This is a genomic window from Pseudarthrobacter sp. NS4 (assembly GCF_024758005.1).
In the GTDB taxonomy this organism is placed as follows: Bacteria; Actinomycetota; Actinomycetes; order Actinomycetales; family Micrococcaceae; genus Arthrobacter.
Map to the genome: position 1 here is coordinate 513,142 of NZ_CP103288.1, position 56,922 is coordinate 570,063.

Sequence of the window (56,922 nt, forward strand, 5' to 3'; positions counted from 1 at the left end):
ATCCGCCGTGAAGGCGGCAGTGATGTGCGAGGAAGTGGCACGCACCGTCCACATTTCGCGGCAGCTGGGCGAACCCGTGCCCATCGACCAGGGCCACATTGACTCCCTCTACGCCCGCTACCAGAACGTCTACGGCCAATGATTCACGCCGTCAGCCCGCATACTTCCCAGGAGAACCCATGAGCAGCGCAGCAAACACCTCCCTCGACGGCTACGAGGTCTGGTTCCTCACCGGCAGCCAGCACTTGTACGGCGAGGACGTCCTCAAGCAGGTGGCCGCCCAGTCGCAGGAAATCGCCAACCAGCTGAACGCTTCGTCTTCAGTACCGGTGCGGATTGTCTGGAAGCCGGTCCTGACGGATTCGGACGCGATCCGCCGCACGGCCCTCGAGGCCAACTCAAACGATTCCGTCATTGGCGTCACGGCCTGGATGCACACCTTCAGCCCGGCCAAAATGTGGATCCAGGGCCTGGACCTGCTCCGCAAGCCGCTCCTGCACCTGCACACCCAGGCCAACGTGGAACTGCCCTGGGCGGACATCGACTTCGACTTCATGAACCTTAACCAGGCCGCCCACGGCGACCGGGAGTTCGGCTACATCCAGTCCCGGCTCGGCATCGCCCGCAAGACAGTGGTGGGGCACGTTTCCAACCCCGAGGTGGCCCGCCAGGTGGGCTCGTGGCAGCGCGCCGCCGCCGGTTGGGCCGCCATCCGTACGCTGAAGCTGACCCGGTTCGGCGACAACATGCGCAACGTGGCCGTCACGGAAGGCGACAAGACCGAGGCCGAGCTGCGCTTCGGCGTCGCGGTCAACACCTGGTCCGTGAACGAGCTCGCCGACGCCGTGCACGGGGCCGCAGAGTCCGACGTCGACGCGCTGGTTGCCGAATACCAGGACCTTTACGACGTAGTTCCGGAGCTCCGTCAAGGTGCCGCGCGCCACGATTCACTGCGCTACGGTGCCAGGATCGAACTGGGCCTGCGCAGCTTCCTGGAAGCCAACGGATCCGCCGCCTTCACCACATCCTTCGAGGACCTGGGCGCCCTCCGCCAGCTCCCCGGCCTGGCCGTCCAGCGGCTCATGGCCGCCGGCTACGGCTTCGGAGCCGAGGGTGACTGGAAGACCGCCATCCTGGTCCGCGCCGCCAAGGTGATGGGTGCTGGACTGCCCGGTGGCGCATCGCTGATGGAGGACTACACGTATCACCTTGAACCAGGGGCCGAAAAGATCCTGGGCGCCCACATGCTGGAGGTCTGCCCGTCGCTGACGGTCATGAAACCCCGCCTGGAAATCCACCCGCTGGGCATCGGCGGCAAGGAAGACCCGGTCCGCCTGGTATTCGACGCCGACGCCTCCCCGGGCGTCGTGGTGGCCCTGTCCGACATGCGGGACCGTTTCCGCCTGGTGGCCAACGCCGTTGACGTGGTTCCGCTGGACCAGCCGCTGCCGAACCTGCCCGTGGCACGCGCGCTGTGGCAGCCCAAGCCGGACTTCGCCACCTCGGCTGCGGCCTGGCTGACGGCCGGAGCCGCTCACCACACCGTATTGTCCACGCAGGTGGGCATGGACGTGTTCGAGGACTTCGCGGAGATCGCCAAAACCGAACTGCTCACCATCGACGACGGGACCACCATCCGCCAGTTCAAGAAGGACCTGAACTGGAACGCCGCGTACTACAAGCTTGCCGGCGGGATCTAGCCTGCGCCGCTGAGCAAGCCATGAAGCAAACAGGCTCCGGGGGCAGAAGCCACCGGAGCCTGTTTGCTGCGTCCTAGTGCCCGAAGTGCGCCCGCGGGGGGCCCTCCGGAAGCTTTTCCAAGATGTCCTCAGCGATCCGGCGCACCTTGATGTTCCGGTGGCTGGATGCCTTGGCGAGGATGGAAAAAGCCTCATGGTACGAGCACCTGTTCTGTGCCATGATCACGCCGCAGGCAACATTGATGGATGTGCGGCTGTCCAGCGCCGAGCGCAGGTCCGAGGCCATGGACCTGGCGGTGTGCAGATCGATGGCTATTTGCAGGCTCTTGGCCGCCAGACCGGCGAAAGCGCGTGCTTCCGCGATGACCTGGAGCGGGAAGGCCTTTGCATCCTGGGTAAAGAATGCCAGGGCTGCTGGTGTTTTCCGGGCGGCGCCACCACCGTTGGTGTCACCGTGCCTGGCCTCCGTGTTGCCGGTATTGCCGCCGCCGGTATTGCCGGCCAGCAGCAGCCGTACTCCCAGGACGCTGCCGAACCCTGCCTCCTGCAGCCGGGCGCAGTAGCGCGGCCACCGGAAGTCCCCATTGCGCTGGAGTACTGACACCGGCTGGTCGCCGCTGAGCACTTCGCTGACTGGTCCTTCTGCCGCCAGGTGTTCCCATTCCAGCAGCCGCACCACCTTCTCAGAGGTGCCGGTGATGGCGGGTGGCTTTTTTATCTGGTGTACCAACACGCCGCATTCGATTTGGAGTTCCCCCGTGCGGACTACGGACTGCGCAGAGGCGACCACGAGCCGGTTGAGGGATTCATCCAAAGAGTCCGCGCCTGTGACCAGATCCAGCAGGAGGGCCTGCTTGCTGCTCTCTTGGGGCGCTCCCAGTCCGGTGATGCCGGATGCAGTGCGGCGGCTCTTGCTCCTTGGCGGAACAAGAGGGCCGGCGACGGCTGGGGGAGAGGCCTTGGTCTCAAAGGCCTCCTCGTCGCCGGCCCCGCTCAATGCCCGTGTCCGTCGGACCGGGAAGCCTGAGCTTGTCTGTCGTGCCTGCATTGTTAGTCTCACACCCCCTCGTGAGCCAAGTGCCGCGAGCGGAACACGTCTTGTCTCTGAGGAAAACCTAATTGTGCGCGGCCCGCCGCGGAACGCGTATCTGGTACTCGTTTTTGAGATTAGGTAGTACTTAGGCCAGGCCCCGGTTCCGCGCTCTTATATTGCCGCTGGTGAGGGGTGCGGACGTCGCCGGCGGCTTCGCTCCACCACTCCCGGGCGTCCCTTTCCCTTCGCTTGACTCCAGGAGCACGAACGCCAACAATTACTTCTATAACGTTGTAAAAAAGAAACGAGGACGTTTTCGTGACCACAGCAGAATCAGCCGCGGCGAAGATCACCATGGATCCCGCCTTTACGGTGGGACCTGTCCGGCGGCGCACTTTCGGTGCCTTTGTGGAACACCTGGGACGCTGTGTGTACACCGGCATCTTCGAACCCGGGCACCCCAAGGCCGACGAGGACGGCTTCCGCAAGGACGTCCTGGAACTGACCCGCGAACTTGGCGTTTCCACGGTGCGCTATCCCGGCGGCAACTTCGTATCCGGCTACCGCTGGGAGGACGGCGTGGGTCCGGCGGACAAGCGCCCGGTCCGGCTGGACCTGGCCTGGCACTCCAGCGACCCCAACCTGGTGGGGGTGGACGAGTTTGCCAAGTGGTCGGCCAAAGCCGGCATAGAAACCATGATGGCGGTCAACCTGGGCACGCGGGGAACCCAGGAGGCGCTGGACCTCCTGGAATACTGCAACATCGACGGCGGAACGGCCTTTTCCGACCAGCGCAGGGCCAACGGTGCGGAGAACGGCTACGGCATCAAGATGTGGTGCCTGGGCAACGAGATGGACGGGCCGTGGCAGATCGGCCACAAAAACGCGCAGGAGTACGGCCGGTTGGCGGCGGACACCGCCCGCGGCATGCGGATGATTGAACCGGACCTCGAACTCGTGGCCTGCGGCAGCTCCGGCCCCACCATGAGCACCTTCGGCGAATGGGAGCGGGTTGTCCTCTCCGAGACCTATGAGCTGGTGGACCTGATCTCGGCCCACCAGTACTTCGAGGACTTCGGAGACCTCCAGGAACACCTCTCCGCCGGCCACCGGATGCAGGCGTTCATCCACGACATCGTGAGCCACATCGACCATGTGAAGTCGGTAAAGAAGTCCACCAAACAGGTGGACATTTCCTTTGACGAGTGGAACGTCTGGCACATGAGCCGCGACGAATCCAGGCCCCCAACAGGCAAGGACTGGCCGGTGGCCCCCGTCCTGCTGGAGGACACCTACACGGTGGCGGACGCGGTCGTCGTCGGAGATCTCCTGATCACCCTGCTCCGCAACACGGACCGGGTCCACTCCGCCAGCCTGGCGCAGCTGGTGAACGTCATCGCCCCCATCATGACCGAGCCCGGGGGGCGCGCCTGGAAGCAGACCACCTTCCACCCCTTCGCGCTGACCTCCCGGCACGCGTCCGGAACAGTGCTGCAGCTCGCCGTCGAATCCCCGCTGGTCAGCGGCGGCAAGACCGCCGGCTTCGCCGCGGTGTCCGCCGTCGCAACGTACGACGCAGCGAAGGGCGAGGCCGTGGTGTTCGCCGTCAACCGCTCGACCACGGACGCGCTTGGGCTCGACGCCGTGGTGTCCGGGCTGGGCAAAGTGCGCGTCATCGAGGCCGTCACCTACGCCAACAAGGACCCGTACTGGCAGGCGACCGCCGATGATTCCACCTCAGTGCTGCCCACGGAGAACGTCACGGCAAAGGCCGACGGCGGGCGCCTCACCGCGGAACTCCCGGCCGTGTCCTGGTCCATGATCCGGCTGGCCGTCAGGGTGTAGTCCGGCAGTTTTCGCCGGAAGGTGCGGCAGCCGGGCGCGGAAGCAATGTTTCCGGCGCCCGGCTGACGCGCCTGCCAACCTCTGGGAGGATGGACCGCATGGAACTGCACATCACGGGGGATCCCGCCGCGGACAAGTTGCTAAGCGAGGACGACTTCGCCCTGTTGACCGGCATGCTGCTGGACCAGCAGGTGACCATGGAGTCGGCGTTCGCCGGGCCCGAAAAGATCAGGACCCGGACCGGGTCCATGAAACCTGAAGCCATTGCAGCCCACGATCCGCAGGCCTTCGTGGAAATGTTCAAGGAACGGCCGGCCGTCCACCGTTTTCCCGGCTCCATGGCCGCCCGTGTGCAGGCACTTGCCGAAGCCGTGCAGAACGAGTGGGACGGCGAAGCCGCGGCCATCTGGACCAAGGGTGAACCCGACGGTGCCGAGGTGCTCCGCCGGCTGAAGGCGCTGCCCGGGTTCGGCGAGCAAAAGGCCAGGATTTTCCTGGCCCTGCTGGGCAAGCAGCGCGGCCTGCAGGCGCCCGGCTGGCGTGAAGCGGCCGGACACTACGGCGAGGAGGGCGCCTACCTGTCCGTCGCGGACATCGTGGACCCCGAATCCCTGGTCAAGGTGCGCGCCAGCAAGCAGGCCGCCAAGGCCGCAGCGAAAGCGGCAAAGGCCAAGGACTGACCCTCCCGCGAACCCGGGGCGGCCCTGCCTGGGATCGCCAGATGCTGTGCGGACGCCGTTTTCTGCAACGATGTATCCCAGGAACTGGCGGAATACACGAAGGAGCCATGATGGCGGTCACCATGAACGACGTTGCGAAGGCGGCGGGGGTGTCGCTCAAGACAGTCTCCAACGTCCTGAATGACTACGAGTTCATCCGCCCTGCCACCAAGCAGCGGGTCCAGGACGCCATCGCGGAACTGGGATACGAAGCCAACCTCACCGCGCGGAGCCTGCGGTCCGGGAAAACCTCCATGCTGGGTTTGGTCTTGTCCGATCTTTCCGCGCCGTACTACGCGGAGCTTGCCTCCAAGCTGATGAAAGAGGCTTCCCAGCGGGGCTACCGGGTCCTGGTGGAGCAGTCCGACGCCGAAGGCAGTGTGGAACTGAACGCCCTGCAGGGACCGTTCCGGCAGCTCACCGACGGCCTGCTGTTCACCCCGCTGGCCATTGACGCGGATGCGATCGCTGCCAAGGTGGGCAAGAAACCCCTGGTGATGCTCGGCGAACACATCATGGATTCCCGGTTTGACCTGGTCACCATGAAAAACGGTGAAGCGGCCGCTGCCGTCACCGAACACCTGCTGGGAAGCGGACGCCGCCGCATTGCCGTGCTCGGCGCCCATCCCGAAGAGTCGGCGGGCAGTGCCGGCCTGCGGCTAAACGGCTACCGGAGTGCGCTGCAGCAGGCAGGGATCCTGTTCGATCCATCCCTGATCGCACCGGCAGAGTGGCGCCGGGACGCCGGAGCCAGCGCAGTGGCCGGGCTGGTGGAAAGCGGCGTCCGGTTTGACGCCGTGTTTGGCCTGAACGACGTGCTGGCGCTCGGAGCCATGCACGAACTGCTGATCCGTGGGGTCAGGGTTCCGCAGGACGTTGCCGTGGCAGGCTTCGATGACATCGACGAAGCGCGGTTCGCGTCTCCATCGCTCACCACCGTGTCGCCCGGAATGGACGAGATCGCGGAACGCTCAATCAGCCTGCTGCTGGACAGGATCGCCGGAAATGAGACAGCCGAACGGGGAGTCCACGTAGAGGCCGGGTTCCAGCTGAAGATCCGGGAGTCCGCGCCCTGACTTTCCCCCGCCAGGTTTCGCCCGTCGCATTGGCGGGTAAGGTTTCGGCACCGGTTCAACAACGGAAAGGTGCCTCCATGATTGCTCTCTTTGTCATCGACATGCAGAACGCGTACTTCGAAGCACCGGAACTGGCTGCCCAGCAGGAGAGGCTCGTCAGTTCCTGCAACAGGCTGTTGGAAGCCTTCACTTCCAACGGCCACAAGGCGCTGCTGGTAGGCACCGAGCACGAGCGCGACAAGTCGACCTGGACTCTGAACATGCTCGACGACGACCAGGGTTTCATTTTCCGGGGCAGCAAGCAGGCCGAGGCAGTTCCGGGCCTCGCCACCGACGGCCTGCCCCAGCTCAACAAGACCCGGGACAGCGCCTTCATCGGGACTAATCTGCTGTCCCGGCTGCGGAACTGGGGCGCCGACGAAGTGGTGCTGGCCGGCGTCTCCACCCACAACTGCATAGCCCAGACCGGGGCGGACGCCTTCGCCCACAACATCCGGGTCACCTACGCCCAGGACGCCATGGCATCGGAGGACAACAAGGACGCGGCGGACATGCTCCGCATCCTCTCCACCACGTACCGCCAGAACGTCCAGTCCAGCGACGAGATCCTGGAACGGCTGCGCCGCTAGCAGCCCACTACATCCCTGAAACGCTGACCGTCTGGCTCGGATGGATCGACCTGGTCGAGGCCAGCCTGCTGCCCGTGGCGCTGCTGCTGGCGGTCTGGGGCGCGGCGGCGCTGCGGTGGCGTGCGCCCGCTTCGTCCCGGTTCCGTCAGCTCAGGCGGCCATCCGGCCCTTGATCCTGCGGTGCGGCCGGTTCTTTGCTCCCGCATGTTCCGCCGCACGCGGGCCCGCCAGGACCTGCCCGCCGTCGGGCACGGTGCTGTCCGCATGGAGGTGAACCCCGTGCTCGATCAGGACGCCGGAACCGATGCGCGAGTGACTGCCAATATGCGCACGGTTTCCGATGACCGTTGCCCGGCCGATGCGCACGCCGTCACCCACTACCGTCCGGTCACCGAGCTCCGCGTCACGGTCGATCCAGCTGCCGTGCCCGATCCTGCACCCCGCACCGATACGGGCACCATGCTCCACATACGTCATGGCGCCAATACGGGCGCTTTCAGCCACCACAGCCCCGGGCGCTACCAGTCCACCGCCGTTGGCGTGCCGCGCATAGCGGGTCACCTTTCCGGCGTCGTCTTCAACTGATACAAACTTCCCGTTCATTCGATCCCTCGTTTACCGCGCGGTAACTTACCGCACAGTCAGTTAACGGTTGAGAACTCAAAGGGATTCCCGCGCGGCGCCGATCAGTCTGTCCCCTACGGCGAGTCCTCTCCCGGCTGCACGCCTTCATCCTGTTCAGGGGCGGCATTTTCCTCTGTCAGCAGCAAGGCGGTCCCTTGATAGGCAGGCAGTTCGAGGAAGAAGCTGTGCAGGTCGTCAACCTGGCCCACTGCATCACCTGTGAACAGGTCGTGCACTGCGGCGCCGGGCGGCAGGTGGCTGGACTGGATGCTGCCGGCAATGTCCTGGTCGGAGAAGTTCAGCACTGTAACCTCGAGCGCGCCGCTTCCCAACTGGTTGACCATGACCAGCAGGCCACGGTTGGATACGTCCGGCACATCCAGCAGGGCGCCTGTAGCTATGCCATGTTCTTCGCGAACAGTCAGGATCTGCTGGAGCCGCCTTGCGTAAGAGTTCGGGTTCTGCAGCTGGTCAGGGAGCGGCCCGTACAGGCTGCGTGCCCGGGGCATACCGGAGGAGGAGCTCTCCGCGTCCGGGCTGGTGCCCATGATGTCGTGTGCCCCACGGTTGATCCAGCGGGTGTCGCCCTGTGCGGTCAGCTCCTCAACGGTCTTCCGGTCCAGTGCAGTAATGCCGGCAAGGTCCCAGCCCGAAAGTGCAAAGACCCCGGGCTGCAGGGCGTTGTACATCGAGAGAAGGATGTGCACGTCCAGGATCTGTGCCTCCTCTTCAGGAGTGACCGCGTCAGGGTCCTGCATTCCCAGGGCGGCCATAATGAAGCTGACCGAGGTGCAGGCGATCCCGTTGGTGGTGAACACCGCGTTGTAGGGGGCGTTCTCCCCGGTCAGGCGATCCCGCATCGTTTGCTGGACCTGTTCGGCGAGCTGGGCGCCTGTGAGTTCCTGCCCGTTGAACTCGAAGATCTCATCCCGGTGCCCGGCAGCAAAGTGCATCAGCTCGTAGGTTAGCTCGTCATGGTTTTGCAGTGCGTGAACCAGTGACGCCTGGTCAACCCCGATTTCCATCGACAGGCGGAGCGTCAGCCGCAGCAACTCCGTATCGGCGGTAACCAGTGCGTAATGGTATGCGGGCCGCGTGATGAAGTCGTAGGAAAGGTCAGGGCCCGCTTCCGAGGTCGCTTTGATGTCGTCGATGGTCAGGTTGAGTTCCTGGAAGGAGAACCCGCCAACCTTGCGGATCATGGATCCAATGAGCTGATTGGCAGCCTCGGACAGAGGATGCCCCTCTGACCAGCCGGGCTGCTCTTCAGCGCTCTTTTCCACTCCGAGGAAGCCGTTGGCATCGAGCCGGAGCGCGCCGGTGCCGAGGTCAACCAGGGAATGCAGAGCGTCTCCGACTACAAGGCGCATCCCGGCGAAGGTGGGATCCAGCCAGTTGATGGAGGGCTGGCCTGCCTTGAAGTAGTGGAGGTAGACCCAGCGGCGGGTTTGCCCTGTGGTGTCAACGATCGGCCGGGTTGCGCTCCAGTTCGTTTCCTTGACGCCGGGCTCATAGAAAATGACCCGCTGCAGCCGGCCGATGATGTATCCGGCCTTCTGCAGGGCCTGTTCAGAGTCGGGACTCAGGTTTACTGAGTCGTGCCCTTCGGGGACGTCCGGCAGCAGGTGCCAGTCCTCCTCAGGGATATCGATCATGTGGTAGATCCCGGGGTAGTCCCGGAAATTCATCTCGGCAAGGCGGAAGTCGGCTCCCTTGCCGGTGTGGCCGGGAACGATGTCATCGATGATGGTTCCGCCGTGGTCTGCCGCCACCTGGCACATCGAGCGGAACTCGTCCTCCGTGCCGAACACCGGGTCAATCGCCATGCTGATCCGGTCGAAGTGCCCGTCCACGCTGGGCGTCTGGGTCCAGCCGCTGATGCCTCCCGCCAGTTTGACGGGACCGGTGTGGATGGCGCGGATACCTATCTGGCTGAAGGCTTCCCACATGTCGGGATCGCCCAGCGCAGAGAGGAAGGACTGGCTGGACCTGGTGATGAAGGACAGGGGATACGCGGTAAACCATACGGGTGCACGCTCGACGGCGGCCCGCGGGTTGGGATGTGCGTAGGAGTTCTGCCACATGCTGGCTTGCCCTGACAGTTGCCGGGCCAGTGTGTTGGCATCTCCCAGCATTGCCTGGTTCCGCAGCCACTCGACGTAGGCCGCATTGCGCCCGTCGAATTCGAACGATGGCCTGGTGGCAAAGTACTGGCGCCGGCGAGCCGTCGGCCTCAGTGCCTTGGGCCGGGCCGGATAAAGGTGCTCGTCGAAATTGACGTCCGGCTCCACTGACGGTTCAGCGGCTGCTTCTTCATCTTCGCCGGCAACGGTGTCCACTTCATAAATACCGTCGCTGGTACTCGGTTCCCGCATAGATTCCTCTTCCTACCGGTTGTTCCCGCGGTCCCAAGGCATACTGCCTGGTCACCCTGCCCAATGTTCTCGTACCCGGGGGCGCCAAGACTATTCGGGCGAACTACGAAACTACCAAGTAGCGGCTAGGACACAAGGGTGGCCGCGGTCGTGTCCATATGCGCGAGGATGGTTTCGGGGCCAGGGCCGTGTCGCCGGTGGCGATGGCGTCGACGATCTCCCTGTCGCGGCCCACGCTCATGGTGCTGACGCCATGCAGGATTCCCCGGCCCTCTGGCTTGCTGCGGGAAGCTGTGCTGCAAGATGGCCTCCGCCCAGCTGGCAGTGCGGCAGCCGGCTTCGCGGCAGTGATTGATCATGGCTGTGCTTCCCAGTGGCCCGTTCCTACACTGGGGTGATGATCACAGTCACCGGAAGCGTGGAAACCAAACTGTCCGCAGAGAAAGCTTTTGCTTTCATGAGGGAGTTCGAGAACACCAGCAAGTGGGACCCCAACACTCCCGTGATGGACAAGCTGACGCCAGGCCCGGTTGCGGTGGGCCACCGGTACCACGCGGAGTCGGAATTCCGCGGGAAGCGGCAGACCCTCGAATATGAGGTGATCGAGCTGACGGAGGACCACATTAAGCTGCGCGGGGAAAACAAGACCGTCACAGCCTTCGACTCCGTTGACGTGAGCCCTTCCGATACGGGATCACTGGTCAAGTACACGGCGGAGTTCAGCATCAAGGGACCCGCCAAGATCATTCAGCCGCTGCTGAAGCCTGCCTTCATGCAGCTCCGGGACCCGGCCCTGAACGGAATCCGGGACACGCTCAACTCCCAGCCTGCAGGCTGACCTGGTTTTCGGCGAAGAACTCCCTGATCTCCCGACGCGGGTCCGCCTCCACCCGTGTCACCAGGTCAAGGATCATCGTGTTGCGCTCCTGCCCGTACTCCGGCCACTCGAGCCCGGGACGGCCCGGCGTTCCGGTATGCGCGAATGACGCCCAGGCGCCGCTCATGGTGTCGCTGAGGGCTTGCGGAGCCTTGCCGCGCGTCAGGAAGGCAGCCTCCGGTGAGTCCAGGTGACGGAAGACGAAGGGGACGTCCAGCGAATGGCATGAACCGAGCTTTCCGCCCATTGCAGGGCTGGGCCAGGTGAAAAGGTAGGAGAAGTTCCGGCCCGGGGACCCCTGGCGGCTTGACTGTTCGCGGGCGGCCAGCAGGTTGTTGCTCGGCTGACGGTAGACGGAATCGGCAACGGCAGCTTCCAGCAGCTCCTTGCCGGCTGCTTCCCGCGGCAGGGCAGCTTTCCGCGACAGGATTTGGGCGAGGGCGCCGGCGTAACCCGTTGTGCGCTCCGGTGGGATCCCGGCAGCGGCGAGCACGGAAGCGGCGCGCTCCGCGTAGTCGGGATCCGCGGGGTTGGGCGGCCGCATTTCCACCGCGAAGGACCCTTCGTTGAGGTTGGTCCCTATCAGCAGGTCCACGGCGCCGTTCTGCCCCTGTTGTACCGCATCGAGCGGCGGCCGCGGCAGTGAGGGTGTTCCGGCCGTCGGTTGGAACGGGAGGGGCACGGCGAAGGTCTCCTGGCCGATGTCCTGCACCAGCATTTCCTGCGCTTCCAGCAGCCGGTCCACCGGCAGGGTGAGGATGTCCGCCGCGGAGGACGTGTCCAGCCCGCACAGGGCGAGGAACTTCCGGGAGATGCGGGCAGAGCCTTCAGCCGTGCGGCAGCGTTCGGCGGTGCCGCTTTGCATGATGGCCCGGCGGAAGAGGCCTTCCGACGCCGGCATGCCCAGCAGGGTGCCGATGGCTGCCGCCCCGGCCGACTCGCCAAACAAGGTGACGTTATGCGGGTCCCCGCCGAACGCGTCGATGGTGCCCCGCACCCAGCGCAGTGCTTCGATCTGGTCCAGCAGGGCGAGGTTGGAGGAGTCCTGGTAGCCTGCGCCCAGTAGGTCCGCCAGGTGCAGGAAGCCGAGGGCTCCCAGCCTGTAGTTGATGGCTACCACCACCGCGCCGGACGCGGCGGCGAGGCCCGCGCCGTCGTACATGCCGTCACTGTTGGAGCCGCTGAGGTACGCGCCGCCGTGGATCCACACCATCACGGGCCTGGCGGACCCGTCCGTGCCCGGCGTCCAGATGTTGAGGTTGAGGCAGCCCTCCTCGCTCGAGACCCGTGGCTTTGCCCCCGGCGGTGCCGGCGACTCCGGGTTCTGCGGCGCCGCGGGGCCGGGCCGGGTGCAGTCGAGTACCCCGGTCCAGGGCGTCGTCGGGGCGGGCGGACGGAATCGGCGTTCCCGCACCGGCGGCTTCGCATACGGGATGCCGAGGAAGCGGTGAACGGCGGTGCCGTCCACCGTCAAGGTGCTGCCGCGGAAGGAACCGCCGTGACTGGAGGCGAGCTTCATGGTTGACACGTTACGGGCTTTCAATGGGTACGCTGGAACCCGTTCGGCAGTGGGCGGCCATGTTGTTATGGCTTTTCACATACGTCCGGGAGGGGAAATTCTTGGTTGAAGCTGACGTCTCAGATGCCAAAGTACTTGGCGATATTGCAGCTCACATGCAGGACCTGGTCCTCGAAAATCCTGATGTAGAGCAGTTCCTGCAGGAACTTGCCGGATATGCGGCGGCCAGGCTTAGCCGAGCCGGCCAGGAAGTCTTCTGTGGCATCACCCTGACCCGGCGCAAGAAGCCCGCCTTGATGGCCGGCAGCAACCCCTGCCCACGGTTGGTTGACCAGTTGGAAAACAGATTCGGCGACGGGCCCGGAATAACGGCCATGCGGACCATGGCAACTGTCCTGGTCCCGGATTTGCAGCGGGAAGAACGCTGGCCGGAGTATGTCCAGGCGGTCGGGCGGCAGGGACTCCGTTCCGTCCTGAGCATCCCGCTGCTCCTTGAAGGCGAAGACCGCGGGGTTCTTACTCTGTCCTGCAGGCGGCGTGGGGCCTTCACCGGGGAAGGCATCGCCAGTGCCGAGGCCTTTACCGAACAGGCATCCAAGGGGCTCAGGCTTGCCCTGCGGATGGCCCAGCTCCAGGACGCCAAGGACGGCATGAGTGCAGCAATGCAGTCGCGCACCGTCATCGACCTGGCCAGCGGCGCCATCATGGCGCAGAACCGGTGCAGCCAGGCTGCCGCCTTCAAGGTCCTGCGGGAGGCGTCCAACACCAGGAACATGAAACTACGGGACGTCGCGGCCGTCGTGATCTCCTCCGTGGCGGGCGTCTCGGACACCTTCACCTACTTCGACGAATAGGGATCCTGGGGCTCCGCGTGGAGGCGGATCAGCGGAGAATCACTGAAAGGTGCCCGGACGGCCAGGTTCGCTGCCACGCAGTGCTCGTTGACAGCCTGGGCCAGGGCGTCCCGGTCCTTCTCCGGAAGAGTTTCCGCCCCCGAGCTGTAATCCCTGATCTCCTGTTCGGAAGCTTCACCGCCCAGGGCAACGTAGTCCAGCCACAGCTCGGCGAGGTCAAGGCTGTGCCTCTTGATGACCGCACCGGTCAGGGCCTGCTGGTCCAGTTCATCCATGATCCCGTCCTGGCCTTGGGAGAATTTTTTCTCCCAAGGGCTTCGGAGCGGGCGGCCGGATGGATGGCCTTACATACTTCCTAGGCGGGCTGTGCCACCTGCTGCCGGGCGTGCTCCCGTGCGAGGCTTCCCAGCCACCGCGCACTTTCCTTCGGAGTGCGTTCCTGGGTGCTGCGGTCCACGGCGATCAGGCCGAATTTGGGCCGGTAGCCGAAGATCCACTCGAAGTTGTCGAACGCCGTCCAGGCGATGTAGCCGCGGACATCGATGCCGTCGGCCAGGCAGGAGGCTACGCAGTCCACGGCGGTCTGGAGGAATTTCACCCGCTGGGTGTCGTCCTCGGTGGCCAGTCCGTTTTCGGTCACCATCACCGGGATGCCGGCAATCCGATGGGCTTCCCGGATGGTTGCCTCGAGGGCCTGCGGGTAGATTTCCTCGCCGGATTGAGTGAGGACCGCCCCGGCGGGTGCCGGGGCAAGGCCGTCCGGGCCGTAGACGGTGCGGCCGTAGGTCTGGATTCCCACAAAGTCGTCACCGCGGGAGGCCTCCAGGAACCGGACGTTGACGTCGCGGCGCGCGCGTTCAGCGCGCTCTTCACCGCCGTCAGCGAATTGGATGTCGGTGTTCGCCAGGGTCCAGCCCACCAGGAGTTCCGGGCGGCGGGCTTTGATGGCGGCGGTGGCTGCCCGGTGGGCTGCGAGCTTTACCTCGAACGCGGCCTCCGTGGAGCAGAACTGGAAGGGGGCAATCGTGCTGGCATCCACGCCCAGTCGTTCGGCGGCTGCCGCCCACATTGGCACGGAGCCGCGGCTTTCCGGGGCCTCGCCGCCGATGCCGAAGGACTCCAGCAGCCACGGCAGGTTGGGTTCATTCAACGTACAGGCGACGCCGATGAGGTCGCCCAGGTGCGCCATCACCCGGTCGCAGTAGCGGGCAAAGAGTTCCGGGGTCCGGGAGCTTTCCCAGCCACCGGACTGCAGCAGCCAGAGGGGGGACGTGAAGTGGTGGAAGGTCACCACCGGTGTAAGCCCGTGTTCACGGCAGGTTTCCAGCATCCGCTTGTAATGGTTGAGCCCGGCTGTGGAGAACTCACCCTCGGCAGGTTCGATGCGCGCCCACTCGAGGGAGAAGCGGTAGCTGGTGAAGCCGAGGCTGGCAATCAGCGCGATGTCCTCGCGGTACCGGTGGTAGTGGTCCAGGGCGTCTCCGGAGGGTTCCGAGAAGATCGTTCCGGGCAAGTGCTCCAGGAACCAGGTGTCGCTGTTGACGTTGTTGCCTTCCACCTGGTGTCCGGCGCTGGCCACACCCCACAGGAAGTCGGCCGGGAAGGAAGGGGAGAGTGTCATGAGAGTCCTTTCAGTGCAACGCCGGCAGCCCGGCGTCGGGCTTCGTTGCCTGATACTCATCCTGTCGTCCAAAGTGACCAGCACCACAGAAGTATTTCAACCAATGAAATATCCATGTCTGCCCAAAACCCGATCACAGCATTCTTGAGGGAGCCGGCCATCCGTCTGGCCCCAATCTCTCCGTTGTCACATCAGAATGCAAAGGCGCACTATATGAAACTTCTGAACTCCACTGCCCGTGCGAGCTCCGCCGTTCTGGCCGGAGCGCTACTGCTGGGATCGTTGACTGCTTGCGGCGGCGGGTCCGGCCAGGCGGCCGCCAAAGTGGACACCAGCACGCTCACGCTTGCCATCGACAGCGACTCCGCATCGTTCGGCTTCGACCCGTTGCGCGTCTCGGCTGCACAGCGGCAGTTCTTCGAAGGCCTCTACGAAAGCCTCATGACCCTGCAGGCGGATGGATCGGCGGGTCCAGGCCTGGCCAAGGAGTTCAGCTACAACGCGGACAACACCGTCCTGACGCTCACCCTCAAGGACGACGTAACGTTTACGGACGGGTCCAAACTCGATGCCGAGCTGGTCAAGGCAAACCTCGACCGCCGCTCCGATCCCGCGCTGAGCGCCTACTCCGCCGTGGCCAAGGGCGGAGCCCAGGAGATCACCTCCGTGGACGTGGTCAGCCCCACCCAGGTGGCGTTGACATTCGCCAAGCCACAGCCTGGCTTCGAGAAGAACCTGGCCTCCACCACCGGCATGATCGTGGGTAAGAACGGTGTGACCGATTCGGCCAGCCTCGCCGCCACACCCGCAGGTTCCGGTCCCTACATCCTCGATCCCGCCACCGTGAAGGGCAACAAGTATGTCCTGGTGAAGAACGACAAGAGCCCGGAAGCCCCGAAGTACGCCTTCGATAAGGTCATCTTCAGCGTCGTCCTCGACCCGCAGGCCCGGGCGAACGCCCTGGTTTCAGGCCAGGCCGACGTGGCGATGCTGACCTCGAACACCGTTGACTTCGCCAAGTCCAAGGGCGTGGGCGTGTCCCAGATCGGCGGCACCGTCAACACCATGGTCTCCTTTGACAAGATCGGCAAGACCGCCCCGGCATTCGCGGAAGAAAAGGTCCGCCAGGCGTTCCAGTACGCCATCAACCGTCAGGCCCTGGTTGATGCACTTCACAAGGGCGACATCCCGGCCTGGAACGCCCTGCCGAAGGACTCTGCAGGCTTTACCAAGGAGCTGGAGACCAAGTTCGCCTACAACCCGGACAAGGCCAAGGCCCTGCTGGCCGAAGCAGGCTACCCGGACGGCTTCGAATTCACTATCGTCGCCGGAGCCCAGACCCAGACGGACCTGCAGGCAGTCCAGAAGGACCTCGCCGCCGTCGGAATCACCATGAACATCAAGATGGCCGCCTCCACAGATGAAGCCTTCGCCGCCGTCGCCACCACGCCCCTGGGCTACGCGCCGCTCAGCTGGGACAACCCGGTCGGATTCATGTACGGTGCCGTCCTCAACGGTTTCACTAACGTGCAAAAGGCCACCGACGAGCAGCTCAGCGCCGCCACCGGCGAACTGGCGGCGGCCAAGGATGATGCTGCCGTCAAGGCCGCGGCCACCAAGCTGAACACCCGGCTGGTGGAATCCGGCTGGATGATCCCGCTGTATGAAGCACTCGTGAACCAGGGCTACAACACCAAGAAGGTGGCCCCGGTGGAGTTCGCCGGGACCAACGCCTACCCGCTCCTCTCGTCCTACAAGCCGGCCAGCTAATTCCCGCACCTGCCGGGCGGGCTTTCCTCACCAAACAGGAGGGCAAGCCCGGCAGGGCCTGACCGATGGAGGTCACCATGGCACTATTCATCACCAAGCGCCTGCTGATGGCGCTGGCCACCGTGCTGGTGGTTGCGGTGCTGGCATTCATGCTGGTGCACGCAATGCCCGGCAGCCCCGGAGCCGTGTCCCTCGGGGCCGGTGCCACCCCGGAAGCGATTGACGAAGTTAACCACCGCCTGGGCTGGAACGATCCCCTCGTGGTCCAGTTCTTCAGCTGGCTCGGCGCCGCAGTCCAGGGGGATTTCGGAATTTCGCTCATTGACGGCCGGTCGGTCAGCGCGGACCTGGCGGGCAGGCTCCCTGTCACTGCGTCCCTCGCTGCAGGAGCCACCTTGCTCAGCGCTGTCCTCGGCATTGCGCTGGGCGTCACCGCAGCCGTCCGCGGCGGCATGGTGGACCGCATCATCGGCGGTGTCTGTGGGATGGCAGTTGCACTCCCGGCCTTCTGGATCGGCATCATTTTTGTCTACTTCCTGGCCGTCCAGTCCCCCGTCTTTCCCGCGACCGGCTACGTCCCGTTCGAGGTTTCGCCCCAGGATTGGGCGCTGTCCCTGGCGCTGCCCGTGATCACCCTGGCCGTGGGCGGAGCGGCGTTCATTGCCCGCCAAACCAGGGCCTCCATGCTCGAGGCACTGCAGCAGGAACACATCCGGACGCTCCGGGCCACGGCTACCCCCACCTGGAAGATCCTGTACGTCCATGCCCTGCGTTATGCCAGCCTGCCCATCGTGGCCGGCATCGCGCTGCAGTTCATTCAGCTTTTCGGCGGTTCAGTCATCGCGGAGCAGTTGTTCGCCATGCCGGGCCTGGGCCAGGCGGTCCAGACCTCCGTCAGCACCCATGACGCCCCGTCCGTGCAGGGCGTGGTGGTGATCGCCACCGTGGTGGTGGTCGCCGTGAACCTGGTGCTGGAACTCGCCACCAAGTTCCTCGACCCGAAGTTGCGTGCCTCATGATTCCCAACGTTGCCCCCGCACCAGCAGATTCAGCGGAGCCGACGGCGGCTGCCGTCCCTCCGAAGGCCACGCGCCAAAGCACGGCAAAGAAATTCACCGGCAACAAACTGTTCGCCTCACCTGCAAGCATCGCCGGCGTGATCTGGCTGGCCGCGATCGTCATTGCGTCCTTGACTGCGCCGCTGTGGCTGCCCTACAAGACCGAGGACCAGGATTTCACCGCCGTCCTGTCCGGACCCACCGCCGCCCACTGGCTCGGCACCGACGAACTCGGCCGTGACATCCTTAGCCGCATCTTCGCTTCCGCAGCCGGCACGCTGGGAACGTCCATGATCACGGTGATTGTCGCCGTCGGGCTCGGCACCATCCTGGCGATGCTGGCGGCGGCCGCCGGGGAACGCGTGGAGAACGCCATCAGCCGCGTCACCGAAATCATGATGTCGCTGCCCGGCACCGTCATCATCCTCGCCGTCATCGGCGCCGTGGGAACGAACATCCCGCTGATCATGGCCATCCTCGGCGTGCTGATCTCCGCCGGTATGTACCGGGTCATGCTGGGCCAGGCCAAGTCCCTGCAGTCCCAGCTGTACGTGGACGCAGCCAAGGTGGACGGCGTCAGCACGGCCGGCATCAGCCTCCGGCATGTCCTGCCCGGGCTGACGAACACCATCGTGGTGCAGTCGGCCCTGATCTTCGCCGTCGGCATGCTGATCCAGGCCGGCCTGGCGTTCATCGGTTTTGGCCCGCCCATCCCGGAACCGAGCTGGGGCGGCATGATCCAAGGCGCATCCCAGAACGTTTATAACGCGCCCTGGTTGATGGTTCCCACCGGCGCCGTGCTGGCGCTGACAGTCCTGGCCGCCAACGCCATCGGCAACGCCCTCGGCAAGGCGCCCAACGCCACCGCCTCACACCTGCCCTCCACCGCCGCCCGGCGGCAGCGCGCCAAAGCGGTGGCCGCGATCGCCGCGGCTGCTCCGGCTGGAAAGGACGAGGCGGCTAAGGACACGCTCAGCGTCCGCAACCTCACCGTGGGCGTTGACAACGGCGTCCGCCTGGTCACCGATGTTTCCTTCGACGTCGAACCCGGCACCGTGCTGGGCCTGGTGGGCGAATCCGGCTGCGGCAAAACGATGACCGCACTGTCCCTCCTGGGGCTTCTGCCGTCCGGAGTATCCGTGACCGGCGGGCAGATCCTCTGGAACGGCAAGAACCTGGCCGCGGCAACGGACAAGGACATGGAAGGCATCCGCGGACGCGACATAGCGCTCATCTCGCAGGAGCCCATGCGCGCCCTGGACCCCATGTTCACCGTCGGCTACCAACTCACCGCCACCATCCGCCGGCTCCGGGGAATGGGCAAGGCTGAAGCGAAGGCCGAAGCCCTAAGCCTGCTGGAAAAAGTGGGCATCGTGGACGCCGCGCGGATCCTCAAGACCTACCCGCACCAGATCAGCGGCGGCATGGCCCAGCGCGTTGCCATCGCCCTGGCGCTTTCCGGCCGCCCCCGGCTGCTCGTGGCAGACGAACCCACCACAGCCCTGGACGTCACCGTGCAGGCGGAGATCCTTTCCCTGCTGCGCGGCCTGGTGAGGGATACCGGGATGTCGGTGGTCATGGTCACCCACGATCTTGGCGTGGTGGCCGACCTCTGCGACCAGGTGGCCGTGATGTATGCCGGCCAGGTTGTTGAAAACGGCCGGACGGACAGCATCCTGGACAACCCCCGCCACCCCTACACCCTTGCCCTGCTGGCAGCGGACCCGCACGCCAACCACGCGGCGGACATGCCGGAGCGGCTGGCCACCATCAACGGCCAGGTTCCCCAGCCCAAGGACTGGCCCACCAGCTGCCGCTTCGCCGCCCGCTGCCAGTTCGCCGGCTCTGCGTGCATGGTCCCCATCCCGCTGCTTCCCTCCGGAACCGGTGACGGCCTGGTGCGCTGCATAAAAGCGGATGAACTTGCCGTCGAAGGGCTGGACTGGGTGGCCACCGACGTCCCCAGCCACCACGTTCTGAACCTGGTTGAAACCAGGGCTGTCGAAAAGGATCACGCATGAGCACCGCAACTTCGGTCCGTCCGGAAGCACCGCTGCCGGATGCTGCCCAGCCGCTGCTGGAGGTCAAGGACCTGGTGGTCCGCTACGGACGCGGACGCAAGGCAGCCGCAGCTCCCGCCGCCGTCGACGGCGTGAGCTTCAGCATCGCCCCCGGCGAAACAGTGGGCCTGGTGGGGGAGTCCGGCTCCGGCAAATCAACCATCGGCAAAGCCATCCTGGGATTGCAGAAAGTCTCCCGTGGCTCCATCACCTACCAGGGCAAGGACATCACGTCCGCCGGCGCATCCCAGCGCAGGGTCCTGGGCGGAGAGCTGCGGGCCGTCTTCCAGGACCCCAACTCCTCCCTGAACCCCCGGAACACAGTGGGTTCTTCGCTGGCAGAGCCCCTCCGGCTCCGCGGCGTGAAACCGGGCGAGGCGCGGCAGCGGGCCGAGGACATGCTGGAACGCGTGGGCCTCCCGCGTGAGGCCGTGGACCGGTACCCCAGCCAGTTCTCCGGCGGCCAGCGCCAGCGCATCTCCGTGGCGCGGGCCCTCATCTGCGACCCCAAGCTGGTGGTTTGCGATGAAGCCGTGAGCGCCCTGGACCTCTCCACCCAAGCGCAGGTGCTGAACCTCCTGGCCGACCTGCGCGACGAGCGCGGCCTGGGCTACCTGTTCATCGCCCACGACATCGCCGTGGTCCAGTTCCTCGCCCAGCGCGTCGTCGTCCTCTACCGAGGGCAGGTGATGGAAAGCGGACCCGCCGCCGCCGTCACCGAGAACCCCAGGCACCCGTTCACCCGGGCCCTCGTTGCAGCGTCCCCCGTGCTGCGGCCCTCCGAGCAGGCTGCGCGCCGGCAGGCCCGGGAATCCCTGGGCGTTCGGACGGGAGCGGCGGCAACCCCTGGTCCCGGAGGATGCCCCTTCCGGCTTCGTTGCCCGTTGGCCACCGACCTCTGCCGTGACGAACGCCCCGCCCTCAGGCAGGTAGGCGGCTCCGACGTCGCCTGCCACTACGCTTCATAACCACCTTGGTCCTCCGCATTATCGGGGGCAGCACGTCTACATCTCAACACCAGAATCGGAGCCATCCATGGAAGAGCAGCAACGGCAGATGCCGGGTCAATCCGGCGATCGGATTGTGATGCTGGGAGTAAACGGCGGGCCGGTCATCAGTCCCCACGAAGCCAAGCCGGCCCTGGCGCTGGTGGTCAACGACGCAGTCTATTTGGTGGACTGCGGGTTGGACACATCCCGCCAACTGGTCCATGCAGGACTGGGATTCGCCGGAGTCAGGGAGGTCTTCATAACGCACCACCATCTCGACCACACCTCCGGGTTGCCGGCACTTCTGCTTCATGGCTGGACAGCCCGCCCGCCGCTTCCAGGAGTGAACATTTGGGGGCCCCCCGGAACAAAGCTGCAGGCGACAAACCTCCTGGCCGGCTTTGAACAAGAGATTGGCCTCTTCCAAACCGGTGACGGTTTCGGGGCCTTCCCCGCAGCTGAAGGCCATGACGTGGAGGTGCCCCTGGACGGCAGCATCCTCCGGGTCATGGAAGATGACAATGTCCTGGTTGACGCCACCAGAGTGTTCCACGGACCGGAAGTCGCCAACGCCTACGCCTACAGGTTCACCGTCAAGCACACAGGCAAGGTGGTCGTCTTTTCCGGTGACACTGCCGCCCCGGACGCAAACCTTGCCGTGATTGCCAAAGGGTGCGACGTGCTCGTCCATGAAACGCAGGACAACAGCGCGATCGAACGCATCGCCGCCGGGCTGCCCCGCCACAGGGGAGAGCACCTGAAGAAGCACCTCTTTGAAGCGCACTCAAGCGTCCTTGACCTTCCCGCCGTTGCCAAGGCTGCCGGAGCCAAAAAGCTCGTCCTCAGCCACTACACTCCCGTGGCGCACCCGCCGGTTGTCTGGCTCGCCATGGCCACGCCCGTAGCCGAAGCCATCGGGTACACCGGAGAGATCGTGGCCCCCAGGGCCCTCGACGTTATACCGCTTTAGCGGGGGCTGCCTGTCTGACCGAATGCCGGTCCACCCTGACCTGACCCGATACACAGAACGGAATACCACCACATGCCACTGGCACCCTGGCAAGCAGCCATGATCACCCCCGATGAAGACTTCGACGGCGCCCCGCGGCTCCGAAAGGAGCTCCGGCTTGAGGAGGGCCACGGCGGCGTGGTGAAGGCGACCCTGCGTGCAACGGCCTATGGTGTCTACGAGGCCTTCATCAACGGCGCGCCGGTGGGCGATGACGTCCTCAGCCCTGGTTGGAGCTCCTATGAGTGGCGGCTCCGCTACCGCAGTTACGACGTCACTGCCCTCATTGAACCGTCCACCGTGATCGGCGTGGAGCTGGGCAATGGCTGGTACCGCGGACGCTTGGCGTGGCACGGCATGTCCAACCTCTACGGGAAGAAGTTGGGATTCTTCGGCCAACTGGACATCGAGTTCCAGGACGGACATGTCCAGTCTGTCGCTTCGGATTCCTCCTGGCAGTCCGGCCCCTCCTCCACCATCGCCAACGACCTTTACGACGGGCAGACCATCGACGCCCGCCGGAACCAGCCCGGCTGGGCACAGCCTAACTTCGACGCCGGCGCGTCTGCTGGCAGCGAGTGGGCAGGAGTGCACACGCTGGAGTTCGACGCCGGCCGTCTGGCTGAGCCGGTGGGCCCGCCGGTGGTGCGCACGGACGTGCTCAAGCCCGTGCGAATTTTCACCTCGCCAAGCGGCACGGCGCTGGTGGACTTCGGCCAGAACCTGGTGGGCTGGCTGCGCTTCACGGTCCAGGGCGAGGCAGGGGCCGTGATCACCCTGCGGCATGCCGAGGTACTCGAAGACGGCGAGCTGGGCGTCCGGCCGCTGCGGTCCGCCAAGGCCACGGACACCTTTATCCTGTCGGGTGGCGAGGACTTCTTCGAACCGAGCAAGACGTTCCACGGCTTCCGCTACGCCGAAATCTCCGGCTGGCCCGGCCCGCTCACCGAGGATTCGCTGGAGGCGGTGGTGGTCCATTCGGACCTGGAGCGAACCGGCACCTTCGAATGCTCGAACGAGCTGGTGAACCAGTTGCACCGCAACATCGTCTGGGGCCTTCGGGGCAACTTCCTGGACCTGCCGACCGACTGCCCGCAGCGCGATGAAAGGCTGGGCTGGACCGGCGACATCGCGGTCTTTGCGCCCACCGCGGCGTTCCTTTACGACGTCAAGGGCTTCCTGCAGGACTGGCTACTGGACCTTGCTGCTGAGCAGAAAGCGGCCGACGGGCTGGTGCCCATCACCGTCCCTGACGCCCTGAAGTACTGCCCGCAGCCGCCTGAGTTCCCGGAGCCGGAGTCGTCAGCGCTGTGGAGCGAAGCCTCCGTCTGGGTGCCGTGGGCGCTGTGGGAGGCCTACGGCGATGACACGGTGCTGAAGAACCAGTACGAATCCATGACTTCGCACACCCGCCGGGTGGAAGGCCTGCTCTCACCCGCCGGACTGTGGGACACGGGCTTCCAGTTCGGTGACTGGCTGGACCCGGACGCCGATCCGGACAAGCCCTGGGACGCAAAGGCGGACACCGGCGTTGTGGCCACCACCTGCATGTTCCGCACCGCCTCCATCACCGCCCAAACGGCGCGCCTGCTGGGACAGGAAAACGACGCAGAGTACTTCGAGCAACTGGCGGCACGGGTCCAGGCCTCGTTCCTGGAGCACTATGTCGCCGTTGACGGCACCATCCGCAGCGACTGCACCACCGTGTACGCGCTCGCGATCGCCTTCGGCATCCTCCCCAGCCCCGAGCACGTCACCTTCGCCGGGGAACGTCTCGCGGAGCTGGTCCGGAACAACAACTACCGCGTGTCCACGGGCTTCGCGGGCACCCCGTTCATCACCGGCGCCCTTACGGATACCGGCCACAGCGGGGAGGCCTACCGCCTGCTCCTCGAACAAGACTGCCCGTCCTGGCTCTACCCCGTGACCATGGGCGCCACCACCGTGTGGGAGCGCTGGGACTCGATGCTCCCGGACGGCACCATCAACCCGGGGGAGATGACCAGCTTCAACCACTACGCCCTGGGCGCCGTGGCAGACTGGCTGCACAGGAGTGTCGGCGGCATCAGTCCGCTGGCGCCGGGTTACAGCAATGTCCGGATCGCACCTGTCCCGGGTGAGGGCATTGATTGGGCCAAAACCGAGCTGAAGACTCCGCACGGAACTGTTCGGGTGGAATGGAAGCTCGACGCCGGTGCCCTCCACCTCGAGGCGACGGTACCTAAGGGGGTGGAGGCCGACGTCGTACTTCCGGACGGTGAACGCCGGAGCGTTGGAGGCGGCACTCACTTTTTCACCTCGCCCGCCGGGCTCGCTGTTTCGACAGGGGTGTAGGCGCCTTGACACTAATCCCTCACGCATCCGAAGAACTGCTCGTTGTGGATAACGACTTTGGTGGCGACCCTGACGGGCTCGTTGCCCTGGCACATATCCTTCTGCGTTGCGGCCCGGAATTGACCGTCCTGGTGACCACGTCGCCGCTGGATCCGGGACTGGCCGCAGCAGCGGGCGCGGACCCCGGAAAAACAGCTTCCCGCGGGCGTGAACTGGCTGGGACCCTCCTCAAGCTGATGGGGCGCCAGGACATCCGCGTGGTCACGGGCGCGGAGGCCGCCGGGGTCACCGCGGGGCAGAGCAGCGCTGCAGCACACGCCATTGCCGGGGAGTCCACTGGCTTTGAACGGACCACGATTCTCTGCGGGGGACCACTGACAAACATCGCGGCTGCGCTTCGGCTGGACTCATCGCTTGCGGACAGGGCAACCCTGGTGTGGGTGGGCGGCACGCTGGCGGAGGCGGGGCGCGGCGAATACAACTCCGGCACCGACCTCAAAGCTGCCATGGAGGTCCTGGCCTCGGGGATCCCTCTTGTCCGGGTCCCCTGCGAGGAATACGCACGAATGACCGTTGCTGTCGATGCAGTCAAGAATGACCTCGCTGCCGCATCCCCGGTTGGCTCCTGGCTGGCGGAGCGCCTGCTCGACGTTCCGCCCTTCGTGCAGCTGGGCGCTTCGCTGACTCTCGGTGACAGCGTCCTGGTGCCTTTTGCGCCAGGCCTCGACACGCTGACCAGGCAGGTTGCACCAGGAACGGTAGTCCACAACCAAGTCGATAGTGACGGGTTGTGGGACAACCTGGTCCACCAGCTCGTGGCGCAGGGTAGCGGGCGCGCTGTGTGAATGCGTCAGCCCTGGGAGTGGGTGCGTACGTCCGGGCTGACCGCGGCCTGGTGGCCCAGGCTGCGGGACACGGCCCTGGCGGCGGCCCGGACCGCGGGGGCCAGGACATTGGGGGGAGTGGAACCGTCCGGAACCACGATCGACAAGGCGGCTGCCACCGTTCCCTGCGCATCGAAAATGGGCGAGGCGACGGACACGGTCCGGGATGGCGCGGTGCGGCGGATCATGGCGATGCCGGTACGCCGCACGTCCGAAAGGGTCCTCCGGACCTGGCCCTCGGGCATGTTGACCACCCCGGGTTCATTCTCCGGAGCTTTTGCCAGGATGGTTTCCTGGAACTGCTGGTCGGCGCCCGCCAGCAGTACCAGCCCGACGGCGGTGGACCGCAGGGGTGCCCGGCCGCCCACCCGGTACGCCACCTCGGTGGCGTCCTTGGCGGACAGCCGCTCGATCAGCACCGCTTCCTCGTTGTCCCGCACGGCCAACAGGACGTGGTGGCGGGTGACTTCGAACAGATCCTCCAGATATGGCAGCGCGATCTCGCGCACGCCGTGCCCCCGCGGGGAGAGTGAGGCGACTTCCCACAACCTGACCCCCACGACGTACCGCCCGTCGTCGAGCCTTTCCAAGGCGCCCCAGGCGACGAGCCGGGCGATCAGCCGCAATGCGGTGGGGGCGGGCATGTCCGCGTAGCGCGCCAGTTCGGAAAGCGTCAGCGCCCTGCGCCGGTCCGAGAAAACCGCCAGCAGGCTCAAGGCCCGGTCGATGACCGGCTCGCCCTGCTTGGGGCGCTTGCCGCGTGTGGGAGGAGTTTCCGTTTCGGAAGGGACGGTCATGGCAGGTGTTCCTAGCGCTGTTGATGGAGGAGCCACGCGGAAAAGGCCGCAGTGAGCTGCCCCACAATACTATTCCAGTCAATGAAAGTTAGGTGTGGGGCAAGGCTGCCGGGAAACGAAGCTGGAACCGTCAGCTACCACAGGTTCAGGAGCCCGCCACATGACTGCCCCCATCCGGCTTCGCACAGAACATCTCCCCGAGGCCATGGGCTTGACGAACGTCCGGCCACGCCTGAGCTGGACCCCGACCGCCCGCCGGGGCAACGGCCCAGGTGGCGTATCAGATCACTGCCACCAACGGGTGGGACACCGGGCGCGTCCCCTCCGCCTCCGTCCAGCCGGTGCCGTACTCAGGTCCTGCCCTGCAGTCGCGGAGCCGCTTCGAATGGCGGGTCCGCACCTGGAACATCCTCGCAGACGGCACCGAAGGCGCAAGCGCCTGGTCGGAGCCGATGGCCGTGGAGCTTGGACTCCTGCACGCCTCTGACTGGGCCGGCCAGTGGATCGGCCCGGAGGAGGGAGAAACTCCTCCGCCCGGACACCGCCCCGGCTACGCCCTTTCCAAGACCTTCTCCCTCGAAGGGGCCCCGGACCTGGTCCGCACCTATGCCACCGCCCACGGCATCTACGAGCTGTTCTTCAACGGCCGGCGCGTCGGAAACCAGGAGCTCACGCCGGGATCCACCAGCTACCACACCACCCTTCAGGTCCAGGCGTATGACGTCACGTCCCTGCTGCGCGCCGGCACCAACACCTTCACGGCGGTCCTCACCGACGGCTGGTACCGGGGAACATTCGGATACACGCGCGACGCCGACATGTACGGGACGCAGACCGCATTCCTCGCCCAGCTCGAGCTGGAGTCCGCGGCTGGCCGGACGGTAATAGGGACCGACGCGTCCTGGCTTGTTTCACCCACCGAGATTGTGGCGGCAGACCTTATGGCCGGACAGCGGATGGACTTCCGGTTGCCGGGTGGTCCCGCCGATGGCGGCGCGCCCAACCCGCGGCCCGCCGTCGTCCGCGAAGGCCCGTATGACAGCCTGGCGGGGCCAATGGCACGGCCCACCCGTGTGGTCCAGGAGCTTGCCCCGGTGTCCATCTACGGCCTGCCCGACGGCAACCAGGTGGTGGATTTTGGCCAGAACATCCACGGCTGGGTACGGCTCAGCAGGCTGGGAGCGCCGGGTGAAACAGTGACAGTGGCGTATGGCGAGGCGCTGGGCGCAGACGGCGACGTCACCCGCGATCACCTGCGCCCGCACGACTTCCGGACGCCGGGCGCATTCCTTGACGCAGGGCAGGTGGACTCCGTCATTTCCTCGGGTGCCCCCGGGGAAGCGTTTGAGCCCCGGCACACCACACACGGCTTCCGCTATATCTCGGTACAAGGCCTCCACGCGGACCTGCAGCCGGAAGACATCACCGCCTGCCTGGTGCAGACCGACCTGGAAGTCATCGGTTCCTTCACCTGCAGCGATGACCGGCTGAACCGGCTCCACCACATCGTGGAGTGGAGCTTCCGGGATAACTCCTGTGAGGTCCCCACCGACTGCCCGCAGCGCGAGAAGGCAGGCTGGACCGGGGACTGGCAGCTGTTCGTCCCCACCGCGGCCTATCTCTTCGACGTCACAGGGTTCTCGCGCAAATGGCTGCGCGATGTCCGCTCGGACCAGTGGGACAACGGGGTGATTGCCAACCTTTCGCCGTCGCCCGGCCCCGCCGCCACATCCGCCGACTTTATGGCCTTCACCAATGGTTCCGCTGGATGGGGCGACGCCATCGTGATGGTGCCCTGGGAGCTGTACCTGGCCACGGGTGACAGGGAAATCCTGGCGGAGAACTGGGACGCCATGAACCGCTGGCTCGGCTTTGTCCGCTCCAGCGCCGAATCCCAACGGCATCCTTCCCGCGTCATGGCCGGCCAGGACGCGGCCGCGCACGAGAAGTACCTGTGGGACACCGGGTTCCACTGGGGCGAATGGATGGAACCGGACGGACCTCCGCCCAATCTGTTGGCCGCCCGCGAGGCCGACCACGGAATTGTTGCCACCGCCTTCTACCGGAACACGGCGGCGCTGATGGCACGTATCGCCCGCGTCCTGGGCCTCCGTGCGGAGGCCAGGGACCTGGCCGGACTTTCGGCCAACATCCGGCAGGCATGGGAAACCGAATACCTCGATTCCGCCGGACGGGTTACCCAGCCCAGCCAGGCTAACTGCGTGCGTGCACTCGCTTTCGACCTGGTCAGTCCCGGGCAACGTTCCTCCGTCACTGCACAGCTGGTGTGTCTGATACGTGGGGCGGACACCCATCTGGCCACCGGATTCCTGGCCACTCCCTACCTGCTGCCCGTCCTTGCAGACAACGGCGAACTGGATCTGGCGTACGAGCTTCTGATGCAGGATACGGAACCGTCATGGCTGGTGATGGTGGACCGCGGGGCCACCACCATGTGGGAGCTATGGAACGGAGTGGACGGCGACGGCAATCCGCACCAGTCGCTCAACCATTACAGCAAGGGCGCCGTGGTGTCCTTCCTGCACCGCTACACCGCCGGGCTCCGGCAGGCGCCGGGCGCCGCCGGGTACGAACGGATCGTCATCGAGCCGCGCCCCGGAGCAGGATTGACGTCAGCCAGCACCTCCCACTACGGCCCGCAAGGCCTGATTGAGGTGCAGTGGACAACGGACGACGGCGTGCTGACGCTTAGCGCCGCCGTCCCGCCCGGCACCAGCGCGGAGGTGAGGCTGCCCGGGCAGCCGGCCCTCGTCGTCGGCCCCGGTCCCCATACCTTTGTTGCCGACATCGGCGGCGCCCGGAAAGCTGCGCTTGTGAGGAGCACACTATGACAGTGGATGAAGCAACCGAAGTACTCGACCCCTCCCGCGCCGATACTGCCCGGCCAGGCGGCGTGGACGTTCCGCCGTTCCCCGTCTTCGACGCCCCGGGGAAACCGGACCACGTCTCGGACATCTCGGCGGTACACCGCGAGCTGACCTATGCCCGGGCCATCGGGTTCCGGCCGCTGAAGATGGACATCTGGCTGCCCCGCAAGGCGTCAGGCCCGGTTCCGCTGGTGCTCTGGGTCCACGGCGGTGCGTTCCAGTTGGGGGACCGGCGTGAACTGCCGCCCACCTTCGCCCCGGATTCGGTGTTCCGCCTGCTCAACGAGGCCGGCATCGCGTGTGCCACTGCCGACTACCGGCATTCGCTCGAGGCACCCTTCCCGGCCCAGCTGCATGACCTCAAGGCCGCGGTCCGCTACCTCCGGGAATTCGCGGAACCCCTTGGTGTGGACCCCGGCCGTTTCGGGGCGTGGGGTGAGTCCGCCGGCGGCCATCTTGTAGCGATGCTGGGACTGACGGGGGACCGCGGGGACCTGGACGGGGGACTCGGCGCGCAGGGGCACCCAAGTGCCATCAGCGCCGTCGTTGATTTCTATGGTGTCTCCTCACTCGTCGATATTCCGCCCATGGACACGCCGGACGGACTGTTCCCGCCGGCGTTGACGGCGGCAGTTCCGGCAGGGATGTCGATGCAGCCCAATCACATGCTGGTGGGCGGCTCGAATGACCCGTCCCTGCTCGCCGCCGCCAGCCCGGTCAGCTATGTCAGCGCCGGGGCGCCGCCGTTCCTGCTGGTCCATGGCGACCGTGACGGACTGGCGCCGCATGCCCAGACCGATCTCTTGGCTGCGGCGCTCGCTGCTGCCGGGGTGGAGCATGAAGTGGTGACCATCAAAGGCGGCGACCACTGCTTCTTTGGAGCGGAGGACCAGCTGGACGCCATCCTTGCCGGTGCCGTTTCCTACTTCTCCCGGAAGCTGGGGCAGCCGTGACGTCCCGGCAAACGGAACGCTCCACTCCCGTGTCCGGGAACGGGCCGGCGCCTGACGCGGGCTTCGCCGAATACCTGGCTTCGCCGGAAGGCCCGCTGTCCCTCCATGCCGACGCCGTCCGCTCCCCGGGCCCGGATGTTCCCATCCGCACCGTCTCCGCTGACGGCCGGCACGGTCCCGTCAGGATCCGGATCTACGGCGAGGCGGGTTCAACTGGCAGCCCGGGGCTGGTCTGGCTCCATGGCGGCGGATTCGTCAGCGGGGGCCTGGACATCCTCGAATCCGACTACCTGGCCCGGGTGCTGGCCGACGGCGGGACTCCGGTGCTTTCCGTCGATTACCGGCTGGCCCGTGACGGTGTCTCTTTTCCCGTACCGCATGATGACGCCCTCACGGGATGGTTCTGGGCCCGGCAGAATGCCGGGGCGCTTGGCCTGGATCCGGAGCTTCTTTGCCTCGGCGGGGCAGGTGCCGGCGGCAACCTTGCGGTGGGTGCTGCCCTGTACCTGATCGACGCAGGAAAACCGCTCCCGGCCAAGCTCCTGCTGGCCTACCCGTTCCTGCACGCCGAACTTCCGCCGCCGGCCAAGGGCCTGGATGAGGAAGTGATGGCGGGGCTGCCGCGGCATTTGCGGTTCACCCTGGAGGACTGCGTGCGGATTGCCGAGAACTACGTGGGCGGACCGGTGAGCATGGCCTCGTCCTACGCGATGCCCGGCTACGCCGACCCCACCGGCCTTCCGCCCACAGCGCTGATCGCCTGCGAGTACGACGACGCCCGCGGCTCAACCGAGCTTTTTGCCTCTTCTTTGGAGCGTGCCGGCGTGCCGGTGACGTACTTCCTCGCCGACGGCGGGGTGCACGGGCACCTGAACCATACGGCCGGCCTTCCGGAAGGGCGGCCCGCGCTGGACTTCCTGGCCCGTGAGTTGGCCTCGGTCCGCGTGCGGTGAAAAAGCGTTAGGCGTCCTTGTGCCGTGGATGTAGGACCCTGGCACAGGGCATACCCTCGGCATCGGGCTAAACTGGACCGATCATGACTGGTGCCCGTCTCCGTCTGCTGGCCTGGCTCGTCGCCCTGGCAGGATTCCTCGCGGCCTGTGCGCCCGCGGTCGGCCTCGACGGGACCGTCACCGGGCAACCGGTCCCGGTCTCCTCTGCCCCTTCAGGGGCGGCAGGCGCCGCTCCCGCCCCTCAGCAGGCCGCGGCACCCACCCCGACACCGGTCCCTGCACCACCGCAGGTTCCCGCGCCACCCCCAGTGCCACAGCCGTTCGCCCTCAACCTCTACCGGGAGGGGGATTTCGTTCCGCAGTACACCTTCGACTGGTGTGTTGCGGCGAGCATCCAGATCGCGCACAACCTCATCGACGACACAGGGGGCGGCACGTGGACCGAAAGCGGCCACCAGGGCGAGCTGTGGGAGATGGCCCGGGCACGGTCGTCCAACTCCTTCAACGGTGCCAACCCGCTCGGTTGGGCGCAGGTGCTGACGGAGGTCGGAATGGGGCCCTACGCCGTCGTCAGCGTCCCCGACTACCAGGATGCGCTGCGGACGGCGGCGCGGGCCATCTCCGAGACGGGCCGCCCGGTGGGACTGGTGATGTGGAGCGGCCGGCACGCGTGGGTGATGAGCGGGTTCGAATCGCTCGGCGATCCCGCCCAGTTCCAGGAGTTCCTGGTTACCGGCATCCGTGTACAGGACCCGCTCTACCCGCACGGCAGCGGGCAGTGGGGCCCGTCGCCCGAGCCCAACAGCCTGCTCAGCCCCGAGCAGCTGGCGACGCAGTTCGTGGTCCGCGAGCCGCGGCGCTGGAGCAGCGAACTTCCGGCGGGCTACCTGCTGGTGCTGCCGGTCGCCCGAGGCTGACCAGGCCTTTCCGGCCCGGTGACGTCATCCAGTGGTGGCCGTAGACGCAGAGTCATGGCTTGCAGGGGACCCAATCTCTTTGTAGGGGCGCAGCCGGAGCAGGGCCACGGCCGCGAGGAGGACCACCAGGGCCACGCCGATGTAGAGCTGCGTGGGATTCCATCCGCTGTCGAGCAGGGCGCCGACTGCGATGGGAGCGAGGATGGCACCGGCCCGTCCAACGCCGATACCCCAGCCCACACCCGTAGTGCGGATACCGGGCTCGTAGGTCATGGGAGCCACCGTGTAGAGACCGGCGATGCAGCCGTTGACGAGCATCCCGACGATCACGCCGGAGGAGAACGCCAGGAGCGGCAGGGAGGTGGTGGTGATGAACAGGACGAGCGTCACCGCGGAGAGCACGGTGAAGGCCATCAGGGTCAGCCGCGCATCCCACCGCGTGGTGAGTGCGCCGTAAAGCAGCGAGCCAAAGGTGCCGCCCATGGTGAGCATAAGCCCGCCGATGATGCCCTGCTGCTCGGTCATCCCCGATTCAACGAGCAGGCGGGGCGTCCAGGAGTTGGCGAAGTAGAAGCCGAACATGATTACGAAAAAGGAGATCCACAGCAGGATGCTGGCCGTGCGGTACCGGGGACTCAGGAGCGTGGCCACACTGCCCTGCTGCTTGCCCGTGCTGACGGGGGCGGGCCCGAGCTCGACGTCGCCCTCGAGGCGCAGGCGCCGGGCGATGCGCTGGAGCTGCCCGACGGCGTTATGTGGCCGCCGGGCGCGGAGGTAGTCCACTGACTCGGGCATGAGCGCGACGACGAGGGCGATCGCTACGAGGGTCAGCAGGCCGCCGGTGAGGAACACGGAGCGCCACCCGAAGGCGGGGATGAGCTGGGTCGCACCCATGCCGCCGAGAGTGGCGCCCACGCCGTAGCCGGCGGTGAAGATGCTGATGGCCATGCCGCGGCGCCGCACACTGGCGTACTCGCTCGTGATCACGGTCGCGGAGGCGAGGATGCCGCCCACACCCAGGCCGGTGACCACCCGCCACAGGCCGAGCTCGAACGCTGAGTTTGCCGTGGTGGACAGGAACAGTCCGAGGGCGTTGATCGCCAGCGCCACGATGAGGATCCTGCGCCGGCCGTAGCGGTCCGCGAAGGGTCCGAGGACGAGCGACCCAACGGCCATGCCGATGAGCCCCGAGCTGAGCAGCCAGCCGAGCTGGGCGCCGGAGAGCCCGAACTCCTTGGTCACCGACGTCGCCGTGAAGGCCATAGCCAGCACGTCGTAGCCGTCAAGGGCGTTGAGGAAGGTGGTCACCGCGATGATGAGCCACTGGTACGACGACATCCTGGATGCGTCGATTTGGTGTCTGATGTCCATGGTCTAATGCCTCTCAGGGGACGTCGATGGTGAGGACAGCGGAACCGGGCACCGGGACTGTGCCCGGCCCGGCGGCGACCGCGCGGGAGACGCAGCAGCACATCCTGGTGTTGGGCTCCTTCTGCCGGTCGGAGTAGAAAACGTCGCGGTGGTCGATCCGCCCGGAGAGCTCGAGGACCTTGACCTGGCACAGGCCGCACTCGCCCTTGCGGCAGTCGGACATCATGTCGACGCCCGCCCGCTCGAGGGCATCGAGCACGGATTCATCGGAGCCCACACAGGTCTCCACGCCCAGGCGCGGGATCCGGACCGTGAATGGTTCGGCCTCGTACCAGCCGCTGTTGCCGAAGGTCTCGTAGCGCAGGTTTGTAGGGTCCAGTTCCCTCTCGACCCAGGCCCGGCGGACGGCGTCCATGAGCCGGATGGGCCCGCACATGTAGAGCTCGGCGCCCCCGGGGACCGAGCCCACGAGGGTGCGGACGTCGAGGGAGGTGCCCTCCGCGTCGACGTGCACCTCGAGGCGGTCCCCGTGGAGGGCGGCGAGGTCGTCGAGGTAGGCCATCGCCTCGCGTGAGCGGGCCACGTAGACGAGGCGGTAGTCAGCACCGAGGCGGTGCAGCAGGGCGGCCATCCCGGCGATCGCGGTGATGCCGATTCCGCCGGCGAGCAGGACGTAGGAGGGCGCACCGATCCGCAGCGGGAAGTTCTGCATCGGTTGGGTGATCTCCAGGAGCTGCCCGGGCCGGAGCGAGTGCATGAACACGGAGCCTCCCCGGGACGTGGGGGTCCGAAAGACGCTGAGGGCGAGGTGCGTGCCGTCCTCGGCGGCGTCGACTACGGAGTAGGAGCGGACCTGCTTCTCGCCGCCGACGCTGGTGCGGACGTCAACGTGTTCGCCCGGCCGGACGGAGCACGGGCGCTCCGGGCGCAGGACGATGCGGCGGATGTTCTCGGCGACGTCGGCCACGGAGTCGACGACGGCCCGCCGCCAGGCGATATTGTGGGAATCGGCCACGGTAGGTCTCCTCGTGCTCAGGCGGTCGGCAGGGCGGCGAGGCGGCCCTCGGCCTCGAGGGCGCGCTCCAGGAGCCGGCGTACCCACATCCCGCCCATGTCGATGTTGAGGTTGTAGAACTCGTAGTCCGGGTTGGCGTCGATCGCCTCCTGCTGCGCCAGGAGCATAGCCTCGTCCTCGCCGAAGACCCCGTGCACTCCGTCGCGCAGCTGCGTGGTGATGAGCTGGCTCTCAAGCCGGTAGTTGCGCATGAATGCCCAGAAGTAGTGGCAGGAGCGCTCGGTCTCCGGGGTGATCGTGTTCATTACGTAGCCGTTCACTCCCCGGGACCGGTCTCCCTCGGGCGCCCCGGTCCCGGCCTCGGCGACCCCGACATCAATGCAGATGGTGGACGGGAAGTAGTAGTGGATGATCTGCCAGCGGTCCACCTTGCCCTCAAAGCCGGGAAACTTGTCACGCATGTTCTTCCGCCAGAACGGCGGGGCGTCGATGTTGTGCATCCAGCGGGTCACGGTTACGGAGGTCTCGTCGTGGGTCACCTCGAACTCGGACTCGGACAGCTCCTCTTGCCCAATTGAGGAGCTGTGCACGAACTCCTCGTGGGTGAGATCCATGAGGTTGTCGAGGACCAGCTGGTAGTTGCACGGGGCATGGATGGTCTCGCCGTCTCCGGCCCACTCAGGGCTGTCCAGCTGGTGCATGTCCGGCACGAGGGACGGGTCGGCCTTTGTCGGGTCACCGAGCCACACCCACACGTAGCGGTGACGTTCCACCACCGGGAAGGATGGCACCGTGGCCGATGGGTTGAGGGTCTCCTGGGCCGGCATGGAGGTGCAGCGGCCGGCGGCATTGTAGCGCAGGCCGTGGTAGGGGCACTGGATCTCGTCGCGGCCCACAAGCTTGCCTTGGGACAGCGGGGCTAGGCGATGCCAGCAGGCGTCGGCGAGCGCGACGGCGCGGCCGTCCTGGGACCGGTACAGGGCCAGGGGCCGGCCCGCGACGGTGCGGGCAAGGATTCCCTTGGCAGTGATTTCGTGGTCCCACCCCGCCACGAACCAGGCGTTGAGCGGGGAGGGCAGAAGCTTGGCGGTGGTGGTGGTCTTCGTCGCGGAGACGGTCATGGTGCAATCCTTCGCTGGGCGGCCGGAGAGAGCAGCTACTGATAACTATCGACATAGTGTTTTAGTGACTCACAGCACACAATATCTATGTAGATAGTGAGTTGCAACTCTTTCCCGGAGCTAGGCTAAGAATGGCGATGCGCCGCAGATTTGAAAGGACCCCCGTGACCCTCCGCTCGGCACTGCTGGCCCTGCTGTCCTCGGGCCCGCTGACCGGCTACGACCTGGCCAAGCAGTTCAGCTCCTCCGTGGGCCATGTCTGGCACGCTCCCGACTCGCAGATCTACCCTGAGTTGAGGAAGATGCACGCCGAGGGCCTGCTGTCGAGCCGGCCCGTGCCGTGGGGCACCCGCGGAGCCACCAAGACCGAGTATGCCCTCACGCCTGCAGGCGAGGCGGCTCTGCGGCAGTGGCAGGCTCAGCCGTTGACCTACGTCCAGGACCGGGACCCTGCCCGGCTCAGGGCCGCCTATTTCGAGTGGGCGCCCCCGGGTGCGGCAGTTGCGCAGCTGCGGGCGCACATCGCCCACTATGAGGAGCAGCGCCGCCAAAGCCTTCAGATGATCGAGTCGCTCGAAACGCGCACCCATCCCACTCTTGCCCGGCGCCTCAACCGGTATCCCGAAGAGGAACGGGAGCAGATCGTCGGCTTCAAGATCTTTGCCTACCAAGGCCAGCTTGCCCATGCCGAACAGGAGATCGCCTGGGCGAAGCGCGGCCTGCAGCTGCTGGAGGAGCTGGAAAAATCAGGAAAACCCAATCCGGTGAGGTAGGCCTCAACCAGATCCGGCGCTCCCCGCACGCGCTCCTGACCACTCCCACCCGAACCCTTTTCATTCAGTGAAACCGGCCGCGCACGCGGGTACCGGCATGTCCGACAGTTGACTCAGGACGCAGCCATGAACAAGGGCTGCGGACAGCACAAACACGGGACAGAACGGCGCGGTACACATGGAGTCAACGATGACGGCAGGGCGGATCCTTCAAGGGATAGAGTTCGCACGCCCCGAGGGTTCGAGCCCGCTGCTGCTGGACCTCTACCTGCCCGGCGGCGCGTCCGACGGCGGCACCTTTCCCGCCGTGATCCATTTCCACGGCGGCGGATGGCGGACCGGCGGGCGTTCGTCCCTGGGGCCCACTGTGGACGGTTTCGGCCTCAGCCCCATTGAGCAGCTGATGGACGCAGGCTTTGTGGTTGCCTCCGCCGACTACCGCCTCAGCAGTGTTGCCACCTTCCCGGCCCAGCTGCTTGATGCCAAAGCTGCTGTCGGCTGGCTCAGGGCGCACGCCGCTGAATACAACCTGGACCCGCGCCGCATCTACGCATGGGGCGATTCGGCCGGCGGCCACCTCGCAAGCCTTGTGGGACTCACTGCCGGGGCAAAGGAATTCGGGGCACCGGGCAGGCACGCTGACGATGCCGTCGCGGCAGTGGCTGCCTGGTACCCGCCCACGGACCTGAACAGGATGGGCGAACAGGCCCGGCCCGACGCCGTCGCCCGCGCCGATGATCCCGGCTCCCGGGAAGCGCTGCTGATCGGTGCCCAACCCGCGGACGCTCCGGACAAAGCCGCCGCGGCGAGCCCCAGCTCTTACGTCCACACCGCCGCGCCGCCCTTCTTTCTCGCCCACGGGACGGCCGACCGCTTTGTCCCCGTGGCGCAGTCAACCGCACTCGCCGAAGCGCTGGAATGTGCCGGCGCCGCCGTCGAACTCCTCCTGCTGGAAGGCGCGGACCACATGTGGTCCCTCCCGGACAAGAGCCAGGCTGCCGCACAGCAGGCCACCGCGGCCACCATCGATTTTTTCCGCCGCCAGGCGCAAAACCACTGACCCGGAATCCGGCACCCCCGATGTGGTGCCGGACAGACCCGAAAGGCTCCACATGCAGTTCATCGGCATCAACCACCTTGGCGAATCCTGGGCAGCGGCCCTGGTGGATTCGCGCGTCGTCCCGCTCGCACCGGTTTCGGACTTCTGGGCCGACGCCGCCGGCTGGCAAGACAAGTCTGTCTCGCTGGTGTCCGCCGCGGCCGACGGCGGCACGCCGCTTGAGCGCGCCCACGTCACCGAAGTGCCGCTCGTCCCCGCCTCGGCACGGGTCATCTGTGTGGGGCTGAACTACAAGGCCCATGCAGCCGAGGGCAGTTACAAGGACCAGGAGCTTCCGCCCTACCCAACCCTGTTCGGGCGCTGGACTGCATCCTTGTCCGTGGGCAACGTCCCCGTCCCTGTCCCGGCAGGGGAGGCAGGCCTGGACTGGGAAGGCGAAGTGGCCGCCTACATAGGCCGGCGGCTGGAATCGGCGGACGAGGCAACCGCGGCCGACGCAGTCTTCGGCTATTCCACCTTCAACGACATCACCTCCCGCACCGCCCAGAAGCTCACCTCGCAGTGGACGCCGGGCAAAAACGGCGACTTCAGCGGCCCGCTCGGACCGCTGGTGACCCGCGACGAGGTGGGCGACCTGCGTGACGGCCTCCAGGTGCGTACCCGCGTCAACGGCGTGGAGGCCCAGAACGGCAACACCCGGGACATGATTTTCTCCGTTCCGGCCATCATCTCGCTGATCAGCCAGACCTTCACGCTGCACCCGGGCGACCTCATTGCCACCGGCACCCCCGAAGGCGTCGGCTATGCCCGCACCCCGCAGTGGCTGCTCCAGCCGGGCGACGTTGTCGAGGTGGAAATCGACAAGCTCGGCACCCTCACCACGCCGGTAGGCGACGTATCGCTCCGGAGCCGTGCCTGATGGCCACCTTCCACGACACCCCTGCCGGCGGGATCCCGGAGGAGGCCCGCATCCTCATCTCCGGCGGCGGCCCCAGCGGATTGTTCCTGGCCCTGGACCTCGCTTCCCACGGTATCCCCAGCACCGTCATTGAGCCCCGCACCACCGTGGACCACACCCGCCCGCGGGCCAAGACCACCAACGCCCGCACCATGACCCACCTGCACCGGCTCGGACTCGCGGACGCGCTCCGGAGGGCCTCGCCGCTCCCGGTGGACTACGCACAGGACGTCATCTTCTGCACCGCCCTCACAGGGCCCGCCGCGCATGAGCTGCGGCGCTTCCGGAACGCCTTCCAGCTGAACCCCGGCCGGTACGGTCCGCAGCCCGAATGCGGGCAGCAGGTCCCGCAGCCGGTCCTGGAAGAGGTGCTCCGCGACGCAGCGGCAGGCAATCGGCTGGTCACCTTCCTTACCGGCTGGTCAGTAACAGAGGTTTCAGGCGGGCAAGCCCCTTACGCCATCACGGTCTCCAACCCCTCGGACGAACGCCGGACCATCACCACGGATTTCGTGATCGGGGCCGACGGCGGATCCTCCGCCGTGCGGCGCAGCCTGGGGATCAGGCTGGAAGGTGGCTCCGCGGCGCTGTCCAACATCAGCATCCTCTTCCGTTCCAGCCAACTTGCCTCGGCCGTGACGCTGGACCCCGCGGTCCAGTACTGGGTGGTGGGGCAGGACGCGGCAGGGATGGTGGGCCCGATGGACCTTAAGGACACCTGGTGGGCCATTGTGCAGGGGGTGGACCCGGACAGGGAAGTGGGCCAGGAGGAGGCCGGCGCCATGGTGCGGTCCCTGGTGGGTTCGGACGTCGACATCGACGTGCTCGCCACGGACCCGTGGACCGCCCGTATGCTGCTGGCTCCCGAATACAGCCGCGGCAATATCTTCCTGGTGGGCGACGCTGCCCATCTCAACCCGCCATGGGGCGGCCACGGCTTCAACACCTGCATAGGCGACGCCGCCAACCTGGCATGGAAGCTCGCTGCCGTCATCAAGGGATGGGGCGGGCCCTCGCTTCTGGCCAGCTACGGGGACGAGCGCAGGCCGGTGGCCGCCCGCACCATCCGGGACGCTGCGGCCAACGGCAAGGCCCTGGCCTACCATTTCGCCGACCCCGGCCTCACTTCAGAAGGCGCCGCAGGTGAAGCGGCCCGGCAGGCGGCACACCGGGCGCTCGCCGTGAAGCAAAGCGAGTTCGATTCCCTGGGCCTGGTTCTCGGTTATGCCTACGCTGATTCGTCCGTGGTGGTGCCCGACGGCTCGCCCGTTCCCGCTGAGGACCCCATCCGCTATATTCCCAGCGCCAGCCCGGGCGCCCTGTTGCCCCACGTGTGGCTGGAAGATGCCACCTCGGTCTATGGCCGGCTGGGCCAGGGCTTCACCCTGCTGGTAGATGCCGGCGCGCTGGGCCGGGTGCCGGAAGCCGAGGGTTTTGCAGCGGTTCTGGAGGCTGGTGCCCGGCAGGGCATCCCGGTGACCATTGCCGCCGTCGGACCCGCAGACGACGGCACTCCGCTGTCCGAAGTGTGGGGAACGGAAGCTGTGCTGGTCCGCCCGGACCAGCATGTGGCCTGGCGCGGCAGCTCCCCCGGGGCTGCCGCCGCAGCACTGTCCATCGCCGCCGGCTGGCCGGCATCCCAACAGCCGCCATCCCAGGATCCGGCATCCCAAGACCAGTTCAGGAGTACCCGTGTCGACGCTGTCATTCCGTGACTTCCTTTTTGCCCCGGACCACCCGCGGGTGGCGGAAATCCGCGGCCTGAATGCCCGTGAATACGCTGAAGCAGCGAAAACCGATTCCTTCGCGGGGCCCATGATCGAGGGCTGGACAAAGCTGTATCCGCAGGCTTTCACCGGCATCACCAGCGACGGTGTCCGCCGCGAGGGCCTGTATCCGCTCACCGCCGCACGTCCCGGTGAGGAGGCGCCGACCGCGGAAATGGTGGCGGCAGCGGGCAAGCTCCTCGGTGCGGTTACCGCCGAGCAGAAGCGCAGGCTTTGCTACGCCGTGGATGCGCCGGAGTGGCAGAGCTGGGCCAACCCTGAGTTCATGCAGCACGACACCGGGCTCCGGCTGGATGAAATGGATCCGCCGGTCCGCGACGCCGCGCTCGCATTGGTGGAGGCTGGCCTGAGCGCCGAGGGCTACGAACTGGTGCGGAACCTGATGCGGATCAACGGTTTCCTCGGAGATCTGGTGGAGCTGCCGCTGCTGATGAACGAGTTCAGCTACAACGTGGCCCTTTATGGCGAGCCGTCGGAGACTGAGCCGTGGGGGTGGCAGATCTTTGGCCACCACGCCGCGCTGAACTGCCTGGTGGCCGGGACGCAGCTGGTGATCTCGCCCGTGTTCATGGGTGCCGAACCGGACATGATCGACGACGGCCCGCACAAGGGCGTCAAGGTGTTCAAGGAGCGCATTGGGCTGGCCCGGCAGCTGATGGCTGCGCTCCCGGAGGACCTTCGGGCGCAGGCTACGGTATACCGGGAGATGGTGGACCCGGCCATGCCGGAGGGCCGGATCCACCCGGGCGACGAACGCCACCTCGGGGGCTGCTTCCAGGACAACCGCGTGATCCCGTACGAGGGCATCCGGGTAGCTGACATGCCGGCAGAAGCCCGCGTGGTGCTGGACGCCGTGGTGGACGACTTTATTGCCTATCTCCCGGACGGCCCAAGGGCTGCCCGCCGCCGGGAGATCCAGGAGCGCTACACTGAAAGCTTCTTCAGCTGGATAGGCGGCTGGAAAGGTGAAGAGGCGTTCTACTTCCGGCTGCAGAGCCCGGTGGTGGTACTGGAACTCGACCATCACACCGGCGTGTTCCTGAGCAACGACGAGCCCGCACCGTTCCACATGCACACTGTGGTCCGCACCCCCAACGGCAACGACTATGGCCGTGAACTTGTGAAGCAGGCCTGGAACAGCTGATCCCGTGGCGACAAGAAGGCCCGGACTTTTGAAAGTCCGGGCCTTCTTGTTGCCGTGGAAAAAGCTAGGAGATTTCGAGTGCCGTCCGGCGCTGGGGCGGGGGGCCCACCACTGTCAGGTCCATTTCGGCCTGGGCCCGGCCGAAGCCTTCCATGTCCATGTAGGGCTCGCCGCCCTCGGTGTACATGTAGTCCTCGGTGGGCTTGTTGAAGTACTCGAAGAATCCGTTGAAGACCGACGGGGTCAGGAAGCCCACCATCTGGGTGTTGTGGGAATCCAGGGCGAAGGAGTGGATGGTGCCGGCAGGGGCGTGCACGAAGTCGCCCTTGGTCAGCAGCATTTCGCGTCCGTTGGCGTACATCCACATCCGGCCTTCGGTGACGAGGAAGTTCTCAGTGTGCTCCGAGTGGAAGTGCAGCGGGATATAGGGCGTCTTGGCTCCCTTGGTGTGCACTGCAAAGTAGTTTGAGCCGGTGTTGGCCGGCCGTGACAGGTAGGTGAACATGGTCTGGTAGCTGACCAGGCGCTCGCCTTCGTGGGCGCTGAGGAAGTAGGGGCTCTGCGTGGGCGGCAGGCCGGCGTCGCGCTTGAACGCGGGAGTGACCCGCTCCACGTCAGGGAAGGAGATGCCGAACTCGGCCCCCACCTCAGCCTGCTCCTGCCGGCTTGCCGTGTGGCCGGCACGGACAGGCGGGACGTGGGAATCAATGGGCGTCCCCACCCGCTCGTAGTACGCCTCGCCGCCGCCGGGGGTCATCCAGTTCAGGAACCGGGTGTAAGGGCTGGCCATCCGGTAGGCGTGCGGGGTGCCCGGCGGGATCACAACCGAGTCTCCCGGCGTGAGGATCCGGCTTTCACCGGGAAGCCAGACGTGCAGGATGCCATCAAAGACGTAGAGGGTCTTGTGTTCCACCTTGTGGCTGACGAACGGCGATTCCGCACCCATGCCGCCGGAGATATAGGCCGCACTGAAGATGCCGCCGGTGTCCGCTGCCCGGGCAATCACCGTCACCAGCTGGCCGTTGATTTCGTAGCGTGCGCCCTCGCCGGACGCCATGTAATACGGGACCGCTTCGCCGGGCAGCACGTTGGCTGCCGGGAGCTGGGTGTTCATTTCCTCAACGCTGAGGGACATGGTTTCCTTCTTTCCAGTCGGCCGGCACTTGCCGGAGCGTGACCTACATCATGGCTGGCGCAAGGGCGCCCCCACGACCGGAAATTCCATTGGATGAAACCAAATTCGTGCATGCTGTGATTTTCCGGCGGAAGCGGCCCGGGACCCGCTTCCGCCCGACAGGTGCTCCCGTTAGGACTCGCACTCCCGGCAGTATTTGTTGCCGTCCTTTTCCCGGGCCAACTGGCTGCGGTGGTGAACCAGGAAGCAGGACATGCAGGTGAATTCGTCTGCCTGCACCGGCACCACCTGGATCTGGAGTTCCTCATTGGAGAGGTCGGCTCCGGGCAATTCAAAGCTGTCCGCGAGGTCCGTCTCGTCCACGTCGGGGGTGGCCTCCCGCCGGCCGGGCTTCTCGGTCTTTAGCTCCTCCAGGGCGACGTTCGGTTCTTCCTCCGGCGTCACCCGCGGGGCGTCATAGTCAACTGCCATTGGTGCGCTCTCCTGTCCGGCTGTTGGTGCCCAGATTGTTCTGAACAGAGCTGAAACCCGGGGTGGTCCCAAGATATTCCCGGAGCTTACAAGATACCCGCCGTTGGTCAAGACGCTTCGGGCAGCTCCTCCGGAGGCAGGGTTTCCAGTTCGGCCAGGGTTACCAGTTCATCCAGGGTTGGCGGATTGGCCCCCTGCCGGCGGACGGTGATGGCGGCAGCCCGGGAAGCGAGGATCCCCAGGTTCTCCACGGCTTCCCTGCCCAGGCCATCGGTGCCCCTGGTCAGCAGCCCGTAGATCAGGGCAGCCATGTAGGAATCACCGGCACCGATGGTGTCAGCCACCATGGACGGCAATGATGGGACATGCAGGGTGGCGGATCCGGTGGTTAGCAACGATCCTTCCGGCCCCCGCGTCACCACCGCGAGCTGGGCGCCCAGGCGGATAACGCGAGCGGCTGCATCCTCGACGCTGCGGCCCGGGTACAGCCAGGCAGCATCCTCATCACTTAGCTTCACCACGTCCGTCAGCGGGACCAGGTCCTCGAACAGGGCCAGCGCTTCGGTGTGGCTGCCCAGCAGCGCCGGGCGGATGTTGGGATCATAGGTGACCATGCACTCGCGGTGCGATTGCTCCAAAAGTCCCCGCACCGCCGTCGCACCCGGTGCCAGGAACGTGGCGATGGAACCCGTGTGGAGAATCCTTGGCAGGAACTGCGGCGCCACCGGCGCGAGCTCCCATGCGATGTCGAAGTGGTAGTCGGCGGACCCGTCCGCCGCGATGGTGGCGGTGGCCGAGGCCGTGCGCCCGGCGGACCGTGACCCGGGCAGGAGTTCGACGCCGGCACGGGCCAGGTGCTCTTCGATCGCTTGTCCGCGGCTATCGGGGCCCAAGGAGGTGAGCAGTGCCGTCGGCACGCCGAGGCGGCCCAGGCCGTAGGCGACGTTGGCGGGGGAGCCGCCCGGATGTTCAATGGTGCCGTCAGGCGTGGTGACGACGTCCACCAGTGCTTCGCCGATGACCACGACGTCGGGCGTCACCTGGGGGACACCTGTTCCGGGGGCGGGGCGTAAGGATTCTGGGCGCATGGGGGAATGCCTTTCATGGAGCCGTCCGCGGGCCAGGCCACCCGGAAGGGTGTGCGGGCCCGCGGACGGAGGATGGGGTTGGGGGATTACGGTCAGGCCGTTGCGGCACCTGTCATGATGGCTACCGCGTCCGTCATGGAGTGGGACTGCGGGGTGATTGTGGCCGCACATTTGCCGAGCCGCTGGATATGGATCCTGTCCGCCACGTCGAAGACATGCGGCATGTTGTGGCTGATCAGGATGACAGGCAGCCCGCGGTCGCGAAGGTCCCGGACCAGCTGCAGGACCTGGTTCGATTCACGTACGCCAAGTGCCGCCGTCGGTTCATCCAGCACCACCACCTTGGAACCGAAAGCCGCGGCGCGGGCCACGGCCACGGCCTGGCGCTGGCCGCCGGAGAGGTTCTCCACCGGCACCGTCACGTCCTGGAGGGTGGAAATGCCCAGCCGGGTGAGCTCCTCTTTTGCCTTGCGCCGCATCCCCTTGGTGTCCAGCACCCGGAAGATCTTCCCCAACGGGCCGGCCACCCGTTCCTCCCGCCCCAGGAACAGGTTGGACGCCACGTCCAGTGCAGGAGAAACGGCGAGGTTCTGGTACACGGTCTCGATGCCGTGGGCCCGGGCATCCTGTGGACGCTTGAAGTGCACCTGTTCGCCGGAAACCAGCAACTCGCCGGAATCCGGGATCTCGGCGCCGGTGAGGCATTTGATCAGGGTCGATTTGCCGGCCCCGTTGTCACCGATCACGGCCAGCACCTCACCGGGGTAGAGGTCCAGGCTCACGCCGTCCAGGCCCACCACCCTGCCGAAGGTCTTCACGAGGTTCCGTGCCTGCAGGATGGGTTGGCGGACGTTTGTGCCTGCCGGCTCCATGGAGGTGGCGGTCATGACTTCACCTTTCGGATCCACTGGTCGATGGACACAGCGAGGATGATAAGGACGCCCACAGCGAGGGTCTGGTACAGCACGTCCAGCCCTGCCAGGGAGAGTCCGTTGCGGAACACGCCCACAATCAGAGCCCCCAGCAGCGAACCCCAGATGGAGCCGCGGCCACCAAAGAGGCTGGTGCCGCCAATCACGACGGCGGTGATCGAGTCGAGGTTCAGGTCCACGCCCGCGTTGGGGCTGGCGGCGTTCGTGCGGCCGATCTGGATCCACGCGCCAACGGCCAGTACAGCGCCGGCAGCGAGGTAGACGCTCATGAGGACGCGGTTGACGGGGATGCCGGCGAGGCGGGCAGCTTCCTTGTCGTCACCGACGGCGTAGACGTGGCGGCCCCAGGCGGTCTTGCCCAGGATGAACGCCACGGCAACGTAGAGCAGGAGCATCATCACCACGCCGGTGGAGATGCGGACCGGTCCTACGGGGAAGGTGCTTCCGGTCCAGGTGAGCAGGTCCGGCATGCTGGAGCCGCGCACCGTGGAACCGCTCGAATACAGCAGGGTGAGGGCAATGAAGATGTTCAGGGTTCCCAGTGTGACGATGAACGGCGGCAACCGGAACCTGGTGACCAGGAAGCCGTTCAGCGCGCCGGCGGCGAGGCCCACCGCCAGGCCCAGGAGGAGGGCGAGGGGGCCGGGGACGCCGCTGCCCACGGACAGTTGCGCCACCACCATGGACGCGAGGATCATGACGGCACCGACGGACAGGTCAATGCCGGCGGTGAGGATGATCAGGGTCTGCGCTATGGCCAGGGTGCCAACCACGGACACCTGCTGCGTAATCAGCGACAGGTTTTCGAAGCGGAGGAACCTGTCGTTGAGGAGGCCGAACACCACGACGGCGACAATCAGGACGATCGCCGGGCTGAGGGCAGGGTAGCGGTGGAGGATGTTCCGGAGGCGGCTAAGCGGGGTTTGCCGGTCGAGGAATTCCCCGGCCAGGTCGGTGTGCCCTGCCGCGGGCGGTCCTGCGGTCTGTTGTTGGGTCACTGGTGCTCCTGACATTGGTGATCGCCCTGCCTACTTGCCCCAGCAGATATCGCTGGCTTCGGTGGTGGTGATGCTCTCGACGCCTTCGGCCGGCTTGTCCGTTACGAGTTCCACGCCCGTGTTGAAGAAGTCCAGGCCCTCGGTGTTGGCCGGCTTCTTGCCTGTCCTGGCCAGTTCCACAATGGCCTTTACCCCCATTTCGGCCATCTTCACCGGATACTGCTGCGCAGTGGCCCCGATGACGCCGGACTTGACGTTGTCGACGCCGGCGCAGCCGCCGTCGACGGAAACGATCAGGACGTCCTTCTCCTTGCCGGCGGACTTCAGGGCTTCGTAGGCGCCGGCCGCTGCGGGTTCGTTGATGGTGTACACCACGTTGATGTTGGGATTTTTGGAGAGCAGGGTTTCCATGCCGGTACGCCCGGCGTCCTCGGCTCCCTGCGAGGCCTGGCTGCCGACGATCTCGTACTCGCCGCCCTTGCCCCCGGTGTACTTGCCGGTCTTGGCTTCGTCCCCGTTCTTCTTCGCGTCTGCGGTGTCGATGCCCAGCCCGCTCAGGAAGCCCTGGTCACGGTTGTAGTCCACGGAGACCACCTTGTCGTCGAACAGGTCCAGCAGCGCGATGGTTGCCTTCTTGCCGTCCAGTTGCGCTGCGGCCCACTTGCCGATCAGCTCGCCCGCAGCGAAGTTGTCCGTGGCGAAGGTGATGTCCGCGGCGTCCGCCGGGTCCGGCGGGGTGTCCAGGGCAATCACGAACAGGCCGGCGTCCTTGGCCTTCTGCAGTGCGTCGACGACGGAGGGGCCGTTGGGGGTGATCAGGATGCCTTTGTCTCCCTTGGAGATGGCGTTCTCGATGGCCTGGATCTGCGTGTCCTCGTCGCCGTCGGCCTTTCCGGCCGCGAGCTTCAGGTCCACGCCGTCTGCCTCCGCTGCCTTCCTGGCGCCTTCCTGCATGGAGACGAAGAACGGGTTGGTGGTGGTCTTGACGATCAGGGAGACGCCCTCCTTTTCGTCGCCGGAGCCGTCGGTGCTGGAACCCGGGCTGGAGCTCCCGCCGCAGGCGGCCAGGCCAAGGGTGCCAAGTGTCAGTACTGCACCTGCGGCCATCAGGCGGCGGGCGATGGAGCGGGAGGGAGTGGAACTCATCTTTGAATCTCCTGTTTCTCAAGCGCTGGTTCTGAACAGCTACGTTTCATGACAACGATGTCAGGCCTCATGTAATCAGCGTCACAATGTAGAGTCAATAGAAATTCGATGATGAAGGACTGACTCATGACAACGATGTCCAATCGTTACCTGGCAGATCCGGGAAAAGGCCGTCCCACCATGCGGCACGTGGCGGCGCTGGCCGGGGTGGGAATCAAAACCGTTTCCCGGGTGATGAACGATGAGCCCGGAGTTTCCGAGGCCACCAGGCGGCGGGTCCTCGGGGCGTCGCAGCAGTTGAATTACCAGCTGGACATGGCCGCCGGGAGCCTGCGCCGGGCCGGGCGGCAGACCCTCTCCATCGGGCTGCTGCTGCCGAGCGTTGCCAACCCGTTCAGCAGCGAGATCCATCGCGCATTGGAGGATGCTGTGACGGCGCGCGGTATCGCCGTGTTCGCGGCCAGCCTGGATGATGACCCGGACCGCGAGAAGACGCTGGTGGCGGCATTCCTGGGGCGGCGGGTGGACGGATTGGTGCTGACCCCCATTGCCAGGAGCCAGGCGTATGCCATTCCTGAACATTCCCGCGACCTGCCGATGGTGTTCATCGACCGTGAGCCGGTGGGTATCGACGCTGACGCGGTGGTGACGGACAACGCCGTCGGCGCCTCGCGCGCCGCCGCGCACCTGCTGGCACACGGCCACAACAAACTGGCCTATCTCGGTGACCGGACGGATATCCAGACGGCGCGTGAACGGCGTCGTGGTTTCATCGAGGAGCTGGGCCGCGCGGGGATTTCCACCGCCACCGTTCCCGTCCGGGAGGGCCTCCACAACGAAGAATCAGCCCGGCAGGCGGCCCTGGAGCTGCTCCGGGGGGAGAACCCGCCCAGTGCCATTTTCTCCAGCCAGAACCTCGTCACCGTCGGGGTGATGCGGGCGCTGAAGGAGCTGGGGCTCAGCCGGCAGGTGGCATTGGTGGGGTTCGATGACTTCACGCTGGCGGACATGATGGAGCCCGGCATCACCGTCATCGCCCAGCACCCGGAGCGGATCGGAAAGCTGGCCGCGGAACGCCTGCTGGCCAGGATCGACGGCGACGACCGCCCGCCCGAAACGTACATTGTCCCCTCCGAGCTCATTGAGCGCGGGTCCGGGGAGATTCCGCCCGCTTCCTGATTTTGCCCGCCCGGCACAACCCGCCCAACACCAACCGACAAGGGGAGACCCCATGACCAGGACGCTCTACGCCGAATTCACCGTCAAGCCCGGCAGCGAAGGCCGGGTTGCCGAGATGATGCGCGAGCTTACCGAGCATGTCCGCCGCGAACCCGGCAACCAGCTCTTCCTGCCCTACACCCGCGAGCGCAATCCTCGCGAGTACTTCGTTTTCGAGGTCTAGGTGTATTGACCTGAGAGGTTGGTGACGCGGCTGGCCGGTGTCTGACCTTTGAGTGCTGTGTGGGCTCGGTGGTTATTGTAGGCGTGGAGCCAGTTGGGGAAAGCGGCGACACGCTCGGTCTCTGAGCGGTAGGGGCGGATGTAGGCCCATTCCTCGAGCATGGTGCGGTTGAAGCGTTCGACTTTGCCGTTGGTTGTGGGCGGTAGGGGCGGGTGCGTTTATGCTTGATGTCCGGGCCCAGGGCTTGAGCGAAGGCTCGGGACCGGTAGCAGTTCCCGTTGTCGGTCAGGACCCGCTGGACCGTGATTCCTTGGGCTTGGAACCAGGCGTTGGCGCGCTGCCAGAAGGCTGCTGCGGTTTCCTTTGTCTCGTCGGTGAGGATCTCGGTGTAGGCGAGGCGTGAATGGTCATCGACGGCGTTGTGGAGGTAGTGGTAGCCGGGTCGGCGGTTGGATGGAGTCCGTGCCTTGTTCCGGCGCCCGGTGGCCCTGCCGAGGGCACGGTGTCCGCCGCCGTCCGGGATCCGGCCGAGTTTCTTGATGTCGACATGGATCAGGTCCCCGGGCCTGTCGTGTTCGTAGCGGCGGATCACTCGTCCGGTGCCACGGTCCAGCCAGGTCAGTTTCGCCAGCCGGTAGCGGGACAGGACGCGGTGCACGGTGGAGGGGTGGATTCCCAGCAGATAGCCGATCCTGGCCGGCCCCCAGCGCCGGTTCACGCGGATGGCGATGATCCGCCGCTCCGTACGGGTTGCCGTGCGCCGGGGAGAAGAGTGCGGGCGGCTGGAGCGGTCCTCCATCCCAGCTGGACCGCGCTCTCGGTAGCGCTGGGCCCAACGCGCAGCAGTGGGCACTGAGACCTGAAACCGCTCCGCGGCCCGGCGAAGACTCCAACACTGGTCAACGACACATTGCGCGAGCTGCAGCCGTCCACGAGGGGTCAGAAGAGCGTTAGGGTGGGACATGAAGACCTCCGTGCGTGGAATTGGACTCTAGACAAGCCCCACTCCACCCGGAGGTCTTCTTCATGTCACCAAACCACGCCGACCGTCACTAACCTCCGTGGTCAATACATCTAGGGCGACGACGCAGCCTTCCAGGAACACATCACGGCCGACTATGGTGCGCGGTTCAACGGAGAGCTGGCGGAGCATATCGAGGAGGACGGTTCCGTCCTGACCTGGCTGCAGCCCGTGCGCTGACGGTCGCAGGGGCGCGTTAAAAGGCGCTGGGTAAGTAGACTGGTCTACCTATCCTCCCGCAAGGAGTCCGATGTCTGCCTCCAACCTTCCGGTTCCGCCACGGCGTCCGGCGCGCGAGCTGCTGCTCGACGCCGCTGCCCGCCTCTTCTATGCACAGGGGGTGGCTGCCACCGGCATCGACGCCATCACAGCCGAGGCAGGAGTGGCGAAGAAGAGCCTGTACAACAACTTCGCTTCAAAGGCTGAGCTGGTTGCGGCATACCTGGAAGCGCGGCATGAGGAATGGCTCGGCCTGTACCGAAGCCGGCTGGAGGCCGCAAAAAGTCCCCTCGAGCGCGTCCTCGCCATCTTCGACGCCTACCTGGACCACGCCAGCTTCGCTTACGAACATGGTTTCCGGGGCTGCGGACTGCTCAATGCCGCCGCTGAAATGCCGGCAGGTGATGCTGGCAGGCTGGCTGTCCGGCACCATAAGGAAGAGGTGGAGGGCCTCCTGGCGGCGCATGCGGCAGAGCTGCTCCCGGGGGAAGGGGAGCGGGCCGCGGGCCTGGCCCGGCACCTGTCCTTCCTGCTCGAGGGTGCCATGGCCCGGGCCGGCCTCGAAGGCCGGGACGATCGCCTCAGGGATGCCCGGGCCATCGCTGCCCGGATGCTGGAAGACCTGTGAAGGCGGAAGGCAACCACGCGAACGCGCCGTTGTGGGGAGCCCTCTTCGTGGTGGCGGCGTCAATACTGTGGGGAACCACGGGGACGGCAGCCACGCTTGCCCCGTCGGTGAGCCCGCTCGCCATTGGAGCCGTCGCCATGGGGGTGGGCGGACTGCTTCAGGCGGTCTATGCCGCCAGGCCCATTGCCGGCCAGTGGCCCGGCCTGGTGGAGCGATGGCGGCTGGTATCCCTGGCGGCAGCAGCCGTTGCCGTCTACCCCCTCGCCTTCTACAGCTCCATGCGGTTGTCCGGGGTGGCCATCGGAACCGTGGTGTCCATCGGTTCGGCTCCGGTTGCCGCAGCGCTGATAGAACGGTTCACGGACCATAAGCCGCTCACGCGGCGATGGATCCTCGGTGCGATGCTGGGCGTGGCCGGCGCAGGGGCTCTGTCCTTTGCAGGCCACAGTCCCTCAGGGGCCGAAGCCGCCGATTCCTGGGCTTCGACGGCCGGCATACTCCTGGGGCTGGTGGCCGGCGGCACGTATGCGCTCTATTCCTGGGCAGCGCACCGGCTGATCGGCGGCGGCATCTCGTCGAGGGCCGCCATGGGAACGGTCTTCGGGCTCGGGGGATTGCTGCTGATGCCGGTGCTGGCTGTGACAGGCGCGCCGCTGCTGGAGTCATGGACCAACTTCTCCGTGGGCGCGTACATGGCCCTCGTCCCGATGTTTGCCGGGTACGTCCTGTTCGGCTGGGGACTGGCCCGTATCCGCGCAAGCACCGCAACCAGCATTTCCCTGCTGGAAACGGTTGTGGCCGCGGTCCTCGCCGTGCTGGTGGTCGGGGAACGGCTCCCGGCACTTGGCTGGCTTGGCGCCGCCGTCGTACTGCTAAGCCTGTTCATCCTGACGCCGGGACCGCGCCCCAAAGGCCGGAGGCAGGCCCAGGCGGCGCGTCCATCAGCCGGTGGGCTGTTCCCGTCGCCGGCCCCTGCCCAGGAAGGGGTTGAGGAACTGGCGGGCGCCCAGCCCCAGCAGCACAATTCCCGGGACGACGGCGGCGATCGCCTGGCTGCCAATTCCCGCGATCACGAGCACAAGCCCCAGCAGGCAAAGGGCTGAGCCAGAGAAAAGGCCTGCCGGAATGCGGCGGGCCGGGTAGCCGGAGAGCAGCTCCATGGCCAGGTGGGGATCATCGGCGATCAGTCCCAGCTCCAGTTCCTTGAGCAGCCTCCGCTCCTCTTCGGACATTGGCATTGCATGCCCCTGGATTCCATGAGACGCGGGTGTCGGTATTGACCGTAGGAGCCTTCTCTCGGTTAGTCAAGAGCCGCCAGGACCGGGCTGGGAGTGTTCGTCAAGGACGTCATACCGGAGGGAATCACCGAACACCCGCACTCCCTTGGTAGCGATGTGCACCGTGTTTGCTGAGCGCGGCATCAGGTGCTCAACCGGAGTCCCGGCAAGCAAAAGGCAGTGGTCTGAAATGAGCCGCCGGTGGCACCGCCACCAGAGCGTCTCGCTGCACATGATGGCAGTCTGTGCAGCCCTCGCGCCGGCAACCAGCTCGCCGGCAGCGGCCCTGAAGCCGTCCGAGCGCATGTAGGACGCGTAGGCCCGGAACGACTCGTTGCGGAGCGCGATGTCCGGGGAATCGGGAGGAAGCTTGCGGAAACCACCCAGCCGCTGCTCCCACCGGTAGGTGATTCCCGCTTCCGGAAGCCATACGGCCATCCGGTCCTTGCCGAAATGCGGATGCTTGCGGCTGCCGGGGCCAATCCGCACATCCACCAGGGACGTCACCCCGGCGGAAGTCAGCAGTTCCGTGAAATCGGACTGCGAGGCGGTTCCGTGACCTACGGTGTAAAGGGCCTTCATTGAAGCCATGATAGGCATTCCGCCGGCCTGGGGAGGCAGCCCGGCCGCCTCCCCTCCCGCCGGCGGTATTGCTTTCCTACTTGCGGCCCTTCACCGGCTTGGACTGGGTGGTGAACATTGACTGGTTTAGCGCCGTGACGGTGATGGATTTCAGGACGGCGGTGCCGCCGTCGGCAAACAGTGCCACCTCGCCGGCGCCCTCTGCCGGGAACACCTGGTCCGTGATGGTGCGGAGGCCGTTCTGCGCGAAGACCTCCACGGAGGACCTGTCCACGTAGATCCGCAACGTGATGTTGCCGCTGGCGTCAGGCGCTACGGGGGCAGAATCCACCGAGCTGAACAGCGGATGGAATGCGGTGTTCCCCGAGTTGCTGCGGTCCACGTACAGTTCACCGGCTGCGGCGTCATAGCCGATCACGGTGGAAGTGGTTCCGTTCCCGAGGACGCTGATGCCTGCCTTGGCTGCTGTTCCCGGTGCAAACGTCACATCAATCCGTTGAACCTGGCCTGCCGCCACCGAGGGTAACGCGGCAGTGCCCGGTGCTATGTTGCGGGCGCCCTTTTCCTGGTAGGAGGGCTTGCCGGCCAGGGCATCCACCTGGTTCACGGCCTTCTGCACCAGCCGGGGCCCGTCGGCCGTCTGCGCCAGTCCCACCTCACGCGGCAGGGACATGGCACTGCGCCACGGCGAGGTGGGAACGCTGTTGGCGTAGTCCCAGTTGTTCATCCAGCCCAGCATGATCCGCTTGTCCGCCGGCATGTTGGCGAAGGACACCGACGCGTAGTAATCCCGGCCGTAGTCCAGCCAGTCGTACGTCTCCAGGCGCGGTGTGGCCGGCATCGGGGATGCGACGAACTCGTCGGCCAGGATGTGGCCCCAGCCGAAGCGGTTGTTGTCCACAATCCGGATGCTCGCGGACCGGCCCTTGAACTCGGAGACGTTCCAGGACGCCCAGTCCAGCACCTCGCTGTTGGCGCCGGAGGCGGTGCGGACCACCTGCCCGTCCACCACCAGGTTCACCGTGGTTTCGTCGGAACGGGGAACTGCGGGCTGGTCCGTCAGCATGACGTGGTCCAGCGTCAGGTGCCCCCAGCCGCCAGCGGCCTGGTCCACAATCCGCAGTTGGGCAGGCTGTCCGGCGAATTCGGACACGTCCCACCCTTTCCAGTTGAGCTGCCCGGCATCGTCTCCGGCAAGGCTGCGGACCACCTGGCCGTCAACCAACAGTTGGGCTTCGAGGATCTGGCCCGATGCCGCGGTCCGGGAACCGCCGCCCACCAGCAAGCTGATGTAATTGTGGCTGATGGCGAACGGTGGCGACGTCAGGGTTCCCTGCCGGTCGTCGCCGGGAGCGCCGCCCGTTTCGAACGTGTTGATTCTCTTTGCGCCGATATGGAAGTCGCTGCCCGCGGTGGCCGGCTGGAACACCGGTGCCAGGTCGCCGGTTCCTGTCCAGCCGGCGTCGGCCAGTGTGGTTCCGTCCGGGACTTCAAAGCCGTTGAACAACAGCTCGCCGGGCGGGGGGGTGTTGTCCAGCTTGTCCGAAACGCGCGGGTGCTGGCCGCCACCCACCAGGAAGTTGAGGTAGTCGCTGGTGACCGTGAACTCCGGCGAGGCCAGGGACCCGACCGGCCAGTCGCCGTCGTTGAACGAATTGACCAGCCCCGGGCCGGCGAACCCGGTCACGGTGTTCTGGCCGGGCAATGTGCCGGTGGCGGGAGCATCGCCAAACGGGCCGTTCTTCCAGTTGCCCGCCTCGTTGCTGACCGTCCAGCCGTTGTAGGTGCCGTCATTAAAGCCCGCCAGTGGTGTTCCCGCGGGGAGGGCATCGCCGGCCTTGTTGGATTCCGACGTGAAGGTGGTGCCGTCAAAGTCGCCCACGAAGTACTGGCCCGCAGACCCTCCGGCCACGCCGCCCGGGTTAATGTTCACCACCATCACCCACTTGGTGTTGGCCGGATCGCCATCCACGGCCAGGGGAAACAGGTCCGGGCACTCCCACAGGCCGCCGGTGGCGTTGGCCGGGCCGAACTCGCTGAGCAGGTCCCAGTCCTTGAGGTTTGCCGATTTGTAGAGCAGGACCTTGTGGTCCGGAGCCTCGACGGCTGCCATCACCCAGTACCCGCCACCCCCCGGGGCCTCGTACCAGAAGACCTTGGGGTCACGGAAGTTGGCCGAGTTCCGGTTCAGGACGGGGTTGGCGCTGTACTTGGTCCAGGTCTGGCCGTCGTCCAGGCTGTATGCAAGCGACTGTGCCTGCAGGCCCCGGTACGGCGAGGCGTCCTTGTAGGCGCTGGTGAAAACCGCTACCAACGGCGGGTTCTCCGCAGTTCCGAAGCCTGAGGTGTTGTTCCGGTCCACCACCACGCTGCCGGAGAAGATATCCTGCTGGTCATCGGTGGCGATGGCCAGGGGCTGCTCCTTCCAATGGGTGAGGTCGGTGGAGGTGGCATGGCCCCAGGACATGTTGCCCCACGTGTTGCCCGACGGATTGTGCTGGTAGTAGAGGTGGTACACGCCGTTGTGGAAGACCATCCCGTTCGGATCGTTCATCCAGTTCTGCTGCGGCGTGTAGTGGAACGCCGGCCGGTACTGTTCTTCTCCGAACGTGGTTTCACCCGGCTGCATGGCCTGGGCTGGTCCCGCTCCTGCCAGTGCCGCCGCCAGGGCGAGACCGGCCAGGGTGAGCGCTGCGCACGCCCGGTTCAGTTTTTGTGCAGGGGATTTCATGATTTGAGGTCGCCCTTCATCGCGCGTCGTGTGATGACAACGTTGTCAGTGACAGGAACGCCAAATGATGTCCGCAAGACAAGTCAACGGATTTGTTTCGCAGCCAGCCAGGTCGCTGGATGACCAAAAGCGGGTGGACAGCCTGCCCGGTTTCGTGTCTGCGCCACCCTGCAATAATCTGAACCAACGGTTGTGCGCGGGGGTGCAAGCGCCCGGTACAACAAGCAGCACTGTAAGTTCGGGCCCATCACACCAGACGAGGCGGACACGCATGACGGCTTCAGACCAGCAGCACCAACCACGGCCAGGGATGCCTGCGGATCCACCGGGCCCTCCTGCCGGCGCCGGTGGAAGTGCTGCCCCGGGGCCCCGTGCAGGGGAAGCCGTGGACCCTCACCTGCTTCAGCAGCTTGCCGACGCACATGGTGTGGGCACCTCGTTCCAGGGCTGGGACGGGCTGCCCCACTCGGTTGCCGAAGAAACCCTCATTAAGGTCCTGGCTGCCCTGGGCGTCCGTGCCCACACCAACCAGCACGTCCAGGCAGCACTGGCAGAAGCCGAACTGGCGCCCTGGCGGCGGATGCTGCCTCCCGCCGTCGTCATCCAGCAGGGTGAGCCAGCGCAGGTCCCGGTGAATGTGCGCGAAGGTGCCACGGCGAGCCTGACGATCACCCTCGAAGGCGGGTCGGGGTCCCGCGAGGGCGTGCAGCAGGATGTCTCGATGCAGCCCAGGGACGTCGACGGCGTGTCCGTTGCACGTGCCACATTTGCCCTCCCGCAGGACTTGCCGCTGGGCTGGCATACGCTGCATGCGGAGTCCGGAAACGCTGCAGCGTCGGCCACCCTGGTGGTGGTGCCGGCCAGGCTGGAGACCGCCAAGGCACTGGAGAAGCGCCGGGGCTGGGGGCTGGCAACACAGCTGTATTCGGTGCGGTCAAAACGGTCATGGGGGATAGGCGACTTTGCGGACCTGGCGGACCTGGCAGCGCTGAGTGGAGCCAGGGGCGCCGACTACGTACTGGTCAACCCGCTGCACGCGGCGGAACCGGTTCCGCCGGTCCAGCCTTCTCCTTACTCGCCGTCCACGCGGCGGTTCTTCAATCCTTTGTATATCCGTATCGAGGCCATTCCTGAGCTGGCCTACCTCAAGCCCCGCAAGCGCGCCCTGGTGGAGCGGCTTCATGAGGAAGTCGCCGGCCTGAACAAGGACGGCGAGCGGCTGGACCGGGACGCCGTCTACGCCGCCAAGCTGCAGGCCCTGGAATTGCTCTACCACACCCGGCGGTCACCGGCGCGGCAGGCTGCCTTCGACGAATTCTGCCGGATTTCGGGCAGCGGCCTGGACGACTTTGCCCTCTGGTCCGCTGTCCGCGAGGACCTCCCGCCGGGTGATCCGCTGTGGACCGATCCAGCCTGGGCCCTGGGCACTCCGGAGACCGAAGCCCTCCGGGAAAAACTCGCTGACCGGATCGGCTTCCACCGGTGGCTCCAGTGGATCTGCGACGAGCAGCTTGAAAGTGCCCAGCAGACTGCATTGCGCTCGGGAATGCGCCTGGGCGTGGTCCATGACCTGGCCGTCGGCGTCGACCACAGCAGCGCCGATGCCTGGACACTCCGTGATGTGCTGGCTCCTGCCACCAGCGTTGGTGCCCCGCCGGACATGTACAACCAGCAGGGCCAGGACTGGGGCCAGCCGCCATGGCACCCTGCCCGCCTGGCGGAAGCAGGTTACGCGCCGTTCCGGAACATGCTGGCCACGGTGCTGCGGCATGCCGGCGGCATCCGCGTGGACCACATCCTGGGCCTGTTCCGGCTCTGGTGGATCCCGGTGGGCAACGCCCCGGGCGACGGCGCATACGTCCGGTATGACCATGAGGCGCTGATTGGCATCCTCGCTCTCGAAGCGCACCGTGCCGGGGCCGTGGTGATCGGCGAGGACCTGGGCACCTTCGAGCCGTGGGTGCGGGATTATCTTGCAGCCCGCGGCATCATGGGTACGTCCATCCTCTGGTTTGAGTACGACGGCGATTCCCCCCTTGCGCCCGAAAAGTACCGCACGCAGGCGCTCGCCAGCGTCAATACCCACGACCTGCCGCCCACCGCGGGATACCTCGCCGGGGACCATGTAGCCCTGCGGAGCCAACTGGGCCTGCTGGAGCGCTCCGAAGCGGAAGAACGTGCCGAGCACAACGCGTCCCTCGAGAAAATGCTCGCCCTGCTGCGGGAACGGGGCTACCTGCCCGACGGCGCTGCAGGCGGGTACGGCAGCGGACCTTCCGGCTCCGAAGAGCAGACCATTGAGGCGTTGCACCTGCTGCTGACGCAGACGCCGTCGGTATTGCTGGGCGTGGCCCTTGTGGATGCGGTGGGGGAGCGGCGCGTCCAGAACCAGCCCGGAACAACTGAGGCGCTCTACCCGAACTGGCAGGTTCCGTTGGGTGGTCCGGACGGCAAGCCTGTGTTCCTTGATGACCTTCCCGCCAATGCGCGGTTCAATGCGCTGCTCGCGGCGGTGGAGGAGGCCCTGCACAGTTAGGTCAGCAGCGAGGAGAAAGCAATGGGCGGACCCGTACTGGTGG

Annotated in this window: 48 protein-coding genes and 2 pseudogenes (2 of these 50 cut by a window edge); 30 read left to right on the forward strand and 20 right to left on the reverse strand. The window is 66.1% G+C overall.

The features are described 5' to 3' along the window. Both NXY83_RS02450 and araA read left to right on the forward strand, forming a co-directional pair. Positions 1–142 carry the final stretch of an L-ribulose-5-phosphate 4-epimerase gene (locus NXY83_RS02450; RefSeq protein ID WP_258804532.1) on the forward strand. It extends 554 nt beyond the left edge of the window, so 142 of the gene's 696 nt are visible here — the last part of the coding sequence; the start codon falls outside the window, past its left edge; the stop codon is at positions 140–142. 37 nt (positions 143–179) lie between these two features. Further along, on the forward strand, positions 180–1,700 hold the full coding sequence (araA, locus tag NXY83_RS02455) for an L-arabinose isomerase (RefSeq protein WP_258804533.1): 1,521 nt from the start codon (positions 180–182) through the stop codon (positions 1,698–1,700). A 73-nt stretch (positions 1,701–1,773) separates the two neighbouring features. On the opposite strand, the gene NXY83_RS02460 is transcribed toward araA, so the two are convergent. Further along, positions 1,774–2,748: an ANTAR domain-containing protein gene (locus NXY83_RS02460; RefSeq protein WP_258804534.1), complete on the reverse strand. Its 975-nt coding sequence runs from the start codon at positions 2,746–2,748 to the stop codon at positions 1,774–1,776. 339 nt (positions 2,749–3,087) lie between these two features. On the opposite strand from NXY83_RS02460, the gene NXY83_RS02465 reads away from it, so the two are divergent. The 4 genes from NXY83_RS02465 (at position 3,088) to NXY83_RS02480 (ending at position 7,002) form a co-directional block, all read left to right on the forward strand. Then, positions 3,088–4,578, forward strand: a complete 1,491-nt coding sequence (locus tag NXY83_RS02465; RefSeq protein ID WP_258806403.1) for an alpha-N-arabinofuranosidase — start codon at positions 3,088–3,090, stop codon at positions 4,576–4,578. Between the two features lie 89 nt (positions 4,579–4,667). Continuing rightward, complete coding sequence (locus NXY83_RS02470; RefSeq protein ID WP_258804535.1) at positions 4,668–5,258, forward strand: HhH-GPD-type base excision DNA repair protein; 591 nt, start codon at positions 4,668–4,670, stop codon at positions 5,256–5,258. 110 nt (positions 5,259–5,368) lie between these two features. Next, positions 5,369–6,373 (forward strand): LacI family DNA-binding transcriptional regulator, encoded by a 1,005-nt coding sequence (locus tag NXY83_RS02475; RefSeq protein ID WP_258806404.1) that lies wholly within the window; start codon positions 5,369–5,371, stop codon positions 6,371–6,373. Between the two features lie 77 nt (positions 6,374–6,450). Continuing rightward, positions 6,451–7,002 carry a cysteine hydrolase family protein gene (locus NXY83_RS02480; RefSeq protein WP_258804536.1) on the forward strand — a complete coding sequence of 184 codons (552 nt, stop codon included), beginning with the start codon at positions 6,451–6,453 and terminating at the stop codon, positions 7,000–7,002. Positions 7,003–7,152: 150 nt separating this feature from the next. On the opposite strand, the gene NXY83_RS02485 is transcribed toward NXY83_RS02480, so the two are convergent. Together NXY83_RS02485 and treS are read right to left on the reverse strand one after the other, a co-directional pair. Further along, entirely contained in the window at positions 7,153–7,605 is a 453-nt protein-coding gene (locus NXY83_RS02485; protein WP_258804538.1) for a transferase, read from the reverse strand. 95 nt (positions 7,606–7,700) lie between these two features. Then, a complete protein-coding gene (gene treS, locus NXY83_RS02490; RefSeq protein ID WP_258804539.1) occupies positions 7,701–10,001 on the reverse strand; it encodes a maltose alpha-D-glucosyltransferase in 2,301 nt (766 codons plus the stop codon). Positions 10,002–10,398: 397 nt separating this feature from the next. On the opposite strand from treS, the gene NXY83_RS02495 reads away from it, so the two are divergent. Continuing rightward, positions 10,399–10,839 (forward strand): SRPBCC family protein, encoded by a 441-nt coding sequence (locus NXY83_RS02495; protein ID WP_258804540.1) that lies wholly within the window; start codon positions 10,399–10,401, stop codon positions 10,837–10,839. Here the strand turns inward: NXY83_RS02495 and NXY83_RS02500 are convergent. Further along, positions 10,817–12,397 carry a carboxylesterase/lipase family protein gene (locus NXY83_RS02500; protein WP_258804541.1) on the reverse strand — a complete coding sequence of 527 codons (1,581 nt, stop codon included), beginning with the start codon at positions 12,395–12,397 and terminating at the stop codon, positions 10,817–10,819. The genes NXY83_RS02495 and NXY83_RS02500 overlap by 23 nt on opposite strands. A 101-nt stretch (positions 12,398–12,498) precedes the next feature. Between NXY83_RS02500 and NXY83_RS02505 the strand changes: the two genes are divergently transcribed. Beyond that, positions 12,499–13,251: a GAF and ANTAR domain-containing protein gene (locus tag NXY83_RS02505; RefSeq protein WP_258804542.1), complete on the forward strand. Its 753-nt coding sequence runs from the start codon at positions 12,499–12,501 to the stop codon at positions 13,249–13,251. Here the strand turns inward: NXY83_RS02505 and NXY83_RS02510 are convergent. Together NXY83_RS02510 and NXY83_RS02515 are read right to left on the reverse strand one after the other, a co-directional pair. Continuing rightward, positions 13,236–13,526 (reverse strand): hypothetical protein, encoded by a 291-nt coding sequence (locus NXY83_RS02510; protein WP_258804543.1) that lies wholly within the window; start codon positions 13,524–13,526, stop codon positions 13,236–13,238. The two genes, NXY83_RS02505 and NXY83_RS02510, sit on opposite strands and share 16 nt — an antisense overlap. Before the next feature lie 80 nt (positions 13,527–13,606). After that, positions 13,607–14,872, reverse strand: coding sequence for a glycoside hydrolase family 1 protein (locus tag NXY83_RS02515; protein WP_258804544.1), 1,266 nt, complete (start codon positions 14,870–14,872; stop codon positions 13,607–13,609). Between the two features lie 213 nt (positions 14,873–15,085). Between NXY83_RS02515 and NXY83_RS02520 the strand changes: the two genes are divergently transcribed. From NXY83_RS02520 to NXY83_RS02550, 7 genes are all read left to right on the forward strand, one after another. Next, the gene (locus tag NXY83_RS02520; RefSeq protein ID WP_258804545.1) at positions 15,086–16,642 is read left to right on the forward strand and encodes an ABC transporter substrate-binding protein; all 1,557 of its coding nucleotides are present in this window, start codon (positions 15,086–15,088) and stop codon (positions 16,640–16,642) included. Positions 16,643–16,707: 65 nt separating this feature from the next. Then, complete coding sequence (locus NXY83_RS02525) at positions 16,708–17,661, forward strand: ABC transporter permease (RefSeq protein ID WP_309484117.1); 954 nt, start codon at positions 16,708–16,710, stop codon at positions 17,659–17,661. Further along, positions 17,658–19,721 carry a dipeptide/oligopeptide/nickel ABC transporter permease/ATP-binding protein gene (locus NXY83_RS02530; RefSeq protein ID WP_258804547.1) on the forward strand — a complete coding sequence of 688 codons (2,064 nt, stop codon included), beginning with the start codon at positions 17,658–17,660 and terminating at the stop codon, positions 19,719–19,721. Before NXY83_RS02525 ends, NXY83_RS02530 begins: the two co-directional genes overlap by 4 nt. Next, the gene (locus tag NXY83_RS02535) at positions 19,718–20,728 is read left to right on the forward strand and encodes an oligopeptide/dipeptide ABC transporter ATP-binding protein (RefSeq protein ID WP_258804548.1); all 1,011 of its coding nucleotides are present in this window, start codon (positions 19,718–19,720) and stop codon (positions 20,726–20,728) included. Before NXY83_RS02530 ends, NXY83_RS02535 begins: the two co-directional genes overlap by 4 nt. A 67-nt stretch (positions 20,729–20,795) precedes the next feature. Further along, a complete protein-coding gene (locus NXY83_RS02540) occupies positions 20,796–21,719 on the forward strand; it encodes an MBL fold metallo-hydrolase (RefSeq protein ID WP_258804549.1) in 924 nt (307 codons plus the stop codon). Positions 21,720–21,791: 72 nt separating this feature from the next. Then, a complete protein-coding gene (locus tag NXY83_RS02545; RefSeq protein WP_258804550.1) occupies positions 21,792–24,092 on the forward strand; it encodes a glycoside hydrolase family 78 protein in 2,301 nt (766 codons plus the stop codon). A 5-nt stretch (positions 24,093–24,097) separates the two neighbouring features. Continuing rightward, positions 24,098–24,937, forward strand: coding sequence for a nucleoside hydrolase (locus tag NXY83_RS02550; RefSeq protein WP_258804551.1), 840 nt, complete (start codon positions 24,098–24,100; stop codon positions 24,935–24,937). Positions 24,938–24,942: 5 nt separating this feature from the next. On the opposite strand, the gene NXY83_RS02555 is transcribed toward NXY83_RS02550, so the two are convergent. Beyond that, positions 24,943–25,773, reverse strand: coding sequence for an IclR family transcriptional regulator (locus NXY83_RS02555; protein WP_258804552.1), 831 nt, complete (start codon positions 25,771–25,773; stop codon positions 24,943–24,945). 272 nt (positions 25,774–26,045) lie between these two features. Between NXY83_RS02555 and NXY83_RS02560 the strand changes: the two genes are divergently transcribed. From NXY83_RS02560 to NXY83_RS02575, 4 genes are all read left to right on the forward strand, one after another. Continuing rightward, positions 26,046–28,625 (forward strand): alpha-L-rhamnosidase, encoded by a 2,580-nt coding sequence (locus NXY83_RS02560; protein WP_258804553.1) that lies wholly within the window; start codon positions 26,046–26,048, stop codon positions 28,623–28,625. After that, on the forward strand, positions 28,622–29,614 hold the full coding sequence (locus NXY83_RS02565; protein ID WP_258804554.1) for an alpha/beta hydrolase: 993 nt from the start codon (positions 28,622–28,624) through the stop codon (positions 29,612–29,614). The genes NXY83_RS02560 and NXY83_RS02565 overlap by 4 nt, the downstream gene beginning before the upstream one ends. Further along, a complete protein-coding gene (locus tag NXY83_RS02570; protein ID WP_258804555.1) occupies positions 29,611–30,567 on the forward strand; it encodes an alpha/beta hydrolase in 957 nt (318 codons plus the stop codon). The genes NXY83_RS02565 and NXY83_RS02570 overlap by 4 nt, the downstream gene beginning before the upstream one ends. Before the next feature lie 83 nt (positions 30,568–30,650). Further along, positions 30,651–31,484, forward strand: a complete 834-nt coding sequence (locus NXY83_RS02575) for a hypothetical protein (RefSeq protein WP_258804556.1) — start codon at positions 30,651–30,653, stop codon at positions 31,482–31,484. Positions 31,485–31,508: 24 nt separating this feature from the next. Here the strand turns inward: NXY83_RS02575 and NXY83_RS02580 are convergent, their stop codons facing one another. The 3 genes from NXY83_RS02580 to NXY83_RS02590 are packed head-to-tail and all read right to left on the reverse strand — an operon-like array spanning position 31,509 to position 34,991. Further along, complete coding sequence (locus NXY83_RS02580; RefSeq protein WP_258804557.1) at positions 31,509–32,855, reverse strand: MFS transporter; 1,347 nt, start codon at positions 32,853–32,855, stop codon at positions 31,509–31,511. 13 nt (positions 32,856–32,868) lie between these two features. Continuing rightward, on the reverse strand, positions 32,869–33,870 hold the full coding sequence (locus tag NXY83_RS02585) for a PDR/VanB family oxidoreductase (protein WP_258804558.1): 1,002 nt from the start codon (positions 33,868–33,870) through the stop codon (positions 32,869–32,871). Positions 33,871–33,887: 17 nt separating this feature from the next. Continuing rightward, positions 33,888–34,991 carry an aromatic ring-hydroxylating dioxygenase subunit alpha gene (locus NXY83_RS02590; protein WP_258804559.1) on the reverse strand — a complete coding sequence of 368 codons (1,104 nt, stop codon included), beginning with the start codon at positions 34,989–34,991 and terminating at the stop codon, positions 33,888–33,890. A gap of 164 nt (positions 34,992–35,155) precedes the next feature. Here NXY83_RS02590 and NXY83_RS02595 point away from each other — a divergent pair, with 164 nt between their 5' ends. The 5 genes from NXY83_RS02595 (at position 35,156) to NXY83_RS02615 (ending at position 40,713) form a co-directional block, all read left to right on the forward strand. Next, a complete protein-coding gene (locus tag NXY83_RS02595) occupies positions 35,156–35,764 on the forward strand; it encodes a PadR family transcriptional regulator (protein ID WP_258804560.1) in 609 nt (202 codons plus the stop codon). A gap of 190 nt (positions 35,765–35,954) precedes the next feature. Then, positions 35,955–36,824, forward strand: a complete 870-nt coding sequence (locus NXY83_RS02600; RefSeq protein ID WP_258804561.1) for an alpha/beta hydrolase — start codon at positions 35,955–35,957, stop codon at positions 36,822–36,824. Between the two features lie 52 nt (positions 36,825–36,876). Then, on the forward strand, positions 36,877–37,743 hold the full coding sequence (locus NXY83_RS02605) for a fumarylacetoacetate hydrolase family protein (protein WP_258804562.1): 867 nt from the start codon (positions 36,877–36,879) through the stop codon (positions 37,741–37,743). After that, positions 37,743–39,497, forward strand: a complete 1,755-nt coding sequence (locus NXY83_RS02610) for an FAD-dependent monooxygenase (protein WP_258804563.1) — start codon at positions 37,743–37,745, stop codon at positions 39,495–39,497. Before NXY83_RS02605 ends, NXY83_RS02610 begins: the two co-directional genes overlap by 1 nt. Then, a complete protein-coding gene (locus tag NXY83_RS02615) occupies positions 39,475–40,713 on the forward strand; it encodes a DUF3500 domain-containing protein (RefSeq protein WP_258804564.1) in 1,239 nt (412 codons plus the stop codon). The genes NXY83_RS02610 and NXY83_RS02615 overlap by 23 nt, the downstream gene beginning before the upstream one ends. 64 nt (positions 40,714–40,777) lie before the next feature. Here the strand turns inward: NXY83_RS02615 and NXY83_RS02620 are convergent, their stop codons facing one another. The 6 genes from NXY83_RS02620 to NXY83_RS02645 all read right to left on the reverse strand — a co-directional run bounded on the left by NXY83_RS02620 (position 40,778) and on the right by NXY83_RS02645 (position 46,483). Further along, positions 40,778–41,848: a quercetin 2,3-dioxygenase gene (locus tag NXY83_RS02620; protein ID WP_258804565.1), complete on the reverse strand. Its 1,071-nt coding sequence runs from the start codon at positions 41,846–41,848 to the stop codon at positions 40,778–40,780. Between the two features lie 171 nt (positions 41,849–42,019). Further along, on the reverse strand, positions 42,020–42,319 hold the full coding sequence (locus tag NXY83_RS02625; RefSeq protein ID WP_079596747.1) for a DUF4193 domain-containing protein: 300 nt from the start codon (positions 42,317–42,319) through the stop codon (positions 42,020–42,022). Positions 42,320–42,426: 107 nt separating this feature from the next. After that, positions 42,427–43,407: a carbohydrate kinase family protein gene (locus tag NXY83_RS02630; protein ID WP_258804566.1), complete on the reverse strand. Its 981-nt coding sequence runs from the start codon at positions 43,405–43,407 to the stop codon at positions 42,427–42,429. A gap of 92 nt (positions 43,408–43,499) precedes the next feature. Continuing rightward, entirely contained in the window at positions 43,500–44,294 is a 795-nt protein-coding gene (locus tag NXY83_RS02635) for an ATP-binding cassette domain-containing protein (RefSeq protein ID WP_258804567.1), read from the reverse strand. Then, a complete protein-coding gene (locus tag NXY83_RS02640) occupies positions 44,291–45,337 on the reverse strand; it encodes an ABC transporter permease (protein ID WP_258804568.1) in 1,047 nt (348 codons plus the stop codon). Before NXY83_RS02640 ends, NXY83_RS02635 begins: the two co-directional genes overlap by 4 nt. A gap of 30 nt (positions 45,338–45,367) precedes the next feature. After that, positions 45,368–46,483, reverse strand: a complete 1,116-nt coding sequence (locus NXY83_RS02645) for a substrate-binding domain-containing protein (RefSeq protein WP_258804569.1) — start codon at positions 46,481–46,483, stop codon at positions 45,368–45,370. A gap of 180 nt (positions 46,484–46,663) precedes the next feature. Here NXY83_RS02645 and NXY83_RS02650 point away from each other — a divergent pair, with 180 nt between their 5' ends. Then, positions 46,664–47,662, forward strand: coding sequence for a LacI family DNA-binding transcriptional regulator (locus NXY83_RS02650; RefSeq protein WP_258806405.1), 999 nt, complete (start codon positions 46,664–46,666; stop codon positions 47,660–47,662). A 52-nt stretch (positions 47,663–47,714) separates the two neighbouring features. Then, on the forward strand, positions 47,715–47,885 hold the full coding sequence (locus NXY83_RS02655; protein ID WP_258804570.1) for a putative quinol monooxygenase: 171 nt from the start codon (positions 47,715–47,717) through the stop codon (positions 47,883–47,885). Here NXY83_RS02655 and NXY83_RS02660 read toward each other — a convergent pair. Next, positions 47,882–48,849: pseudogene (locus NXY83_RS02660) on the reverse strand (IS481 family transposase). The gene NXY83_RS02655 and the pseudogene NXY83_RS02660 overlap by 4 nt on opposite strands. Before the next feature lie 307 nt (positions 48,850–49,156). Here NXY83_RS02660 and NXY83_RS02665 point away from each other — a divergent pair. Next, positions 49,157–49,753 carry a TetR/AcrR family transcriptional regulator gene (locus NXY83_RS02665; protein ID WP_258804571.1) on the forward strand — a complete coding sequence of 199 codons (597 nt, stop codon included), beginning with the start codon at positions 49,157–49,159 and terminating at the stop codon, positions 49,751–49,753. Beyond that, positions 49,750–50,856, forward strand: a complete 1,107-nt coding sequence (locus NXY83_RS02670; protein WP_258804572.1) for a DMT family transporter — start codon at positions 49,750–49,752, stop codon at positions 50,854–50,856. The genes NXY83_RS02665 and NXY83_RS02670 overlap by 4 nt, the downstream gene beginning before the upstream one ends. On the opposite strand, the pseudogene NXY83_RS02675 reads toward NXY83_RS02670, so the two are convergent. The 3 genes and pseudogenes from NXY83_RS02675 to NXY83_RS02685 all read right to left on the reverse strand — a co-directional run. After that, positions 50,818–50,991 (reverse strand): annotated as a pseudogene (locus NXY83_RS02675) (DUF3040 domain-containing protein); the annotation flags it as partial. The gene NXY83_RS02670 and the pseudogene NXY83_RS02675 sit on opposite strands and share 39 nt — an antisense overlap. Before the next feature lie 66 nt (positions 50,992–51,057). Then, entirely contained in the window at positions 51,058–51,621 is a 564-nt protein-coding gene (locus NXY83_RS02680) for a DUF488 family protein (RefSeq protein ID WP_258804573.1), read from the reverse strand. Positions 51,622–51,688: 67 nt separating this feature from the next. Continuing rightward, positions 51,689–54,343, reverse strand: a complete 2,655-nt coding sequence (locus NXY83_RS02685) for a GH32 C-terminal domain-containing protein (RefSeq protein WP_397427552.1) — start codon at positions 54,341–54,343, stop codon at positions 51,689–51,691. 271 nt (positions 54,344–54,614) lie between these two features. On the opposite strand from NXY83_RS02685, the gene malQ reads away from it, so the two are divergent. Continuing rightward, entirely contained in the window at positions 54,615–56,879 is a 2,265-nt protein-coding gene (malQ, locus tag NXY83_RS02690) for a 4-alpha-glucanotransferase (RefSeq protein ID WP_258804574.1), read from the forward strand. A gap of 21 nt (positions 56,880–56,900) precedes the next feature. After that, positions 56,901–56,922 carry the 5' end (the start) of an SDR family oxidoreductase gene (locus NXY83_RS02695; protein ID WP_258804575.1) on the forward strand. 884 nt of this gene lie beyond the right edge of the window, so the window shows 22 of its 906 coding nt (coding positions 1–22); its start codon is at positions 56,901–56,903; its stop codon lies off the right edge, out of view.

Excerpts from the sequence above, each read along its gene's own strand:
- araA (WP_258804533.1), top strand. The coding sequence starts at position 180 with ATGAGCAGCGCAGCAAACACCTCCCTCGACGGCTACGAGGTCTGGTTC.
- NXY83_RS02460 (WP_258804534.1), bottom strand. The coding sequence starts at position 2,748 with ATGCAGGCACGACAGACAAGCTCAGGCTTCCCGGTCCGACGGACACGG.
- NXY83_RS02465 (WP_258806403.1), top strand. The coding sequence starts at position 3,088 with ATGGATCCCGCCTTTACGGTGGGACCTGTCCGGCGGCGCACTTTCGGT.
- NXY83_RS02470 (WP_258804535.1), top strand. The coding sequence starts at position 4,668 with ATGGACCGCATGGAACTGCACATCACGGGGGATCCCGCCGCGGACAAG.
- NXY83_RS02475 (WP_258806404.1), top strand. The coding sequence starts at position 5,369 with ATGGCGGTCACCATGAACGACGTTGCGAAGGCGGCGGGGGTGTCGCTC.
- NXY83_RS02480 (WP_258804536.1), top strand. The coding sequence starts at position 6,451 with ATGATTGCTCTCTTTGTCATCGACATGCAGAACGCGTACTTCGAAGCA.
- NXY83_RS02485 (WP_258804538.1), bottom strand. The coding sequence starts at position 7,605 with ATGAACGGGAAGTTTGTATCAGTTGAAGACGACGCCGGAAAGGTGACC.
- treS (WP_258804539.1), bottom strand. The coding sequence starts at position 10,001 with ATGCGGGAACCGAGTACCAGCGACGGTATTTATGAAGTGGACACCGTT.
- NXY83_RS02495 (WP_258804540.1), top strand. The coding sequence starts at position 10,399 with ATGATCACAGTCACCGGAAGCGTGGAAACCAAACTGTCCGCAGAGAAA.
- NXY83_RS02500 (WP_258804541.1), bottom strand. The coding sequence starts at position 12,397 with ATGAAGCTCGCCTCCAGTCACGGCGGTTCCTTCCGCGGCAGCACCTTG.
- NXY83_RS02510 (WP_258804543.1), bottom strand. The coding sequence starts at position 13,526 with ATGGATGAACTGGACCAGCAGGCCCTGACCGGTGCGGTCATCAAGAGG.
- NXY83_RS02515 (WP_258804544.1), bottom strand. The coding sequence starts at position 14,872 with ATGACACTCTCCCCTTCCTTCCCGGCCGACTTCCTGTGGGGTGTGGCC.
- NXY83_RS02520 (WP_258804545.1), top strand. The coding sequence starts at position 15,086 with ATGAAACTTCTGAACTCCACTGCCCGTGCGAGCTCCGCCGTTCTGGCC.
- NXY83_RS02525 (WP_309484117.1), top strand. The coding sequence starts at position 16,708 with ATGGAGGTCACCATGGCACTATTCATCACCAAGCGCCTGCTGATGGCG.
- NXY83_RS02530 (WP_258804547.1), top strand. The coding sequence starts at position 17,658 with ATGATTCCCAACGTTGCCCCCGCACCAGCAGATTCAGCGGAGCCGACG.
- NXY83_RS02535 (WP_258804548.1), top strand. The coding sequence starts at position 19,718 with ATGAGCACCGCAACTTCGGTCCGTCCGGAAGCACCGCTGCCGGATGCT.
- NXY83_RS02540 (WP_258804549.1), top strand. The coding sequence starts at position 20,796 with ATGGAAGAGCAGCAACGGCAGATGCCGGGTCAATCCGGCGATCGGATT.
- NXY83_RS02545 (WP_258804550.1), top strand. The coding sequence starts at position 21,792 with ATGCCACTGGCACCCTGGCAAGCAGCCATGATCACCCCCGATGAAGAC.
- NXY83_RS02555 (WP_258804552.1), bottom strand. The coding sequence starts at position 25,773 with ATGACCGTCCCTTCCGAAACGGAAACTCCTCCCACACGCGGCAAGCGC.
- NXY83_RS02565 (WP_258804554.1), top strand. The coding sequence starts at position 28,622 with ATGACAGTGGATGAAGCAACCGAAGTACTCGACCCCTCCCGCGCCGAT.
- NXY83_RS02575 (WP_258804556.1), top strand. The coding sequence starts at position 30,651 with ATGACTGGTGCCCGTCTCCGTCTGCTGGCCTGGCTCGTCGCCCTGGCA.
- NXY83_RS02580 (WP_258804557.1), bottom strand. The coding sequence starts at position 32,855 with ATGGACATCAGACACCAAATCGACGCATCCAGGATGTCGTCGTACCAG.
- NXY83_RS02590 (WP_258804559.1), bottom strand. The coding sequence starts at position 34,991 with ATGACCGTCTCCGCGACGAAGACCACCACCACCGCCAAGCTTCTGCCC.
- NXY83_RS02600 (WP_258804561.1), top strand. The coding sequence starts at position 35,955 with ATGACGGCAGGGCGGATCCTTCAAGGGATAGAGTTCGCACGCCCCGAG.
- NXY83_RS02605 (WP_258804562.1), top strand. The coding sequence starts at position 36,877 with ATGCAGTTCATCGGCATCAACCACCTTGGCGAATCCTGGGCAGCGGCC.
- NXY83_RS02610 (WP_258804563.1), top strand. The coding sequence starts at position 37,743 with ATGGCCACCTTCCACGACACCCCTGCCGGCGGGATCCCGGAGGAGGCC.
- NXY83_RS02620 (WP_258804565.1), bottom strand. The coding sequence starts at position 41,848 with ATGTCCCTCAGCGTTGAGGAAATGAACACCCAGCTCCCGGCAGCCAAC.
- NXY83_RS02625 (WP_079596747.1), bottom strand. The coding sequence starts at position 42,319 with ATGGCAGTTGACTATGACGCCCCGCGGGTGACGCCGGAGGAAGAACCG.
- NXY83_RS02630 (WP_258804566.1), bottom strand. The coding sequence starts at position 43,407 with ATGCGCCCAGAATCCTTACGCCCCGCCCCCGGAACAGGTGTCCCCCAG.
- NXY83_RS02635 (WP_258804567.1), bottom strand. The coding sequence starts at position 44,294 with ATGACCGCCACCTCCATGGAGCCGGCAGGCACAAACGTCCGCCAACCC.
- NXY83_RS02645 (WP_258804569.1), bottom strand. The coding sequence starts at position 46,483 with ATGAGTTCCACTCCCTCCCGCTCCATCGCCCGCCGCCTGATGGCCGCA.
- NXY83_RS02650 (WP_258806405.1), top strand. The coding sequence starts at position 46,664 with ATGCGGCACGTGGCGGCGCTGGCCGGGGTGGGAATCAAAACCGTTTCC.
- NXY83_RS02655 (WP_258804570.1), top strand. The coding sequence starts at position 47,715 with ATGACCAGGACGCTCTACGCCGAATTCACCGTCAAGCCCGGCAGCGAA.
- NXY83_RS02665 (WP_258804571.1), top strand. The coding sequence starts at position 49,157 with ATGTCTGCCTCCAACCTTCCGGTTCCGCCACGGCGTCCGGCGCGCGAG.
- NXY83_RS02680 (WP_258804573.1), bottom strand. The coding sequence starts at position 51,621 with ATGGCTTCAATGAAGGCCCTTTACACCGTAGGTCACGGAACCGCCTCG.
- NXY83_RS02685 (WP_397427552.1), bottom strand. The coding sequence starts at position 54,343 with ATGAAATCCCCTGCACAAAAACTGAACCGGGCGTGCGCAGCGCTCACC.
- malQ (WP_258804574.1), top strand. The coding sequence starts at position 54,615 with ATGACGGCTTCAGACCAGCAGCACCAACCACGGCCAGGGATGCCTGCG.